The organism is Pseudomonas sp. 43(2021) (assembly GCF_017490805.1).
Classification (GTDB): domain Bacteria; phylum Pseudomonadota; class Gammaproteobacteria; order Pseudomonadales; family Pseudomonadaceae; genus Aquipseudomonas.
In genome coordinates, this window is sequence record NZ_JAFGYJ010000024.1 from 1 (window position 1) to 55,783 (window position 55,783).

Here is a 55,783-nt window from a genome sequence, read left to right on the forward strand (position 1 = left end):
ACGATGCATCGCCGATGGTAGTGTGGGGTTTCCCCATGTGAGAGTAGGTCATCGTCAAGATTCATTTCGCAAAACCCCTATCTGCGCCTGCAGGTAGGGGTTTTGTCTTTGTGGCGCAAAAACTCCCCGGCATACGCGCCCCCTGTGGGAGCGGGTTCACCCACGAACACCGGCAAAGCCGGTGCCATCCACCGCGTCGCCAGTTTCGCGTGCTCGCCCACAACCTCCACAACTCCCACAATTCGAGCCAGAACACTAGAATAGGCCCACGCACCTACCCAGAAGCGCTATATGCCCAATCCTGTCGAACCTGAAACCCTGGCCCAGTTGCCGCTGGACGAGCTTGTCGCTTGCCATGAATGCGACCTGCTGCTGCGCAAGCCCGTGCTCCAGCATGATGAGAAGGCCCAATGCCCGCGCTGCGGCTACGAGCTCTACGCCCATCGGCACAATGTGGTCAATCGCAGCCTGGCCTTGGTACTCACCGCCTTGCTGCTGTTTGTGCCAGCCAATTTTCTGCCAATCATGCAGCTGCACCTGCTTGGCCAGACATCGGACGATACCGTCTGGAGTGGCGTGCTGGGCCTGTACAACTCGGAAATGCGCGGTGTGGCCGTGGTGGTCTTCCTCTGCAGCATGGCCATACCCCTGGCAAAACTGCTCTGCCAGTTGTTCGTTCTATTGAGCATCCGCCTGAACGTGGGGCGTAACTTTGGCCTGCTGTTCTACCGCATCTATCACCACTTGCGTGACTGGGGCATGCTCGAGGTCTATTTCATGGGCGTGCTGGTGGCCATCGTCAAACTGGTGGACCTGGCCGAACTGACCGTGGGCCTGGGGCTGTTCTGCTTCATCAGCCTGTTATTGATCCAGGTGTGGCTCGAAGTGGTGATGTCACCGCACCAGATCTGGAGTGCGCTATCAGGGGAGGACCTGCATGCGGGCGATTGATGCAGGCATTCTTGTCTGCAATGAATGTCACGAGCTGAACAGGCAACAGCCAGACAGCACTTCACAAACCTGTACACGCTGCGGCGCCATCGTGCATGCCCGTCGGCCGAACAGCATCGCGCGTACCTGGGCGCTGCTGATCGCCGCTTCGATCCTGTACATCCCGGCCAACATGCTGCCGATCATGACCGTGAGCACCCTGGGCCAAGGCAGCCCCGACACGATCATGTCCGGCGTCATCACCTTGCTCAAGCATGGCATGGTGCCGATTGCTGCCGTGGTGTTCATTGCCAGTATCCTGGTGCCCACGTTCAAGCTGGTGGGCATTGGCTTGCTGTTGTACTCCGTTCAGCGTCGGCAACCGCTTTCGGCGCGCCAACGGATATTGATGTACCGCTTCATCGAATTCATTGGGCGCTGGTCCATGCTCGATATCTTCGTCATTGCCATTCTGGTGGCGGTGGTGAATTTCGGCCGAATAGCCAGTGTCGAAGCCAATCTGGGCGCTGTCGCCTTTGCAACTGTGGTGATCCTGACAATGCTTGCCGCTTTAACTTTCGATCCCCGACTGATTTGGGATAACACGGAGTCGGATGACGACCATGAGTGACCTGCCAACGGCTAAAACCCGCCCAGCCTCGAACTGGTCGGCCATCTGGATCCTGCCTTTGATCGCCTTGATGATTGGTGGCTGGCTTGCGTGGCAGGCTTACCGTGATGCCGGTGTGGAAATTGAAGTCCGCTTCGAGTCGGGCGAGGGTATCGTCGCCAACAAGACCGAGGTTATCTACAAGGGCATGCCGGTTGGCAAGGTCGTAAGCCTGGTGCTCGACGCCAAGGGTGAGAACCAGGGGGTGATCGCCACCATCGAGATGAACAAGGCTGCCGAGCCTCATCTGACCAAAGGTACGCGTTTCTGGCTGGTGAAGCCGAGCGTCAGCCTGGCGGGTATTTCCGGCCTTGAGACACTGGTGTCAGGCAACTACATCGCCGTCAGCCCGGGGGAAGGGGAGCGCACCAAGCGCTTTACCGCCTTGAAAGTGGCGCCGCCGCTGTCGGACACCGAGCCGGGCCTGCACCTGACCCTCAAAGCCGAGCGGCTGGGCTCGCTCAACCGTGACAGCCCCGTGTTCTACAAGCAGATCCAGGTTGGCCGGGTTAAAAGCTACCGCCTGTCCGAGGACCAGAGCACCGTCGAGATCAAAGTCTTCATCGAGCCGGCCTATGCCAGCCTGGTGCGCAAGCACACGCGTTTCTGGAACGCCAGCGGCGTCAGCATCGATGCCTCGCTTTCGGGCGTGAAAGTGCGTAGCGAGTCGCTGTCGAGCATTGTCGCCGGTGGTATCGCCTTTGCCACGCCGGAGCACCGCAAGGACAGCCCACCCACCGACTCGAACCTGCCGTTCCGTCTGTATGAGGACTTCGATGCGGCCCAGGCCGGTATTCGGGTAAAGGTGAAGCTGAGCGACTACGAGGGCCTGCAGGCCGGCCGTACACCAGTCATGTACAAGGGTATCCAGGTGGGCTCGCTGAAAGCCCTGACGATGGCTGACAACCTGGCCAGTGCATCGGCCGAGCTGACGCTGGACCCGTTGGCCGAGGACTATCTGGTCGAGGGCACGCAGTTCTGGGTGGTCAAGCCGTCTATTTCCCTGGCGGGTATCACCGGCCTGGAAGCGCTGGTCAAAGGTAACTACATCGCCATTCGCCCCGGTGAGAAGGGGGCGCGGCCCGAGCGTGAGTTCGAGGCCCGCGCCAAGGCGCCACCGCTCGACCTCAAGGCACCGGGCCTGCACATGGTGTTGTTCGCCGACACCCTGGGCTCGCTGGAGGTCGGTAGCCCGGTGATGTACCGCCAGGTGAAGGTGGGTAGCGTGCAGAGTTACCAGTTCGCCCGCCACAGCAACCGCATCCTGATCGGTGTGCATATCGAGAAGGAATACGAAAAACTGGTCAATGGTTCGTCGCGCTTCTGGAACGTCAGTGGTATCACCCTGACGGGCGGCCTGTCGGGCATCAAGATCAAGAGTGAATCACTGCAGACCTTGATGGCAGGTGGTATCGCATTCGACACGCCGCGGCCCGATGTGCAGCTCAAACGCCACATTCCACGCTTCCGCCTGCATGACAGCCAGGAGGCGGCCAACCGTGCAGGGACGTTGATCACCATTCGTGTGGACCGGGCCGATGGCCTCAAGCCGGGCACGGCGATTCGCTTCCGTGGCCTGGATGTGGGCAGCATCGAGAGCGTCGACCTGACCGACGACCTGCAGGCGGTGCTGCTGCGGGCGCGCATTACCGAAGCGGCGGACCGTATCGCCCGCGTCGGTACGCAGTTCTGGGTGGTCAAGCCAGCCTTTGGCCTGGTGCGCACGCAGAACCTCGATACCCTGGTGGGTGGGCAGTACCTGGAAGTGCAGCCGGCAGCCAAGGACCGCGGCCCGCAGCGCGATTTCATCGCCTTGGCCGACGCCCCGCAGGTGGCCGGGCCGGAAGTCGGCCTGCCGTTGACGCTAAGCGCCCCGCGCCGTGGCTCGATCAAGCCGGGTGTGCCGGTGACCTACCGTGAGGTTGCGGTGGGCAAGGTGACGGGCTTCGAGTTGGGCCAGAGCGCTGACCGTGTGCTGATCCATATCCTGATCGAGCCGCGCTACGCAGCCTTGGTGCGCAGCGGCAGCCGCTTCTGGAACAGCAGCGGCTTTGGTTTCGACTGGGGACTGTTCAAGGGGGCTACGGTGCGTACCGAGTCGGTGGAGACCCTGATCGACGGCGGTATCGCCTTCGCCACGCCGGATGGCGAGCAGATGGGCAACCCGGCACGGCCGCAGCAGACCTTTGCCTTGTTCGACAAGGCCGAGGATGAATGGCTGCAGTGGGCGCCGAAGATTCAGATTGCCAAGTAACATAGGGCAGGGCTACCAAACATGGCCCTGCTTTTTTGTGTGGGAGCGGCCTTGTGTCGCGAAAGGGTCGCAAGGCCGCTCCCACAGAAGGCCGCCCCCACCGAGGGGGCGCAAACACAAATCGCAGGCAACAAAAAGCCGACCCTAGGGTCGGCTTTTCGACTAGCGCGTCGCTTAGGCAGCTGCAGCTTCTTTCAGCGCCTTGATGTGGCCATTCAGACGGCCTTTGTGACGAGCAGCCTTGTTCTTGTGGATGATGCCCTTGTCGGCCATACGGTCGATTACAGGCACAGCCAGAACGTAAGCGGCTTGCGCTTTTTCGGCGTCTTTTGCGTCGATGGCTTTGACTACATTCTTGATGTAGGTGCGGACCATGGAACGCAGGCTGGCGTTGTGGCTGCGACGCTTCTCAGCCTGTTTTGCACGTTTCTTGGCGGAAGGTGTGTTGGCCACCGTCGAGCTCCTCGAAAGACTTTAGGTAAATAGCAAACAAAATAGGCCGCGAATCATGCCGATCAGTCGAACGGATGTCAAGGCCACCTGCAAGGTTCCGCCGAGCGGTGCGCCAACAAGAGGGAAATATTCCTTTCTGCTGCGCGACCTGTAAACTCGGGAATTTTTGGCTCCCCTGCGAAGGCGCGGGAGTATCGCACATTCGGATGCTGTCTGGCAGCGTCCTCTGCCCTTGGCGTGAATCTTTTCGATGAACCTGCTCAAATCCCTGGCTGCGGTAAGCTCGATCACCATGATTTCGCGGGTGCTGGGCTTTGTCCGCGACACCATCCTGGCGCGTGTTTTCGGCGCCGGCATCGCCACCGATGCCTTCTTCATTGCCTTCAAGCTGCCCAACCTGCTGCGGCGCATCTTTGCCGAGGGCGCTTTTTCCCAGGCCTTCGTGCCGATCCTGGCCGAATACAAGACCCAGCAAGGCGAGGAGGCGACCCGCACCTTCGTTGCCTATGTCAGCGGTCTGCTGACCCTGGCTCTGGCGCTGGTGACCGCCGTTGGCATCCTGGCGGCGCCGTGGGTGGTGTGGGCGACCGCGCCGGGCTTTGTCGACAGCGCCGAAAAATACGAGCTGACCACCGCCCTGTTGCGGGTGACTTTTCCTTATATATTGCTGATCTCGCTGTCCTCCCTGGCCGGGGCGATCCTCAATACCTGGAACCGTTTCTCGGTGCCGGCCTTTACTCCGACCCTGCTGAACGTGGCGATGATCGCCTTCGCCGTGCTGCTCACGCCGTATTTCGACCCGCCGATCATGGCCCTGGCCTGGGGCGTGCTGGCCGGTGGCCTGGCGCAGTTGCTGTACCAGCTGCCAGCGTTGAAGAAGATCGGCATGCTCGTGCTGCCACGCCTGAACCTGCGCGATGCCGGCGTGTGGCGGGTACTCAAGCAGATGTTGCCGGCGATCCTCGGGGTGTCGGTGAGCCAGATCTCGCTGATCATCAACACCATCTTTGCCTCCTTCCTGGTGGCTGGCTCGGTGTCGTGGATGTACTACGCCGACCGCCTCATGGAGCTGCCTTCCGGCGTGCTGGGCGTTGCCTTGGGTACCATACTGCTGCCGACCCTGGCCAAGACCTACGCCAACAAGGACCGCGAAGAATACTCGCGGATCCTCGACTGGGGCCTGCGCCTGTGCTTCCTGCTGGTGCTGCCCTGCACCCTGGCCCTGGCCATCCTCGCCGAGCCATTGACCGTGGCGCTGTTCCAGTACGGCAAGTTCACCGCCGTCGACGCAGCCATGACCCAGCGGGCGCTGATCGCCTATTCCGTGGGCTTGCTGGCGATCATTCTGGTCAAGGTACTGGCACCCGGCTTCTATGCGCAGCAGAATATCCGTACACCGGTGAAGATCGCGGTATTCACCCTGGTCTGCACCCAACTGTTCAACCTGGCCCTGATCGGTCCGCTCGCGCATGCCGGCCTGGCCCTGGCGATCAGCCTGGGGGCCTGCCTGAACGCCGGCCTGCTGTTCTGGAAGCTGCGCAGCCAGCAGCTGTTCCAGCCGCAGCCAGGCTGGGCGATGTTCCTGCTCAAGCTGGTGCTGGCGGTGGGGCTGATGTCGGCGGTATTGCTGGCCGGCATGCATTTCCTGCCGGCCTGGGAGCAGGGCAACATGCTCGAGCGCCTGGTGCGTCTGGGGGCTCTGGTGCTGGCGGGCGTCGTGACCTATTTCGGCTGCCTGTACCTGTGCGGCTTCCGGCCCCGGCATTTCGCCCGCAAGGCCTTGCACTGAGGCATCGGGCGGGTCAGGCGTCGGTTTTTCGCATTCCACGCCGCCCTTGGGCGCTGCTGCCTGTCACCGGCGCCCGGGTGTGGTTATAATCGGCCACTTTATGAGCAAGAAGCGCGTTATGCAGCTGGTTCGAGGTCTTCACAACCTGCGCCCCGAGCACCGGGGCTGTGTCGCCACCATTGGCAACTTCGACGGGGTTCACCGCGGCCACCAGGCGATCCTGGCGCGCCTGCGCGAGCGCGGCCAGGCCTTGGGCCTGCCGACCTGCGTGGTGATCTTCGAACCGCAACCACGCGAGTACTTCGCCCCCGACACCGCACCGGCCCGCCTGGCCCGCCTGCGCGACAAGATCGAGCTGCTGGCGGCCGAAGGCATCGACCGGGTACTGTGCCTGGCATTCAACCAGCGCCTGAGCAAACTCAGCGCCGACGCCTTCGTCAAGGCCATCCTGGTCGACGGCCTGGGTGTACGCCACCTCGAAGTGGGCGATGACTTTCGCTTCGGCTGCGACCGCGCCGGCGACTTCGCCTTCCTGGTTGGCGCCGGCGAGCAGTACGGTTTCACCGTCGAGGCCGCCAACACGGTGATCCAGGATGGCCTGCGGGTCAGCAGCACCGAAGTGCGCAAGGCCCTGTCCGAAGGCAACTTCGAGCTGGCCGAGCACCTGTTGGGCCGCCCGTACCGCATCACCGGCCGCGTGCTGCATGGCCAGAAGCTGGCCCGCCAGCTCGGCACACCTACCGCCAACATCCAGCTCAAGCGCCGCCGCGTGCCGCTGTCCGGGGTCTACCTTGCCAGCATCGAAATCGACGGCAAGGCCTGGCCGGGTGTCGGCAATATCGGCGTGCGTCCCACCGTGACCGGTGACGGGCGCCCGCACCTGGAAATTCATCTGCTGGACTATGCCGGCGACCTGTATGGCCGGCGCCTGACGGTGGAGTTCCACCACAAGCTGCGTGAAGAGCAGCGATTCGCCTCCCTGGAGGCGCTGAAGTCGGCGATCGATGCGGATATCGCCGCCGCACGTGCACATTGGCACGCTCAACCGCTAACGAAGAGCCTGAAATGACCGACTACAAAGCCACGCTTAACCTTCCGGACACCGCCTTCCCCATGAAGGCCGGCCTGCCTCAGCGCGAACCGCAGATCCTGCAGCGCTGGGACAGCATTGGCCTGTACCAGAAGCTGCGCGAAATTGGCAAGGATCGTCCCAAGTTCGTCCTGCACGACGGCCCGCCCTATGCCAACGGCAAGATTCATATCGGTCATGCGCTGAACAAGATCCTCAAGGACATGATCGTCCGTTCCAAGACCCTGGCCGGCTTCGATGCACCGTATGTGCCGGGCTGGGACTGCCATGGCCTGCCGATCGAGCACAAGGTCGAGGTCACCCACGGCAAGCACCTGTCCGCCGACCGCACCCGCGAGCTGTGCCGCGAGTACGCCGCCGAGCAGATCGAAGGGCAGAAGACCGAGTTCATCCGCCTGGGCGTGCTGGGTGACTGGGACAACCCGTACAAGACCATGAACTTCGCCAACGAGGCCGGCGAAATCCGCGCCCTGGCCGAAATGGTCAAGCAAGGCTTCGTGTTCAAGGGCCTGAAGCCGGTGAACTGGTGCTTCGATTGCGGTTCGGCCCTGGCCGAGGCCGAAGTCGAGTACGCCGACAAGAAATCGCAGACCATCGACGTTGCCTTCCCGGTTGCCGATGAGGCCAAGCTGGCCGCAGCCTTCGGCCTGGCTTCGCTGGCCAAGCCGGCCGCCATCGTGATCTGGACCACCACCCCGTGGACCATCCCGGCCAACCAGGCGCTGAACATCCACCCGGAGTTCAAGTACGCCCTGGTCGACACCGGCGAGCGCCTGCTGGTACTGGCCGAAGAGCTGGTCGAGTCGTGCCTCAAGCGCTACAGCCTGGAAGGCTCGGTCGTCGCAACCGCCCAGGGCTCGGCGCTGGAACTGATCAACTTCCGCCACCCGTTCTACGACCGCCTGTCGCCAGTCTACCTGGCCGACTACGTCGAACTGGGCGCCGGTACCGGCGTGGTGCACTCCTCGCCAGCCTACGGTGAAGACGACTTCGTCACCTGCAAGCGCTACGGCATGGTCAACGACGAGATCCTCACCCCGGTGCAGAGCAACGGCGTGTATGTCGAGTCGCTGCCCTTCTTCGGCGGCCAGTTCATCTGGAAGGCCAACCCGGCCATCGTCGAGAAGCTGAGCGAAGTCGGCGCGCTGATGCACACCGAAACCATCAGCCACAGCTACATGCACTGCTGGCGCCACAAGACCCCGCTGATCTACCGCGCTACCGCGCAGTGGTTCGTGGGCATGGACAAGCAGCCGACCACTGGCGAGCCGCTGCGTGAGCGCGCGCTGAAAGCCATCGAGGACACCAAGTTCGTCCCGGCCTGGGGCCAGGCGCGCCTGCATTCGATGATCGCCAACCGCCCGGACTGGTGCATCTCGCGTCAGCGCAACTGGGGCGTGCCGATCCCGTTCTTCCTGCACAAGCAGACCGGCGAGCTGCACCCGCGCACCGTCGAACTGATGGAAGCCGTGGCCAAGCGCGTCGAACAGGAAGGCATCGAGGCCTGGTTCAAGCTGGACGCCGCCGAACTGCTGGGCGCTGAAGCCGAGCAGTACGACAAGATCACCGACACCCTGGACGTGTGGTTCGACTCGGGTACCACCCACTGGCACGTGCTGCGTGGTTCGCACGACATCGGCCACGCCACCGGCCCGCGTGCCGACCTGTACCTGGAAGGTTCCGACCAGCACCGCGGCTGGTTCCACTCGTCCTTGCTGACCGGTTGCGCCATCGACGGCCACGCGCCGTACCGCGAGCTGCTGACCCACGGCTTCACCGTGGACGAGAACGGCCGCAAGATGTCCAAGTCGCTGGGTAACACCATCGAGCCGGAAAAGGTCAACAACACCCTGGGTGCCGACATCCTGCGCCTGTGGGTAGCCGCCACCGACTACTCCGGTGAAATGGCCGTTTCCGAGCAGATCCTGCAGCGCAGCGCCGATGCCTACCGCCGTATCCGCAACACCGCGCGCTTCCTGCTCTCCAACCTGTCCGGCTTCAACCCGGCCAGCGACCTGCTCAAGCCGGAAGAGATGATCGCCCTGGACCGCTGGGCGGTGGACCGTACCCTGCTGCTGCAGCGCGAGCTGGAAGAGCACTACGGCGAATACCGCTTCTGGAACGTCTACTCGAAGATCCACAACTTCTGCGTGCAGGAGCTGGGTGGCTTCTACCTCGACATCATCAAGGACCGCCAGTACACCACCGGCGCCAACAGTGTCGCCCGCCGTTCCTGCCAGACCGCGCTGTACCACATCAGCGAGGCACTGGTGCGCTGGATCGCGCCGATTCTGGCGTTCACCGCCGATGAAATCTGGCAGTACCTGCCGGGCGAGCGCAACGAGTCGGTGATGCTCAACGGCTGGTACCAGGGCCTGACCGAGCTGCCGGAAGGTACCGAGCTGGACCGCGCCTACTGGGACCGCGTGATGGCCGTCAAAGCCGCGGTCAACAAGGAGCTGGAAAACCAGCGTACCGCCAAGGTCATCGGCGGCAACCTGCAGGCCGAAGTCACCCTGTACGCCGACGAAGGCCTGAGCGCCGACCTGGGCAAGCTGGGCGACGAACTGCGTTTCGTGCTGATCACCTCGGCCGCCAGCGTAGTGCCATTCGCACAGGCACCGGCCGAAGCCGTGGCCACCGAAGTCGAAGGCCTCAAGCTGCAAGTGGTCAAGTCCGGTCACGCCAAGTGCGGCCGCTGCTGGCACTTCCGCGCCGACGTCGGCAGCCACCCGGAGCACCCGGAAATCTGCGGTCGTTGTGTCGACAACCTGAGCGGTTCCGGCGAGGTGCGCCACTATGCCTAACCCTGCAGCGGGGCGCTTCGGGCGCCTTGCATGGCTTTGGCTGAGCCTGGTGGTACTGGTCCTCGACCAGGCCACCAAGCTGTATTTCAACAACGCCCTGACCATGTACCAGCAGATTGTCGTGATCCCTGACTACTTCAGCTGGACCCTGGCCTACAACACGGGCGCGGCCTTCAGCTTCCTGGCGGAAAGCTCCGGCTGGCAGCGCTGGCTGTTTGCCCTGATCGCCGTGGTGGTCAGTGCCGTGCTGGTGGTGTGGCTCAAGCGCCTGGGGCGCAACGAAACCTGGCTGGCCGTGGCGCTGGCGCTGGTGCTGGGTGGCGCGATCGGCAACCTGTACGACCGCGTCGTGCTTGGCCATGTGGTCGACTTCATCCTGGTGCACTGGCAGAACCGCCATTACTTCCCGGCCTTCAACCTGGCCGACAGCGCCATCACCGTTGGTGCGGTGATGCTGGCGCTGGATATGTTCAAGAGCAAGAAGTCCGAGGATCAGGTCCATGACTGACACCCGTATCGGCCAGAACACCGAAGTCACCCTGCACTTCGCGCTGCACCTGGAAAACGGCGACACCGTCGACAGCACGTTCGACAAGGCCCCAGCCACCTTCAAGGTCGGCGATGGCAACCTGCTGCCAGGTTTCGAGAACGCCCTGTTCGGCTTCAAGGGCGGTGACAAGCGCACCGTCGTGGTGGCCCCGGAGAACGCCTTCGGCCAGCCCAACCCGCAGAACGTGCAAGTCATGCCGCGGTCCCAGTTCCAGGGCATGGAGTTGTCCGAAGGGCTGTTGATCATCTTCAACGACGCCGCCAACACCGAGCTGCCGGGTGTGGTCAAAGCGTTCGATGACGACCAGGTGACCATCGACTTCAATCACCCACTGGCTGGCAAGACCCTGACCTTCGAGGTGGAGATCCTCGAGGTGAAGGCCCTGTAAGCCTGGAGCCGAGCATGCAAATCAAACTCGCCAACCCTCGCGGCTTCTGCGCGGGGGTCGACCGGGCGATCGAGATCGTCAACCGCGCGCTGGAAGTCTTCGGCCCGCCGATCTATGTGCGTCACGAAGTGGTGCACAACAAGTTCGTGGTGGAAGACCTGCGCAACCGTGGTGCCATCTTCGTCGAAGAGCTGGACCAGGTGCCGGACGATGTCATCGTCATTTTCAGTGCCCACGGCGTTTCCCAGGCCGTGCGCCAGGAAGCCGCTGGCCGTGGCCTGAAAGTGTTCGATGCCACCTGCCCGCTGGTGACCAAGGTGCACATCGAAGTGGCCAAATACAGCCGCGACGGCCGTGAGTGCATCCTCATCGGCCACGAGGGGCACCCGGAAGTCGAAGGCACCATGGGCCAGTATGACGCCAGCAACGGCGGCGCCATCTACCTCGTCGAAGACGAGGAGGATGTTGCCAACCTGCAGGTGAAAGACCCGGACCACCTGGCATTCGTCACCCAGACCACGCTGTCGATGGACGACACCAGCCGCGTCATCGACGCCCTGCGTGCACGCTTCCCGAACATTGGCGGCCCGCGCAAGGACGACATCTGCTACGCCACCCAGAACCGCCAGGACGCGGTCAAGCAACTGGCGGACGAGTGCGACGTGGTACTGGTGGTCGGCAGCCCGAACAGCTCCAACTCCAACCGCCTGCGCGAGCTGGCCGAGCGCATGGGCACCCCGGCTTACCTGATCGACGGTGCCGAAGACCTGCAACGTGGCTGGTTCGACCAGGCGGCGCGGATCGGCATCACCGCCGGTGCTTCGGCCCCCGAAGTGCTGGTGCGTGGCGTGATCGAGCAGCTCAAGGCCTGGGGCGCCAGCGGCGCTGAAGAGCTGGATGGGCGGGAAGAGAACATCACCTTCTCCATGCCCAAAGAGCTGCGGGTTCGGTCGCTGATCTGACACGGCCCGCACCTGGGGGCTGTTTTATGTGGGAGCGGCCTTGTGTCGCGAAGGGGCCGCTCCCACAGCGACCGCGCATGCTAGCTGGAAGTGCATTGGGAGTTTTTTGGCTCTCCCGTGAGTACCCTGACCCTGCCAGTGGATGCCATCACCACTTGATACTGGCTGGTTGCAGTCAAGCGCTCGCAAACCTCCATCGTTGAAGCAAGCCAATTTTGGTTTTTCCCCAGCGGCACCCCTTGCGCACTGAATTTCAGCTGCACACCGCGATTACTCGTGATCTTCAGCGGCCGTGAAAGACGCTGCTCGCGCAGCACCTGCTGGTTATGCTCCAGCACCACCCGCCAACCATTCCCCCAATTACCGTCCAATGCCTGCACCAGTACCGGCTGGCTTTGCAGCACGGCATGGCTGCGCGCACTGCGCAGCGCCTGCGCCAGGTCACGGGCGGCCGCCGCCCTGTGCAGGTCATCGCTCAACCTGGCATAGGCCGGCATGCCGAGCTGCGTCAGCAACATGGCCACCGCCAAGGCCGACAACATTTGAATCAGTGTTACACCTCGTTGCTTCACCGTGCATTCCTCCCTGGAAGTGCTTGGCTGTAGCTTCACGGTCGTTGGACCAGCGGTCCAGTCGCCCGGGTTCAATGCAATTGCGGGAAAAGTCGCAGGAGGTGCAGTGATGCGCGCAAGGCAATGGGGCATGACGCTGCTGGAGGTGCTGTTGGCAATGGTGGTCGTGGCCGTGGGCGGGTTTGCAGCGGCAGGGCTGCAACTGCAGGCATTGCAGGCTACCGACAGCGCACACCGCGAAGGGCAGGCGGCGTTGGCAGCGCACAGTGAGCGTGAACGGAGCAGGCGGTGAGGCGCCTCCAGGGTGGTTTCGGCTTGCTCGAGCTGACGCTGGCGCTGTCCATCGGCGTGATGTTGCTGGCGGCGGCCAGCCAGCTCTTTGCCTCTGCTCACCAGGCTTGGCGCCTGCAACGTACGGCAGTGCGCATGCAGGATGAGGCGCGGCTGGCATTGCTGCGCATGGCGCAGGATATCCGCATGGCGGGGATGTTTGGTTGCCTGCGGATCGCGCCAGGTGACTTCAAGGCCGCGAGCGCACAGCAGGCATTCGCCCGCCCGCTGGAAGTTGATACCAGCACCCTGAGCCTGGTGGTGGCGGAGTTGCCGGGACAGGCTGGCAAGAGTGACTGGCTTTTGCAGACGGACTGTATCGAGAAGGTGGTCGTGCAAGCAGAGCGCGATGAGCGATACCCGTTGGCGTACCCCATCAGCAAGTACGTTTATCAGCTTCAGGGCAATGTGCTGAAGTTCAAGCGAGGAACAAGCTTTCAGCCGTTGGTGGAGAATGTGCGAGCGGCGCGTTTCGAACGTGTGCAAACGTCGCAGGGAGAGCGAGTGGATATCGCCCTGACGTTATACGAGCCCACGCTCAGGATCGAACAACGTCATGCACTGAGTGTGGCGTTGCGCAACCCGGTACCGGGGCGATGAAGCGTCAACGCGGTGTCGTGTTGCTGTTGGCGCTGGTGTTGAGCCTGCTGCTAGGTGTGCTGACGGCCTCGGCCCTGCGCGAAGCCGTGGTTGAGACACGCATGGCCGGCGACATGCGCGATGGCCTGCTGGCATTTGAAGAGGCTGAGGCCACCTTGCAGGCAGGGGCGAGCGAGCTTGAGCGGGCACCCCCTGATCCATGCACAGCTTGCCTTCCGCCAACCCGGCCGCATGATCTGCCGGGGCAGTGGCAGCACACGGCATCCGGTTACTTCCATATACAGAACCTGGGACCCAGTACTCGCGCCGCACACATGCCGGAAGGGCAGCAGGTCACCCTGTTCCGGATAACTGCCGTCAGCCGGCAAACCCAGTCACGCCATGTACTGGAAGCCGTCTACGCCGTGGCCGGCGACACAACCCGGCGCATCACCTGGCGGCAAAGATTGCGAGGAGACTGACATGCAGCAAGGCTTGAGCCTGATCGAGTTGTTGATTGTGCTGGCCGTGACCGGCATTCTGGCAGCCATTGCCTACCCCAGTTACAGCGACCAGCTACGGCGAGCCGCGCGCAGCGAAGTGGTTGGCCTGCTGCATGATGCCGCCCTGCGCCTGGAGCGCCACCGCCTGCGCACTGGCCAATACGCCGAGGGCGACCCGGCCTTGCCCGACGGTACCCGCTATTACAGCCTGCAGGCCCGGCGCGACAGCGACACCTTCACGCTGCGCGCCCGGCGGCTGCCGAGCGGGCTGATGGCGCAGGACCGCTGTGGCGATTTCCAGCTCGACCAGGCCGGCGTGCAGCGCAATCCGGGGGCCGTTGCCGGCAGCGAGCACTGCTGGGGAAGCTGAAGGTTGAATGATGCCCGGTGCATCGCGGATTTACTTCAGGTGTTGGATCGACAGATGAGCAAGCAAGTAGTGGTGGTCGGCGGCGGGGTGATCGGCCTGCTGACGGCATTCAACCTGGCGGCCAAGGTCGGGCAGGTGGTGGTGTGTGATCAGGGTGAAGTCGGCCGCGAATCGTCCTGGGCCGGCGGTGGCATCGTCTCGCCGCTGTACCCGTGGCGCTACAGCCCGGCCGTGACCGCCTTGGCACACTGGTCGCAAGACTTTTATCCACAGCTGGGCGAGCGCTTGTTCGCCAGCACCGGCGTCGACCCCGAAGTGCACACCACCGGCCTTTACTGGCTCGACCTGGACGACGAGGCCGAAGCGCTGGCCTGGGCCGAGCGTGAGCAGCGGCCGCTGAGTGCCGTGGATATCTCGGCGGCCTATGACGCGGTGCCGGTGCTGGGCCCGGGCTTCAAGCGGGCCATCTACATGGCTGGCGTGGCCAACGTGCGCAACCCGCGCCTGGTGAAGTCGCTCAAGGCGGCATTGCTGGCGTTGCCCAACGTGACCTTGCGTGAGCACTGCCAGATTACCGGCTTCGTCCAGCAAGGCGGTCGCGTGACCGGTGTGCAGACGGCAGACGGCGTGCTGGCGGCGGATGAGGTGGTGCTCAGTGCCGGTGCCTGGAGTGGCGACCTGCTGCGCACGCTTGGCCTTGAGCTGCCGGTGGAGCCGGTGAAGGGCCAGATGATTTTGTTCAAGTGTGCCGAAGACTTCCTGCCGAGCATGGTGTTGGCCAAGGGGCGCTATGCGATCCCGCGGCGTGACGGGCATATTCTGGTGGGTAGCACGCTGGAGCATGCCGGTTATGACAAGACTCCGACCGAGGAGGCGCTGGAAAGCCTGAAGGCGTCGGCGGTGGAGTTGTTGCCTGAGCTCGAGGGGGCCACGGTGGTGGCGCACTGGGCCGGGCTGCGGCCAGGGTCGCCGGAAGGTATTCCGTACATCGGGCCGGTGCCGGGGCATGCGGGGTTGTGGCTGAACTGCGGGCATTACCGCAACGGGCTGGTGCTGGCGCCGGCTTCGTGTCAGCTGTTTACCGACCTGCTTACCGGGGCAGCGCCGATCATTGACCCGGCGCCGTATGCGCCAGCCGGGCGGCTGGGCTGAGGGCCTCTTCGCGGGTAAACCCGCTCCCACAGGTACATCACAGGTTTCGAAAACTGTGCGATCCCTGTTGGAGCGGGTTTACCCGCGAAAGGGCCGGAGCGGCCAGTAGATATTTCAGCCGGTAATGGGGGCTTGCAAGTGCCGGCTTGGGTAATGCTGCTCATACACCTTGCACACCCGCAGTACCTGCTCATCGGCAAAGCGCCCGGCCACCACCTGCAGCCCCACCGGCAACCCCTCGCGGGTGAACCCGCACGGCACCGAAGCCGCCGGCTGCTGGGTCAGGTTGAAGGGATAGCTGAACGGCGTCCATTCCATCCACTGCGTCATCCCCGACCCCGGCGGCACATTGTGCCCGGCCTCGAATGCCACCAGCGGTAGCATCGGCGATACCAGCACGTCATGTCGCTGGTGGAAGGCATTCATCTTCGCGATCAACTCTGCGCGTGCCTCCAGGGCCTGGGTGTATTCGCCAAGGCTGATTCGCGCACCCTGTTCGGCAATCCAGCGCAGCCCTGGGTCAAGCAGCGCCCGCTGTTCATCGCTGAACGCACTGGCCAACCGCGCCGCCCCGGCAAACCACAGGGTATTGAACGTCTCCAGCGGGTCACTGAACCCTGGGTCGACTTCCTCAACCTGTGCGCCCAGCCGTGCCAGGCGCTGCACGGCCTGGGCCACCAGTGCCTGGACCTGCGGGTCGACCTGCACGTAACCGAAGTTGGCACTGTAGGCGATACGCAGGCCGCTTAGGTCCTGTTCCTGGCCCAGCCACGGCGCCTGCCTGGGTGCGCCGGCCAACCCGTCACGGGCATCGGGGCGGGCTACGCAGTCGAGCATCAGTACCGAATCGTCGACGGTGCGCGTCATCGGCCCCAGATGCGACAGCACGGTCATGGCACTGGCCGGCCATTGCGGTACGTGGCCGAAGGTCGGCTTGATGCCGAAGGTGCCGGTAAAGGCGCAAGGGATGCGAATCGAGCCGCCGGCGTCGCTGCCCTGGTGCAGTACGCCCAGGTTCAACGCGGCTGCCGCCGCAGCGCCACCGGACGAGCCGCCGGCGGTCAGCCGGGTGTCCCAGGGGTTGCGGGTGATGCCGTACAGCGGGTTGTCGGTCACCCCCTTCCAACCGAACTCTGGCGTGGTGGTCTTGCCCACCAACACAGCGCCGGCTTCGCGCATGAAGGCTGTGAAGGGCGCATCGACTGCCCACGGGCCGGCGCCCGAGGTGGTGCGCGAGCCCTTGCGTGTGGGCATGCCACGGGTCAGGGTCAGATCCTTGATCGAGGCGGGTACGCCATCCAGCCGGCCGCAGGGCTCGCCACGCTGCCAGCGCTGTTCGCTGGCGTGGGCGGCGACGCGGGCACCTTCGCCGTCGACATGGCAATAGGCGTTGACTGCCGGGTTGTGTAGGTCGATGCGCGCCAGCACATCGTCGATCACCTCGACCGGTGACAGTTGGCGGCGCTGGTACAACTCGAGCAGTTCGACGGCGGTGAACTCGCCAATCGCGGTTTTCTGGGTCATCTCAACGGGCTCCCGGGTTGGCGGCCTGGAGCATGGCGCGCAGCAGCACGTCGCAGCCATCGGCCAGGTCCTGTGGCGCGGCATTTTCGATTTCGTTGTGGCTGATGCCGCCTTCGCAGGGCACGAAGATCATCCCGGCCGGGCCCAGTTCAGCGAGGAAGATCGCGTCGTGGCCGGCGCCGCTGACGATATCCATGTGGCTCAGGCCCAGCTCCCGCGCGCCTTGGCGCACGGCGTCCACGCACTGCTCGGCGAAGTACAGCGGCGGGAAGTCGGCGGTTGGCGTCAGCTCGTAACTCAACCCGTGCCTTGCCGTGCTGGTTTCAATGGCCGCGCGTACTTCGCTGACCATGGTGGCGAGGTGCTCGGGGTCGAGGTGGCGCAGGTCGATGGTCATCTGCACCTGGCCGGGGATGACATTGCGCGAGCCCGGGTGCAGGTTCAGGCAGCCGACGGTGCCGCAGGCATGCGGCTGGTGGGCGTGGGCCACGCGGTTGACCGCAGCCACCACCTCGGCGGCACCGACCAGGGCATCCTTGCGCAGGTGCATCGGAGTGGGGCCGGCATGGGCCTCGACGCCGGTCAGTACCAGGTCGAACCACTTCTGCCCCAGGCAGCCTTGGACCACGCCAATGGTGGTGCGCTGGTCTTCCAGCACCGGGCCTTGTTCGATATGCGCCTCGAAGTAGGCACCGACGGCATGCCCGGTGGGCACGCGTGGGCCGGCGTAACCGATGCGTTGGAGTTCCGCACCTACCGACAGGCCCTGGTCGTCGACCTTGGCCAAGGTCTCCTGCAGGCCGAACTTACCGGCGAACACCCCCGAGCCCATCATGCACGGCGGGAAGCGCGAGCCTTCCTCGTTGGTCCATACCACCACTTCCAGCGGGGCTTCGGTGGTCAGGTCCAGGTCGTTCAGGGTGCGCAACACCTCGAGGCCGGCCATGACCCCGTAGCAGCCGTCGAACTTGCCACCGGTGGGTTGGGTGTCGATGTGGCTGCCGGTCATCACTGGCGGCAGGGCCGGGTTGCGCCCGGGGCGGCGGGCGAAGATGTTGCCGATGGCGTCGATGCTGACCGTGCAGCCGGCGTCTTCGCACCAGCGCACGAACAGGTCACGGGCCTGGCGGTCGAGGTCGGTCAGGGCCAGGCGGCATACGCCACCTTTGGCGGTGGCGCCGAGCCGTGCCAGGTCCATCAGCGATTGCCAGAGGCGTTCGCGGTTGACCAGCGGGCCCTGGCCGAGCAGGTGCTGCGAGGGAACGATGCGGGTGTTCATGGTTCATCTCTCCTGAAATGACTGGGTTGCTTGTACTGGCCTCTTCGCGGGCTTGCCCGCTCCCACAGGGACATCACTGCCTTCAGGTGTGGGAGCGGGTTTACCCGCGAAGAGGCCAGTACAGGTAAACGAGGCCTGTATCAGGCACTCAGGGCCAGGTAACGGTTCTTGATGCTCGGGTCCTCGCGGAACTGCGCCGCACTGCCCTGGTAGGCGACGCGGCCCTGTTCCAGCACGTAGTGGCGGTCGGCGAGGGCATCGCAGACCATCAGGTTCTGCTCCACCAGCAGAATCGACAGGCCTTCGTCCTTGATCCGCCGCAGAATCCTCACCAGTTCGTCGACGATCACCGGGGCCAGGCCTTCTGTGGGCTCGTCAAGGATCAGCAGCTTGGGGCCGTTGAGCAGGGCGCGGGCGATGGCCAGCATCTGCTGCTCGCCGCCGGACAGGGCGAAACCGCCGTTGCGGCGCCGTTCCTTCAGCCGCGGGAACATGCTGTACACGTCTTCCAGCTGCCAGCGGCTGTCCTTGCGAACGGCAATCCTCAGGTTCTCCTCCACGCTGAGCTGGCGAAAGATGCCGCGGTGCTCCGGCACCAGGGCAATGCCGAGCCGGGCGATATCGAAGATTTCGCGGCCGACCAACTGCTGGCCGTTGAAGCTGATCTGCCCCTGCCGTGGGCGGACGATGCCGAGGATGCTGCGCAGGGTAGTGGTCTTGCCGGCGCCATTGCGCCCCAGCAGGGTCACCAGTTCGCCAGCTTCGACCTTGAGCGAGACGCCTTCGAGCACATGGCTCTTGTCGTAGTAGGAATGGATCGAATCGACGTTGAGCATCAGGCGGCCTCTCCAAGGTAGGCGGTGCGGACACGCTCGTCGTTGCGCACCTGTTCAGGGGTACCCTCGACCAGGATCTGGCCGTGGCTCATCACCGTGATGCGCTGGCTGATCGACATGACGATGCTCATGTTGTGCTCGATCAGCAGCACGGTGTGGTCGCGGCCGAGGTCGCTGATCAGATCGGTCATCACCGGTATGTCGTCGATGCCCATGCCCGAAGTGGGTTCGTCGAGCATCAGCAGGGTGGGTTTGGCGCAGATCGACATACCCACCTCCAGCACCCGTTGCTGGCCGTGCGACAGCTCGCCGGCCAGGGTCTCGGCGCGGGCGGCAAGCTTCAGGCGCTCCAGCACCTGGTCGGCGGTGTCCCAATGGCTGCGCTTGTGCTCGACGCTGCGCCAGAAGTTCAGAGCACCCAGGCCATCGCGGCCCTGGGCGGCCAGGCGCAGGTTCTCGCGCACCGACAGGTTCTGGAACAGGCTGGTGAGCTGGAACGAACGGGCCATGCCCAGCGCCACGCGCCCGTGGGACGGCTTGCGGATGATGTCCTGGCCGTTGAACAGGATCTTGCCCGCAGTGGCCTGGCGCTCGCCGGTCAGGCAGTGGAACAGGCTGGTCTTGCCGGCGCCGTTGGGGCCGATGATGGTGTGGATGGAGCCGGCGCGAACCTTGAGGTCGACACCCGCAACCGCCTTGAACGGCCCGTAGGCCAGCTCGAGCTGGCGGGTTTCCAGGAGGTAGTCGCTCATCACAGGGTCTCCTTGGTCTTGGCCTGGGGTTTGTCATTGGCATTGCGGTTAGCCAGCAGGCGCTTGCCCAGTTCGGCCAGGCCGCCCCACAGGCCGCCACGCATGAACACCACCACCAGGATCAGGATCACCCCCAGCAGCATCAGCCAGCGCGGCCACAGCTCCGACAGCACATCGCCCAGCAGCACGATGGCGCCGGCCCCCAGCAGCGAGCCGAACAGCGAGCCGGTGCCGCCGACGATGGTCATGATCAGGATGTTCTCGCTCATCATCAGGTCGATGTTCGACAGCGGCGCAAAGTGCAGCAGCATGGCGTACAGCGCCCCGGCGATACCGGTGATGGCGCCCGACAGCATGAACACCAGGATCTTGAAGTGGCGGGTGTCGTAGCCGATGGCTGCGGCGCGGGTCTCGTTTTCGCGGATGGCCAGCAGGGTGCTGCCGAATGGCGAGCGGATCACCCGCAGGGCGCCGGCAAAGATCAGCAGGAACAGTACCGCGACGAACACATAGAAGTGCCGTGGGTCGGCCAGGTCGACCAGCACATGGCCGGCGATTTCGATGTTGGGCCGGGGCACATCGAGCAGGCCGTTGTCACCGCCGGTCCAGCCGCTGAGGGTGTAGGCCAGAAAGTAGGCCATCTGGCTGAAGGCCAGGGTCAGCATGACGAAGTAGATACCCGTGCGGCGGATCGCCAGGGCGCCTACCAGCAGCGCCAGGAAGGCACCGAACACGGCTGCGCCAAGCAGCGCGGCGAACATGCCCCACTGCAGGTGGATCATCAGCAGCGCCGCGCCATAGGCGCCTACGCCAAAGAAGATGCCCTGGCCGAACGACAGCAGGCCGGTGTAGCCGAGCAGCAGGTTGCAGGCCAGCGCCGCCAGGGCAAAGATCAGGATCTCGGTGGCCAGGGTGGCCGATGGCAGCAGCAGCGGCAGTGCCACCAGGCTGGCGACCACCAGCAACAGCAGGGCCGGGGCGCGGCCCTTGGCGACCGGCAAAGGGTTTTTCTCACTCATCTCAAGCTCTCCCGAACAGGCCATAGGGGCGGACCAGGATGACTGCGGCCATGGCGCCGTAGATCATCAGGCTGGCGCCTTGCGGCCAGAGGCTGGTCATCATGCTTTGCACCACACCCACCAGCAGGCCGCCGACCAGGGCACCGCCGAACGAGCCCATGCCGCCGATCACCACCACCACGAAGGCGATGCCGAGGATTTCCGGGCCGACGAAGGGCTGGGCGCCACGCAGCGGTGCGAACAGCACGCCCGCCACGCCGGCCAGGCCCACGCCCAGGGCGAAGGTCAGGGAGAACAGGCGGAAGATGTTGGTGCCCAGCAGCGACACGGTTTCGGTGCTTTCGCTGCCGGCCCGCACCAGGGCGCCGAAGCGGGTGCGCTCCAGCAGCAGCCACAGGCCAAGGCCGATCAGCGCGGCGAAACCGATCAGGAACAGCCGGTAGTAGGGGTAGATGAAGTCACCGATGATCAGCACCCCGCGCAACTCCGGCGGCACGGCAATGTTCTTGCCCACCGGGCCCCAGATCAGTACCGAGGCTTCCTGGATGATCAGCGCGATACCGAGGGTGACGAGGATCTGGAAGGTGTGGGGCAGGTGGTAGATGCGCTTGATCAACAGGCGCTCGACCGCCCAGGCCAGCGCCGCCACCACCAGTGGTGCGATCAGCAGGGCCAGCCAGAAGTTGCCGGTAATGGCGACGGCGGTGTAGCACAGGTAGGCGCCCAGCAAGAAGAACGCGCCGTGGGCGAAGTTGACGAAGTTGAGCAGGCCGAAAATGATCGTCAGGCCCACGGCGATGAGGAAGTAGATCATCCCCAGGCCCAGGCCGTTGAGCAGTTGGAACAGGTACAAATCGAGCATGAGCGTGCCCTCGACAGCGCGCGTTGCGGCTGCCTGTACGAGTGTTTGTGACTGACGCCGTGGCTTCAGGCCAGGGCGCAACCGGTGTGGTCGACTTCGACGAACGAACGGCCCGAGCTGATGACTTCGGCCAGGTCGTCCTCGTCGCGCATCTGCCCCTGGGGCTTGCCGCGCAGCAAGTAGTAATCCTTGAGCACCTGGTGGTCGCCCGGGCGGATCAGTTCTTCGCCGGTAGGGCCCTGGAAGCGCATGCCCTGCAACGCCGCGGATACGGCGGCGCCATCAAGGCTGCCGGCCTTGATGATGGCTTCGAGCATGACCTTGGTGCCGATGTAGTCGGCCGCCAGCGGGTAGTTGGGGTTGATGCCATAGGCCTTGCGGGTGGCAGCGACCAGCTGCTTGTTCAGTGGGGTATCGACCTGGTGCCAGTACTGTGCGCCCAGGTACACGCCTTCGAGCACGTCGCTGCCCAGCTCCTGGAACTGGTCGAGGCCGGCGGACCACACAATCAGCACTTTCATGCGCTCCTTGATGCCGAAGTTCACTGCCTGGCGCAGGGCGTTGGACGCCTGGCTGCCGAAGTTGAGCAGCACCAGCACGTCGGGCCTGGCGGCGATGGCGTTGGTCAGGTAGCCGGAAAACTCCTGCTCCTGCAGCGAGTGGTAGCTGTTGCCGATGTGTTCCACGCCGAGCTCGGCGAACACCTTGCGGGCGTTGTCCAGCAGGGCATCGCCGAACACGTATTGCGGGGTGATGGTGTACCAGCGCTTGGCCTGTGGCAGCTGACGGATCATCGGCACCAGCGTTTCGCGGATGGCGCCGTAGGTGGGCACCGACCAGCGGAAGGTCGAGGCATTGCAGTCCTTGCCGGTGATTTCGTCGGCGCCGACCGGGGTCATGAACACGCCACCGGCCTTGTGGATTTCCTTCGACACCGCCAGAGCCGAGGACGACAGCGTGCAGCCCTGGAAGAAGCGGGCGCCATCCTGGCCGATGGCTTCCTGCACCTTGCGCACCGCCTTGCCGGCGTTGCCTTCGGTATCGATGACCTTGTACTTGAGCGGGTGGCCGAGCAGTTGCGGGTATTCGGCGATGGCCAGGCGCGAGCCCATGTCGGCGTACTTGCCGTAGCTGGCGAAGGCGCCAGACATGGACTTGAGCCCATAGAAGGTCAATGGTTGGTCGGCGAATGCCCGGTGCGCCCCCAGGGGGAGGCTCCCTAAGGCACCCAGGGCAAGGCCTGCCTTGAGCAGGGTACGTCTTTGCATGAGTAACTCCTTGGTTGTGGTTATTAGGCAGGAGTGGCAATGACAAAGCGGGTACGGCCGGGCCTGTGTGCAGGCCTCTTTCCAGGCGGATCAGTGGTGGTGTTCGAACTCCAGCAGGAAGTTGCGGGCAACCTCGCCTTCCAGCGCGGTCATGTGGTGTTCGGCGTCGCACATGTGTTCGTGCATCAGCCGGCGTACGGCAGGCTCGTCGCTGGCGCGCAGGGCGATGAGCAATTGCTTGTGGTAGGCGATGTTGGCAGCGGCGAACTGCTGGCGCTTGGGCAGGTATGCCTTTTTCAGCACCACCAGGTCGCGTAGCAGGTCGTTGAGGAACACCGCCATGAAACGCAGCAACGGGTTGGGGCAGCGGTCGGCCAGCAGGGTGTGGAATTCCAGCTCTGCCAGGCGCTGTTCGCGCTGGCCTTCCTCGCTGTCTTCCGGGGCGCTGCAGAAATCGATGTTGGCCTGCAGCGCGGCGTAGTCGGCTTCGCTCAGCTTGCCCATGACCGATACCGCCAGCTCCACCTCGATGACCTTGCGCAGCTGGTAAACCTGTTCGCCGTCCAGGTGCTGGAAATGCAGGTAGTTACGCAGCGCGCGGCTGGCAGGTTCAGTGCCCACTTCATTGAGGTAGGCGCCGCCGCTCGGGCCGGTGCGGGTGCTGACCAGGCCCTCGACCTCCAGGGCCTTGAGCGCTTCGCGGGCGGTACCCTTGGAGCATTCGAAATGTTCCATCAGCTCACGCTCGGTGGGCAGGCGGTCGCCGGGGTGCAGCGCTTCGGTGACGATCGAGCGTTTTACCGATTCGACGATCACATCGGACAGCTTCTGGCGTTTGCGTTTGGGTTTGAGCATTTCGCTATTTTTCATATTTATGCGGATAAATAGGATTTAGCGAGTTTTGCCGAGGTGGGTCAATGCTGGCGGCGGGGGTGGGGTCGCAAATGGTGCGAAAGGGTCGGGGAGGGATAAGTGAAGTCCGGATTCACCACACAACCTGTGGGAGCGGCTTTAGCCGCGAACACCGGCGCAGCCGGTGCCATGCACCGCGTTGGATTCTTCGCGGCTAAAGCCGCTCCCACAGGGTACGCGGGGCCATCTCCCACAGGGTACTGTGTTCAGTTCTGGCGGCCTGGGCCCTGTTGCAGGTGTGCCTGGCTGCAATACCACTCGTTGCCCTGCTGCAGCGCCCGGTCATTGGGCAGGTGCACGCCGCAATGGGCGCAGCGCACCATCTTCAGCGGCGCATCCAGCTTGGCCTCGGGGTGCGACTGTTGGCTGGCTTTGAACTTGCGCCACAGCCAGAACGCGGCGGCGATCAGGGCGATCCAGAAAAGTAGGCGAACCATGGTGTCCAGCTTGTCGGTTGAAGAAGCCGACAGTCTAGGACGCGGCCAATAAAAAAGGGAGGCCCAAGGCCTCCCTTTCATGTACCGCTGCGTATCAGTCGAACAGACCAAAGGTCATGTAGCTGAACCAGGAGCGGTCCTTCTCGGCTTCCTTCGGCCCTTCCGGCACGATCGGGTCACCGTTCTCGTCTGTCGGCAGCAGCTCACGCGGCATCTCGTCGCGTGCGTCCTGGAACTGCTTGACCACGTCCTGGTTGGCGCGGGTTTCGCCCGGCGGCAGCGGGGTGTCGGTTTCGATCAGGCCCAGGGTGGCCTTGGACAGCCAGCCGCGGCCGTCAGACTCGGTCTGCTTGGGCTGGAATTCGCCATCGACCAGGCTCGGGTGGTCCGGGTAGTTGAGCTTGAGGGTTTCCAGGCTGGTGGCGGCCAGTTCGTCCAGGTGCATCTTCTGGTACGCCTCGACCATCACCGCCAGGCCGTCGCCGACCGATGGGGTTTCCTGGAAGTTCTCCACCACGTAACGGCCACGGTTGGCAGCGGCTACATAGGCCTGGCGGCTCAGGTAGTAGTCGGCCACATGGATTTCGTACGAGGCCAGCAGGTTGCGCAGGTAGATCATGCGCTGCTTGGCGTCGGGCGCGTAACGGCTGTTGGGGAAGCGGCTGGTCAGCTGGGCGAACTCGTTGTACGAGTCGCGTGCGGCACCCGGGTCACGCTTGGTCATGTCCAGCGGCAGGAAGCGCGCCACCAGGCCACGGTCCTGGTCGAACGAGGTCAGGCCCTTGAGGTAGTAGGCGTAGTCGACGTTCGGGTGCTGCGGGTGCAGGCGGATGAAGCGCTCGGCGGCCGACTTGGCAGCCTCGGGCTCGGCGTTCTTGTAGTTGGCGTAGATCAGCTCGAGCTGCGCCTGGTCGGCATAGCGGCCGAACGGGTAGCGCGACTCCAGGGCCTTGAGCTTGTTCACGGCACTGGTGTAGCTGGAATTGTCCAGGTCAGCTTGCGCCTGCTGGTACAGCTCGGCCTCGCTGAGGTTCTCGTCAATCACTTCTTTATTGGAGGAACAGGCCGCGGTGAGCCCGAGGATGGCGATCAGCAGCAGGTGTTTCACTTGCATGGCGGCTTGCGTCCCTTTGACGGCCGCTGTCTTGGGCGGTGCCGTCCTGTTATGATGAGCGCCCCGGCCAACCCCGGGACAAAAGAAGTCGTATTTAACCACAAGCTCGCAGCCGAAACCAAAGGCTGTGCGCCCGCCGAATCGAGCATGTCCGAGATCATTCAACTTAGCGCAGAGGTGCCGTCCGAACTGGGCGGTCAACGCCTCGACCAGGTCGCCGCCCAATTGTTCGCCGAGTACTCGCGTTCCCGGCTGACTTCGTGGATCAAAGAAGGCCGCCTGACGGTCGATGGTGCCGTGGTGCGCCCTCGAGACCTCGTCTATGGTGGCTCGCAACTTGTCCTGGAGGCCGAGCAAGAGGCCCAGGGCGAGTGGGTCGCCGAAGATATCGAGCTGGATATCGTCTACGAAGACGACCATATCATGGTGATCAACAAGCCTGCCGGGCTGGTTGTGCACCCGGCCGCCGGGCATGCCAGCGGGACATTGCTCAATGCACTGCTGCACCACGTGCCTGACATCGTCAACGTACCGCGCGCCGGTATCGTCCACCGCCTGGACAAGGACACCACCGGCCTGATGGTAGTGGCCAAGACCTTGCAGGCGCAGACCCGGCTGGTCGAGCAGATGCAGGCGCGCAAGGTCAGCCGCATCTATGAGTGCATCGTGATTGGCGTGGTCACTGCCGGCGGCAAGATCGATGCCCCGATCGGCCGCCACGGCGGCATGCGCCAGCGCATGGCGGTCACTGACGGCGGCAAGCCGGCGGTCAGCCACTACCGTGTGCTCAAGCGCTTCCGCTCGCACACCCACGTGCGGGTCAAGCTGGAAACCGGCCGTACCCACCAGATTCGCGTGCACATGGCTCACGTTGGCTTCCCGTTGGTCGGCGACCAGACCTACGGCGGGCGCTTCCGCATTCCGCCGGCCGCCAGCCCGACCATGGTCGAGGCGGTGAAAACCTTCCCGCGCCAGGCACTGCATGCACGCTTCCTGGCATTGGCCCACCCGATTACCGGTGAGGTCATGAAGTGGGAATCGCCGCTGCCGGATGACTTCGTCTGGTTGCTGTCGCTGCTGAACCAGGACCGCGAGAGCTTTATCGGATGAGTGGCCTGACGCAGTCGCTGCTGTTCCCCGACTGGCCTGCTCCGGCCTCGGTGCGCGCCTGTGTCACCACCCGCCAGGGCGGTATCAGCCTGCCGCCCTATGAAACCTTCAACCTTGGTGACCATGTAGGGGACGACCCTGCCGCGGTGGCCGAGAACCGCCGTCGCCTGAGCGACGAATTCGCCATCCAGCCGGCCTGGCTCAAGCAGGTGCACGGGCTGGTGGTGGCGGATGCCAATCCGGCCGTGGTGGCCGAGGCTGATGCCAGCTGGACCGACCAGCCTGGCATCGCCTGCACCGTGATGACTGCCGATTGCCTGCCTGTGCTGTTCTGCGACCGGGCCGGTACCCGCGTGGCGGCGGCGCATGCTGGCTGGCGTGGGCTGGCCGGTGGTGTGCTGGAAGCCACCCTGGATCGCCTGGCACTGCCGCCCGAAGAGGTACTGGTGTGGTTGGGGCCGGCGATTGGCCCGCAGGCCTTCGAAGTGGGGCTGGAAGTGCGTGACGCCTTTACGGCGGTGCACCCGGAGGCGGGCAGGGCGTTTGTCGATGGTGCCCGGCCGGGCAAGCTGATGGCCGACATCTATGAGCTGGCGCGTATCCGTTTGGCGGCGCGTGGGGTGACTGCTGTTCATGGCGGTGGCTGGTGCACGGTCAGCGATGAGCGGTTCTTCTCCTATCGGCGTACCCCGCAGGGTGGGCGTTTTGCTTCCCTGGTGTGGCTGGAACCGCGCTAGCCCTGTACCGGCCTCTTCGCGGGTAAACCCGCTCCCACAGGCTAATCACAGGCCTTGAGAGCGGTGCAGGACCTGTGGGAGCGGGTTCACCCGCGAATGGCCCGGCGCCAACCCAACAGGTTGACTTCGGTCAACCCCGCTACGCTTGAATCTTCCAGAATCAGCCTTATCTATAAAGTCATCTCAGGCAGGTTTCTTCATAAACAGGCGCTGTCCATCGCTCCGACCTGCCCTTTAAAGGAAGGTACCCCATGCGAATAGACCGTTTGACCAGCAAGCTGCAGCTTGCATTATCCGATGCCCAATCCCTGGCCGTTGGCATGGACCACCCCGCCATCGAGCCCGTGCACCTGTTGCAGGCACTGCTCGAACAGCAGGGCGGTTCGATCAAGCCGCTGCTGATGCAGGTGGGCTTCGACATCAACAGCCTGCGCCAGGCGCTGGTGAAAGAACTCGACCAGCTGCCGAAAATCCAGAACCCCACCGGCGACGTGAACATGTCGCAGGACCTGGCGCGCCTGCTCAACCAGGCCGACCGCCTGGCCCAGCAGAAGGGCGACCAGTTCATTTCCAGCGAGCTGGTGCTGCTGGCCGCCATGGACGAGAACAGCAAGCTCGGCAAGCTGTTGCTGGGCCAGGGCGTGAGCAAGAAAGCCCTGGAAAACGCCATCAACAACCTGCGGGGCGGCGCGGCCGTCAACGACGCCAATGCCGAGGAATCGCGCCAGGCGCTGGACAAGTACACCGTCGACCTGACCAAGCGTGCCGAAGAAGGCAAGCTGGACCCGGTGATCGGCCGTGACGACGAAATCCGCCGTACCGTGCAGGTGCTGCAACGCCGTACCAAGAACAACCCGGTGCTGATCGGTGAGCCAGGCGTAGGTAAAACCGCCATCGCCGAAGGCCTGGCCCAGCGCATCATCAATGGTGAAGTGCCCGACGGCCTGAAGGGCAAGCGCCTGCTGGCGCTGGACATGGGCGCGCTGATTGCCGGTGCCAAGTACCGTGGTGAGTTCGAAGAACGCCTCAAAGGCCTGCTGAACGAGCTGTCCAAGCAGGAAGGGCAGATCATCCTGTTCATCGACGAACTGCACACCATGGTCGGCGCCGGCAAAGGCGAGGGCGCCATGGACGCCGGCAACATGCTCAAGCCGGCCCTGGCCCGTGGCGAGCTGCACTGCGTTGGTGCCACCACGCTGAACGAGTACCGCCAGTTCATCGAGAAGGACGCAGCCCTGGAGCGCCGCTTCCAGAAGGTGCTGGTCGAAGAGCCGAGCGAGGAAGACACCATTGCCATCCTGCGTGGCCTGAAAGAGCGCTATGAAGTGCACCACAAGGTGGCCATCACCGACGGCGCCATCATCGCTGCGGCCAAGCTCAGCCACCGCTACATCACCGACCGCCAGCTGCCGGACAAGGCCATCGACCTGATCGACGAAGCAGCCAGCCGCATCCGCATGGAGATCGACTCCAAGCCGGAAGTGCTCGACCGCCTCGACCGCCGCCTGATCCAGCTGAAGGTGGAATCGCAGGCGCTGAAGAAGGAAGAAGACGAAGCGGCGAAAAAACGCCTGGAGAAGCTGACCGAGGAAATCGAGCGGCTGGAGCGTGAATACGCCGACCTGGAAGAAATCTGGGCCTCCGAGAAGGCCGAGGTGCAAGGCTCGGCGCAGATCCAGCAAAAGATCGAACAGGCCCGCCAGGAGCTGGAAACCGCCCGTCGCAAAGGCGACCTGAGCCGCATGGCCGAGCTGCAGTACGGGGTGATCCCGGACCTGGAGCGCAGCCTGCAGATGGTCGACCAGCACGGCAAGACCGAGAACCAGTTGCTGCGCAACAAGGTCACCGAGGAAGAAATTGCCGAAGTGGTGTCGAAGTGGACCGGTATTCCGGTGGCCAAGATGCTCGAAGGCGAGCGTGAAAAGCTGCTGAAGATGGAAGAGCTGCTGCACCAGCGCGTGATCGGCCAGAGCGAGGCGGTAACCGCCGTGGCCAACGCCGTGCGCCGTTCGCGTGCCGGGCTGTCCGACCCGAACCGGCCGAGTGGTTCGTTCATGTTCCTTGGCCCGACCGGGGTGGGCAAGACCGAGCTGTGCAAGGCGCTGGCCGAGTTCCTGTTCGACACCGAAGAGGCGATGGTGCGCATCGACATGTCCGAGTTCATGGAGAAGCATTCCGTGGCTCGCCTGATCGGCGCCCCACCAGGCTATGTCGGGTATGAAGAGGGCGGTTACCTGACCGAGGCGGTACGGCGCAAGCCATACTCGGTGGTGCTGCTGGACGAGGTGGAGAAGGCCCACCCGGATGTGTTCAACGTGCTGCTGCAGGTGCTGGAAGACGGCCGCCTGACCGACAGCCACGGGCGCACCGTGGACTTCCGCAACACCGTGATCGTGATGACCTCCAACCTGGGCTCGGCGCAGATCCAGGAACTGGTGGGTGACCGCGAGGCACAGCGTGCGGCAGTGATGGATGCGGTGGGTTCGCACTTCCGTCCGGAGTTCATCAACCGTATCGACGAAGTGGTGGTGTTCGAGCCGCTGGGCCGTGAGCAGATTGCCGGCATTACCGAAATCCAGCTGGGCCGCCTGCGCAGCCGCCTGCTGGAGCGCGAACTGTCGCTGAGCCTGAGCCCGGAGGCGTTGGACAAGCTGATTGCCGTGGGTTACGACCCGGTGTACGGCGCACGGCCGCTGAAGCGGGCGATCCAGCGCTGGATCGAAAACCCGCTGGCGCAGTTGATCCTGGCAGGCAAGTTCATGCCGGGGACGGCGATTACCGCCAAGGTGGAAGGCGACGAAATCGTCTTCGGCTGATTTGTTGCACCATGAGCCCCGCATCTGCGGGGCTTTTTTTTGCCTGTGCCGGCCCCTTCGCGGGTAAACCCGCTCCCACAGGATTACCTACCGCTCAAAGGCCTGTGCAGTACCTGTGGGAGCGGGTTTACCCGCGAAGAGGCCGGCACCGCCCCAGCAAATCCGGGTCTTTCCAGCCTTCCTGGATAACCTGCTGAAATTTTTGAAATTTTTGCTTGCATCTAAAAACGAGTGCCCCTAATATACGCCGCGTTGTCAGGCACTAAGCGAATCACCAGCAACACCGGTGACCGCAAAATAACTTACAAATCAGTAAGTTGAATGAAAAAAAGTGGTTGACAAGCAAAACGAAGAATGTAGAATAGCCGGCCTCAGCAGCTGCAACGCGAAAGCGGATAGCCAAAGAGACCGAAGCTAACACAAGCTTCGAAGCTGTAAAGATGTACCGAAGTTCAGTTCCGCGATAGCTCAGTCGGTAGAGCAAATGACTGTTAATCATTGGGTCCCTGGTTCGAGTCCAGGTCGCGGAGCCAATCTCGGGGTGTAGCGCAGTCCGGTAGCGCGCCTGCTTTGGGAGCAGGATGTCAGGAGTTCGAATCCCCTCACCCCGACCATTTTCCGGGTCGTTAGCTCAGTTGGTAGAGCAGTTGGCTTTTAACCAATTGGTCGTAGGTTCGAATCCTACACGACCCACCATGTAAAAAGGGCATCTCAAGCGAGATGCCCTTTTTCTTTAAGTATCACGGGGTGTAGCGCAGTCCGGTAGCGCGCCTGCTTTGGGAGCAGGATGTCAGGAGTTCGAATCCCCTCACCCCGACCATTTCCGGGTCGTTAGCTCAGTTGGTAGAGCAGTTGGCTTTTAACCAATTGGTCGTAGGTTCGAATCCTACACGACCCACCATGAAAAAAAGGGCATCTCGCATGAGATGCCCTTTTTTTTGCGTTGAATTTATCCCACAAGAATGCGCTCTTGGGCCCACACAGTCCTGTGTGGGAGCGGGTTCACCCGCGAATGCGGCAGCAGGTTCACCATCGCATTCGCGGGTAATCCCGCTCCCACAGGGCATGCTGGTGTCTGTCAGTGCAGTTTCAGGCGCGGCTCGGTACCCCGGCCAATCTTGCTACCCAGCATCATCAACGCCGTACGGAAGAACCCGTACAACGCCATCTGGTGCATCCGGTACAGCGACACATAGAACATCCGCGCCAGCCAGCCCTCCAGCTTCACGCTGCCCATCAGGTTACCCATCAGGTTGCCCACCGCCGAGAAGCGCGACAGCGACACCAGCGAACCGTAGTCCTTGTACTCATAGGTCGGCAGCGGCTTGTTCTCCAGCCGCGCCTTCAAACTCTGCGCCAGCATCGAAGCCTGCTGGTGCGCCGCCTGGGCGCGTGGCGGCACGTTGCGGTCGCTACCCGGTTGCGGGCAGGCGGCGCAGTCACCGAAGGCAAAGATGTTGTCGTCGCGGGTGGTCTGCAGGGTAGGGCGCACCACCAGCTGGTTGATGCGGTTGGTTTCCAGGCCATCGATGTCCTTGAGGAAACCCGGCGCACGGATACCTGCCGCCCACACCTTCAGGCTGGCCTGGATCACTTCACCGTCTTTGGTTTTCAGGCCATCCTCGGTCACTTCACTGACGGCGGCGTTGGTCATCACCTTCACCCCGAGTTTTTCCAGGGTCTTGTGCACCGGCACGCTGATGCGCTCTGGCAGCGCCGGCAAAACGCGCGGGCCCGCCTCGATAATGGTGATGTGCATGTCCTTGGGCTGGATGCGGTCCAGGCCATAGGCCGCCAGTTCGTGGGCCGCGTGGTGCAGTTCGGCTGCCAGTTCCACACCGGTGGCACCGGCACCGACGATGGCCACGCTGATTTTCTCGCTGGCCACATCACCGGCATGGGCACGCAGGTAGTGGTTGAGCAACTGCTGGTGGAAACGCTCGGCCTGCTTGCGGGTGTCGAGGAACAGGCAGTGCTGCGCCGCGCCCAGGGTGCCGAAGTCGTTGGTGTTGGAACCCACGGCAATGACCAGCGTGTCGTAGCCCAGGGTGCGCGCAGGCAGCAGCTCGCGGCCCTCTTCATCGAGGGTGGCGGCCAGTTGAATCTGTTTGCCTTCACGGTCCAGGCCGCTCATGCGCCCCAGCTGGAAGTTGAAGTGGTTCCACTTGGCCTGGGCCACGTAGTTCAGTTCGTCTTCCGAGGAGTTCAGCGAGCCGGCGGCCACTTCGTGCAGCAGCGGTTTCCAGATGTGCGTGAGGTTGGCGTCGACCAGGGTGATTTCGGCCTGCTTGCGCTTGCCCAGGCTTTTACCCAGGCGGGTCGCCAGTTCCAGGCCGCCGGCGCCGCCGCCGACAATCACGATGCGATGAGTCATGGGGATATCTCATAAGGTTTACGGAATTCGTGGCCCCGGGGGCCGGCCGCAAACTGCACGAGGGGAGGGCGAGCGCGAAGCAGCTCATAGCACCAGTCCACTGAGCAGGCGGCTGATGAGACCCAACCCGATGGTCACGGCCACCACCAGCACAAGGAGCAACCACGGCCGGAAGGGCCTGCGCTCGACTTGGTGCTGGGGGGCTCGCAGATACTCATCGACACGACGCTGATCTTCCGGATTCAGGCGGCTGGTCATGGTGGGGCCTCGTCAGGTAGACGTTTGTGACTGCGTAAACGCTACAGCGTTCACGCAAGCGCTTGAAACAAATGATAAGGCTTTCTATCTCTGGCGCCGAGTGTACGCCATCGCAAACACTCGCTGCAGTGGATCAAAGACTGATGCCCACATCGAAAACAATGCTGCGGCCCAGGTTGCCACGCAGGAAGTCCGGCGCGTCGGGGTGGGCGAACAGCACCCGGGCAAAGGTCGGCCCCACCAGCGACAGCGAGCGCCAGCCCTGGCGCAGGTATTCAGTGGGCGGCGGGAAGTGGGTGTTGAGGTCGAGTACTTCGCGCTTGAGGCTGGCGAAGGCAATGATGTCCAGCTCGTTCAGCTCCAACCCGCGTTCCCGGTAGTTGTGCGCCTTCTTGCGCAAGGTCGGCGCCAGGCGCCCCAGCAGCTCGGTGGCACTGATGCGCCGCGGGCGCGCTTCGCGGCGTACCAGCTGCGCCAGGGAAAACGCACTGCGCCGACGTTGCAGTTCTTCGCGCCATTCATCGTTGAGCCGGCGGCCCTCGTCGAGCACGAAAAACACCTCGAAAGCCGCGTCGCGGAACAGCACGTCTGGTGGTTCCTGCCCGGCCGGGGTGAAGTCCTCGCTGCGGTAGGGGATGTTCAGCCCCTGCAACAGGCGTTGGCACACCCAACGCTCCCGCTCCCACTTGCGGGCGTTGGAGAGAAAGGCATTGGCTTGCTCCGCCTGGATGGTAAGCAGGCGCAGGTAGTCTGAGTCATCCATGCAGACAAGCTTAGCCGCTAATCGATGACGATAAGATGCTGTTTGTGCGCAGAAATCAGCTCAGCACAGGCCACTGCTGCACCACCCCCAGCAGATGCACCAGGCCAAACCCCAGGCAGATCAGCGAACTGACCACAATGAAACGCCGCGAACGCCCGGTGCCCGCCAGCAACAGGGGCCCCAACAGGCCACGCACCAGGTACACCAAGGTGATCAGGCAGATGGCCGGCAGCAGCAAGGGCAGCCGTCCGATGGCCCCGGCAGCTGACAGCGCATAGGCCGACCAGGCCAGCAGCACGCAGGCGATGGCTGCAGTGATCAGCCCCGGGTACCAGCGGCCCTTTTCGGCGGCCACGGCCATGCGCTCACCGGCGCCGAACAACCGGTACCAGCGCGGCCCGACGGCGATGATGGCCAGGTGAAGTACGCCGATGATGGCGTTGAGGGCTGCTGCCAGCAGCAGGGCGAGGTTGATTCCTTCCGGCATGAGCAATGCTTCCTGCATCGTATGAAGGCGCTAGCCTAGCGCAACCGAATGAAACGGAGAATGGGTGTAGACTCGCGTTATCCACATGGCTGCAAGGGGTATTCGTCAGGTGATCAGCGCGCAGGTGTTGTCCGGCACCACCCTTACGCTTGGCTGGCTGGGTTATGTGCCGTTGCTGGTCTGGGCGGTCAGCCGGGTTGGCTGGGTTGAGCTGTTCACTGACCGGCGCCGCCAGCATCTGCTGTTTGGCACGGTGTTCTGCCTGTTTGCGCTGTGGCTGGTGCGGCGCGATTTCGATACCGGGGTGTCGTACCACTTCATTGGCATGACGGCGGTCACGCTGCTGCTGGACTGGCCACTGGCGGTGCTGGGTGGGTTCATGGCCCAGCTCGGCTTGCTGGTGCTGGGGCGCCAGGACCTGGCGGCGCTGGGGGTGAATGGCTTGTTGCTGGTTGGCCTGCCGGTGCTGATAGCCGAGGCGTGCGCGATAGCGGTCGAGCGCGCCCAGCCGCGAAACCTGTTTGTGTATATCTTCTGTTCAGGGTTCTTCCCGGCGGCACTGACGGTGCTGGCCTGCCTGTCGGTCGGGCTGGGGCTGTTGTGGCTGGACGGGCGCTTCGCCATGCCGGAGTGGCTCAGCGACTTTGTCGGCTACCTGTGGCTGATGATGTTCCCCGAAGCGTTCATCAACGGCACGGTGATCAGTGCGCTGGTGGTGTTTTGCCCGGAGTGGCTGGAAACCTTCAACCGCACGCGGTATCTGCAGGCACCGTGGAAGGAGGATGAGCGGTGATTTTGTGGCGGCTGTACTGGCCCTTTCGCGGGTAAACCCGCTCCCACAGGTGCTGCACCAGCCTTGAAAGCCGTGAGGTCTCTGTGGGAGTGTTTTGCCCGGAGTGGCTGGAAACCTTCAACCGCACGCGGTATCTGCAGGCGCCGTGGAAGAAGGATGAGCGGTGATTTTGTGGCGGCTGTGCTGGCCCTTTCGCGGGTAAACCCGCTCCCACAGGTGCTGCACCAGCCTTGAAAGCCGTGAGGTCTCTGTGGGAGTGTTTTGCCTGGAGTGGCTGGAAACCTTCAACCGCACGCGGTATCTGCAGGCGCCGTGGAAGGAGGATGAGCGGTGATTTTGTGGCGGCTGTACTGGCCCTTTCGCGGGTAAACCCGCTCCCACAGGTGCTGCACCAGCCTTGGAAGCCGTGAGGTCTCTGTGGGAGCGGGTTCACCCGCGAAAGGGCCCTGAAGGGCACCTTGTTATCGGCTCAATGCCGCGGCTCCAGGTCCCCCGAATACAGTTCATCCTCGGAATCTTCCGCCCCCGGAATCTTGTGCTCCTCCGCCGCCCAGGCCCCCAGGTCGATCAGCTTGCAACGGTCCGAACAGAACGGCCGGAACGGGCTTTTCTCGTGCCATTCCACAGGTGCGCCACAGGTCGGGCAATCGACGGTCAATGGCTGGCTCATGGCTGGCCTCCTCGTAAAGTCAGGTAAAAGTGGTGCAGGCGGTCAATCTGCTCATGCAGCGCGGCCAGGTCGCCGTCATTGACCACCACATCATCGGCATGGCGCAGGCGCTCCTCGCGGGCCAGCTGGGCCTTGAGAATGGCCTGCACCTGCTCGGCGCTGGTGTTGTCACGTGCCAGGGTACGCGCCACCTGCAGCTCCTGCGGCGCATCGATCACCAGCACCCGCTGGGTTTTCTGGTGCTGCCCCGACTCGATCAGCAGCGGCGACACATACACCGCATAGGGCGACTGCGCCTTGGCCAGGTAGCTGAAAATTTCCTGCCCGATCAACGGGTGCAGCAATTGCTCCAGCCATTTGCGCTGCGCCGGGTCGGCGAAGATCAGCTGGCGCAGGGCGGCACGATCGAGTTGGCCGTCCGCCTGCAGCACGCCGGCACCGAAGCGCTCGACGATGCTGGCCAGGGCCGGGCGGCCAGGCTCGACCACCCAGCGCGCCGCCTGGTCGGCATCGACCAGGTGCACGCCAAGCTCGACGAAACGCTCGGCAGCGGCGCTCTTGCCGCTACCAATGCCGCCGGTAAGGCCGAGAATCCAGGGGGTAAAGGCCGCAGTGGTCATCAGAATCCAAGCAGTTGTGTGTATGAAGCGTATATTTCATCACCCCAGAGCACGGCAATCCACCCCGCAATCGCCAGATAAGGGCCGAACGGGATCGCCGTGCCCATGGCATGCCGGCGCAGACGCAGCAGGCACAGCCCCGTCAGCGCCCCCACCACCGACGACAGCAGCAGGGTCACCGGCAACACCTGCCAGCCACCCCAGGCCCCGATCAGCGCCATCAGCTTGAAGTCGCCATAGCCCATGCCCTCCTTGCCAGTGACCAGCTTGAACAGCCAGTACACCGTCCACAGGCTGAGGTAACCGGCAACCGCGCCCCACAGCGCACTGGCCAGAGGGACGTAGAGGCCGAAGGCGTTGACGATCAGCCCCAGCCACAGCATTGGCAGCACCAGCACATCCGGCAGCAACTGGTGCTCGGCATCGATCAGGCTCAGGGCCAGCAGGCACCAGGTCAGCGGCAGTGCCAGCAAGGCCTCGGGCGAAGCCCCAAAGCGCCAGGCCACCACCAGCGACAGCAGCGCGCTGGCCACCTCCACCAACGGGTAGCGCGGGCTGATGCGGGTTTTGCAGGCTGAGCAACGCCCGCGCAAGGCCAGGTAGCTGATGACCGGAATGTTCTCCCACGCGCGAATCCGATGCGCGCAATGCGGGCAGTGCGAGGCGGGTAGCCACAGGTCGAAACGCTCGTGTGGCGTGGTCGGCAACCCCAATACCTCTTGGGCCTCACGCTGCCATTGCCGCTCCAGCATGATCGGCAGGCGGTACACCAGCACATTGAGAAAGCTGCCCACCAGCAGGCCGAGCACGCCGGCCAGGGTGAGGAAGTACGCCGGCTGCTCAGCCAGTAAAGTCCATAGAGTCATGTTCAGATCAAGCTACCCAACTGGAAGATCGGCAGGTACATCGCCACCACCAGGCCGCCCACCAGCAGGCCCAGGACCAGCACGATGGCCGGCTCCAGCAGGCTGGTCAACTGGTCCAGCGCCTGGCTGACCTGTTCCTCGTAATGGCTGGCGGCTTTTTCCAGCATCTGGTCCAGCGTGCCACTGGATTCCCCGATGGCCGTCAGTTGCACCAACAGCGGTGGAAACAGCGGCTCAGCGGCCATCGCCTGGTGCAGCCCCTGCCCATTGGCCATGCCCTGGCGCAGCCGCAACACCGCCTGCTCATGCAGGTCGCCGCCACTGACCCTGGCTACCGTGCCCAGCGCATCCAGCAACGGCACCCCGGCGGTGTAGGAGGTTGCCAGGCTGCGCGCAAACCGCGCCAGCGCCGCCTGCCCCAGCAGCGTGCCGAACACCGGCAAACCCAGCACTTGGCGAGATATCCACAGGCGCGCTGGCGCGTGCTGCCGGTAGAGCTGGCGCAAGGCAAAACCCAATGCCACGCCCATCACCAGCAACAGCGGCGCAAACCGGCTCAGCCCTGTGGACAAGTCGATCACCCATTGGGTGAAAGCCGGCAACGCCGCGTCCATGCCAGAGAACATACTCTCGAATTTCGGAATCACCTCCAGCAACAAGATCGCCGACACCCCCAGCCCGGTCAGCAACAACAGCAGCGGGTAGATCATCGCCTTGCGCACCTTCTTGTACAGCACCCGACGCTGCTCCAGCATGCCCGCCAGCTGTTCCAGCTGCCGGTCGAGCGTGCCGGACTGCTCACCCACCCGCACCAGGTTGCAGTACAACGCATCGAACCAACCCGGGTGGCGCTGCAACGCATCCGCCAGCCCCAGGCCCGAGGCCACATCCTGTTTCAATCTCTCCAGCAACACCGCCTGCGCCGCATCGCAGCCACTGCGCCCCATCACCTCGAACGCCTGCAGCAGCGGCACCCCGGCCTTGAGCAAGGTCGCCAGCTGCCGGCTGAACCCCGCCGGGTCGGCCTTCTCCCGCCGTTTCGGCAAACTGCACGTCAGCCCGCCGGCAGGCCGCAAGCCGGCTACCCTGATGCCCTGGCGGATCAGCCCGGCACGCACATAGGCCGGGCTGCGCCCGGGCGTTTGGCCGCTGACCGGCGTGCCGTTGGCGTCGGTGCCGTGCCAGGTGTAGAGGCGTGTGGATGGGGTCATGCAAAGGTCCTTTTCCTGCCCGTGCGACAAGCCTGGAAACAGCTTGCCGCGTCCATGCAAGGGCGCGCGTCCGTGATGCTCACTAGAGTAGTTCAGCGAAGACGACGCCCAAGCGGGCAGGGGTGACAAAAGGTGTCTGTTCAGGCCTACTGCGCCGCTGCCAGCCGGGGTCGAGCCTGACCTCAACGAGTACGCGTATCAAAAAGGAAAACGTTCATGAAAGGGCAACGCGGTATCACCCTGATCGAACTGATGATCGTCGTCGCGATCATCGGCATTCTGGCGACCATCGCCTTACCGATGTACACCAACCACCAGTCACGTTCCAAGGCCGCGGCCGGGTTGCTGGAGATCAGCGCGCTGAAGACGGCGATGGACCTGCGGTTGAATGATGGGAAGGATGTGGCGGATGTGGCCGCGTTGGGTGGCCAGCCGGCGACGGCGCATTGTGCGATCACGGCTAGCGGCAAGGCGGCGGATGGCACTGGGAGCATCGTTTGCACGCTGGTGGATGCGCCGGCCAATGCGCTGGGCAAGGCATTGACCCTGACGCGTTCGGCTAGTGGGTGGGCGTGTACGACCGACATCGAGGAAGACCTGGCGCCGAAGGGGTGCAAGGCGCCTTGAGGGTAGGGCAATAAGTCAGGGGAAACAGGGGTTTGCGTAACGGGTGCGAGCAGTGGTACGTTGCGCTACACGCCGGTGTAGCTCAGTCGGTAGAGCAGCGCACTCGTAACGCGAAGGTCGCAGGTTCGATTCCTGTCTCCGGCACCATGAAATCTCCATGAAACCCTTTAAATCAAGGGTTTGCGGCCTCTAAAGCCCCTCTCGCGTGGTAACCTTTGTGGTAACTACTCGATGAAAGCTAGCTTTGGCCCCCTCCAAGTGAACCTCCGCTATACCTACTCCCGCAAAGGGACGCTGTACTATCAGCGGCCTATTCCGAAAGAACTCCAGCCCCGATACGGCAAAAAGCTCGTGAAGGTTAAGCTCAAGAGCGCGGACGTGCTCCTGGCAAGCCGTGAGGTGGATCGCTTGAACCGGCAGGTTGAGGCGGAGTGGGAACGCCTGCGGGCAGAGCCTACATCCTCCCCACAAGCCCTCAGGGCTCATGCCGTGTCCCTCCTGCGCGATTGGGGGCTGGCCGATCAGTCCGCGAAGAATGATCCCTCCATCGTGGAGGTGTTCTTCGACTTCCTCGATGGCAAGCGGCCAAATCATGCTGTGGAAGATGAAGATCAACGTGCGCAACCAAACCCCGTGGACTACCTTTCACCGACTGAGCGGGAAGCCGCCAAGCTGCTAGCAGGGCGGGTTGAGGCACGGTTGAGCGATGCACTGGAGTTCTACCTGAACACCCACACCAAACGTGACGATGCCAAGTTCTCCGCTGATGCTCGTCGAGTGTTCGATGGACTGATGAATGTGCTTGGTGACAAGTCCTTTGAGTCGGTCTCTCGTGCGGATGCGAGGGCTTATGTTGATGCTGAACTGGCTCGCGGCTCTGCAACCACCAGCGTTCGCCGCAGGCTGTCCACCATCGTTGCGGTGTTCACCCGCTACGCACGGGAGCATGAGCTTTCCAGGCCGAATCCGTTTGCTGAGCTAAAAATCGCGGGCGAGGGCAACGACTCGAAAGAGCGCCGACCATTCACCCCTGAGGAGCTACAGAAGACGGTGGCGAGGTGCAGGGAAATGGACGATGAGCCGCGCTGGATCACGGCGATGCTGGTGGACACTGGGGCCCGTCTGGCGGAGGTGGTAGGTCTGCCTCTCGATGACATCAAGCTGGACGCTGAGGTGCCTCACATCGTCATCCAGGAGCACCCTTGGCGTTCGCTTAAGAGCAAAGACAGCAAGCGTGTGGTGCCACTCGTTGGAGCGTCTCTGTGGGCAGCCGAACGCGCTTTGGCAAGCTCCCTCCCCGGTGCGATTTATGCGTTCCCTAAATACACGTCTGCGCACGGGTGCAATGCCAACAGTGCTTCTGCCACCATCGCCAAGTAGCTAAGGGGACAGGGGGTTCCTCACACCGCTCATGAGCTTCGTCACACTATGGCTGATCGGCTTCGAGAGGTTCAGTGTCCCGAGGACGTGAGGAAGACTATAGGTGGCTGGGCTAGCGCTGACGTAGCGAGCCGATACGGCAACGGTTACTCACTGGCCGTCATGACTAGCTGGTTACAGAAGGTCGTTTCTCAGTAGCGCTGGAGTCGTGCGGGGGCGATAAGGTCCCCGTTGGGTGCGAAGTCGAACTCCCTCAATTTTTCATCAGTAAGAATCCGCACGGGAGAGCCATCCTCATCCAGCACTACCAGACGATGAGTACTGCTATCAGTTATCTGAAAGGTACTCTTATGAATGAGGTATGGAATCTCATACTCAAGTCCATGGATCTGAGCAAGTATCCCATTCGTGAGGACGTAGTGGCCGGGAAGCCAGTAGCAGGCTCGGCAGACATTGTCCTCTCCCCTCGATCCGTGACCTTTTGAAGTGAGTTCGAATATTGATGTGAGCGGTTCCCCATGTGCATCAAAAATCACATCAATCGCCCCGTCAGTATCAATTGAGTTTTCCCCAGGAGGGATGAGGGCTTTCAAGCTGGAGAGGCCTTCTGAGGTCCAGTGAACAACCCAGCGAGCGTCTCCATACAGTGGGATGCAGTGAGTACCGGTGAAGTTAATCGTTTTGACGAAGCCTTGCTCATCGGTGGGGGTGCTCTCCCTTAGGCCGCGTAACAGGATCTCCTTCCCATGAGGCATGGACTTCGAAGCATTTGCATACTGGCGTGCAGGCTTTGTGTAGTCCGTGGCAGACCAGAACACGCCCTTACCTACGTCTGACAGGTCAAGGAGAGCCCCTGCGAGCTTCTGTAGATCCGACCGGCCGACTTTACCTCCTCTGTGGGTGTAGTCCTTGGCCTCACCCATAGTTGTCGACCCTTCTGACTGGTGAAGAACGTCGATCTGGTAATTGCTCCCGGATGCGGCTCCTTTGAGTGCTGCGTCATGAGTAATATTGCCACCCTGGTTTTCTACGAATGTAGCGATGGCGGCGAGCCGCTCAAAGGCTGTGCCTGCCTTATTGGGCGATGATCCAAATATCTCACGATAAAGCTCATCGATAGGGGAGGGCATGGTTCTTCCTGATGATTCTGATGCCATGGATGTGGTTCGGTGACAGTTGATGGTGACGTTAAACAAAGACGCCGCCACAATCCAGCGGCTGATGGCCACAGTTAGAACCAGCCAGTCCTGATTTGCAGCTTTGTCGCGCTCCGCGAGGTGCCCGCCTTTTTCGAACTGTGTGTCCTCGCTGCGTCTGACCATAGAGGAGGCTCAATTCATGCACTGCCCCGCCAAGACAAGCGGTACTAGAAATCCCTCGGTCGTGTACGAGGCTTAGAGGGGGCATTGCCAGCCCTTCCTAAGCGCACTCCATCATGGAAGGAGTACAGATATGTCGACCTTATCTTTAGCAGGAAGCACCCACGCAATCAGCAGGCATGATTTCGAGCAGAATCAGGAGTGGCCCGATACGCCTCAGAACCGCCGATTACTGGCTGCATACGGGGCCGCTTGTGAGCGGTCGTCCACCTCTGCTATCGCTGCACTGAACGCAGAGCGAGGAGGCTGGACTGACGTTGACCAGTACAAGGCTAAAGCTGCGCACTGGGAAACAGTGGCGAACACTCTCGTGGCGGTGTTGGGCATGGAAATCGATAAAGGACGAGAGGAATTACTACTCCCTGATCCTTGGCAGTAGCCAAGAATTGGCCGGGCAGTGGCAGACGATACACCCCAGCCCTCCCGTGGGACCACATTAGGATCACCCAGCCGTGATCCGGGGGCTTCATCACGTTCTTCGTGGTGCCGGACTTGTTCCGGACTGTGGGCATCCTCGCTGCGTCAGATCATGGGCCATCTACCCTTGAGCGACCACTGAGACCACGGACCACCTTCACCACCAGCAATGGGGGGGAGGGGGGCATACTGGGACTCCTGCTGGTCGATCATGGGTAGTGCCCTTAGGGGCATCTCTAAGGTGTTTCTATGGTGGTGGTGCCCATCATCACTCGCTGTTCGCAACCGTGTGGGAAGAAACTCAAACTTTGCCAAGCGCTATCACCTGCGAGCACAGATCATGGCTGACCAGACCTGAGGGCAAGGTCTCCCCCTAATCGCATTGTTCGGAGTAGGCGTTAATTGCATCGTCTTCCGAAAGCATGAAGTCCTCAACCCATGCCTGGGTTTCCGATTCTGTGCGAAGGTTCACCAGCGTCTGCATACCGTATGAGAGAGTCCCCGCAAGCTTATCTCCCTCCATAGGATCATCCCCCCCGTACCACTCCAGGACCGCATACCCTTGAGATGCGGAGACGATGTAGTAGTCACATCCAGACTTGTAGTAAGCCACGACTCCAATTTCAGCATACGCAGCACCGCTACCCAGTAACATTTGGGAAGCAGCAGCAATCCCAGCTATCCAAACCTGTCGCCGCATTCATCAGCCTCCGTGGAAATTTCACTCACCTTAGTCGAGCTTCGTAGGCCCGACAGAGCCCTGCAATCGTTGCTCCCATAGCCGCGCATGTATTCCGGATTGGGTGGTCTCTCGCATAAGTACTGGCATCTGACAGGGAGCCGACGAACGAGATCATGAGCATCCTTGCGAGCCTATATGAATGTGACTATTACTTTAGGTCACCAGCACGGAGGCATGAAGTATGCAACCAAGATTCGTTATCGTTCCAGGCATCCCAAAAGATGAAGAGTCGTTCCGCGTTGGCGTTCGTTTCTGTGCAGCAACCATCTCAGGCGGGTACGACATCTACGATAACCAAGAGAAGGTTCGCATCAAGCGTGGTTTCTCTGACCGGGCCTCAGGTGAAATGGAGTGTGCGAAAATGAACTCCGAATCACGCAATCCAGATGAGCTCTTTCCATTGCTCAGAACAGATTGATCCGCGCCACATGCACGCCCTCATTTAGGTCCTGACTCGTCGGCCAAATAATTTGCCTGAAAAAATTTGAAAGCCCACCTCGAAAGTGCCTGGCTCGCGATACCCCCCATGACCCCCGTGCGCTCCCGCTGAGCTGCACCCGCAACACTCCGCCCCTGAATCTCAGGCGCATCTCACCACCTACCTGACCACTCCCGGTCCGACCAGGCTGCTGGTCATCACTCTCAATCCCAAGCCTCATTGGCAAACCCTCTGGAACCACGCCCAGGCCCCGTAGCGGGGACTTGGTGCTGGGCTGTGGAGGTCGGCCAGAAGGTTTCCCAATAAGGAATCGCCACACCACGAACATCGAACACATCGCCGCAGGCACGACTCTGACCACGATCAGCGGACTGCCTGCTATGTCCTCTCAGGAGATTGCACAGATCACTGGGCGGCAACACAAGAACGTCCTCCGCGACATCCGCAAGATGCTGGACCAGATAGGGATGACGGACATCGGCTCAAATTTGAGCCGCTCTCCCAAGTGGGTTCAAACGCTATTCTCTGATGCCCGTGGAAGGAAGCGGCCCACCATCATCATGGACAAGGAACTGACATTCACGCTGCTGGCAGGCTACAGCTATGCCCTGAGCAACTTGATTGTGAAACGCTGGCTGGAGCTGGAGGGCAGCGGCTTTCTCCGTGTGTCCGTAGCAGAAACCGTGGCTCACCTGGTGGAACGAGAGAAGGATGTCCGCAGGCTTGCCCTGAAAGAGCTTCGAAGGCTGCGCTGATTGAACAGGCAACTCATCGGATTCCGATGTGTTTAAGGCGAGTAGGGAGCGGTTCGAAATAGGTATGGATGACCAGAACCAGCGCAAGCGTGTGGATGATGAGATTCGCCCGTTCCTGACCCAAGCGGATGCCGGTGAACTGGACCAGAAGGGCTTTAATGACTGGGCGCAGAAGAACGAACGGTGGGTCACGGCCAACACCTGGAATGCGATCATCAACCACAGCCAGTCCCAGTTGAATCAGCGGCAGAACAACATTGCTCGGTTCCAGCTTCTCTCCTCGGCACAGCAGTCCACGGCGAATGCTCAGCAGGCGGCACGGGTAGCCATCGACCAAGGCAACCTGGCGTATCTCCAGCCTCAGCAGGTGATGACGCCCGAAGGCAAGATGAAGGCTTTCGAGACTGAGCAGTACGCCCAGCAGTACATGGCAAACCGTGTCCAGCAGGAGCAGATGCCGTTCGACAAGCAGGTGCAGTTCTACTCCACGAACAAGGTGGATAACCCGCAGTGGAAGAGCATTCTCCAGTCGGGTCTCACCAACCTGGCGTCCCTCGGCTGGACCCCGGACGGGAAGCAGCAGGGCCAGCTTAACCAGCAGGGCCAGGGCGCAATCGACACCTTCAACCACATCAACGCGGTGAACCCCGCATACGCCCAGCAGCTTGCCGGTGGGGCATACCAGAAGCTCTCCGACATCCAGTTCCTGATGGAGAAGGGCGGGTTCCCCGATGCCAACTCAGCGGCATCCCTGGTCTATCAGGGCGGCAACTCCGGTGTCACCGAAGCCGATATGGGGGCCATGAAGGCCAACGTGGCGAGCGCTGTGAATGACGTGGTGAACCCTCATTGGTACTCCAGGATGGGCCACTGGATGCAGGGAGTGACGGGCAATGACCAAACGAATTTCACGGCAGTCCAAGCTGACCTGCGGCGGTTGTCGGAGCTGTTGATGAAATCTGGGCAGGTGCCGGACACAGACCATGCGGTCCAGGCCGCGAAGCAGTACCTCAGCGATCCGAACGTCTCCACGAACATCAACAACACCGTGTACCTGAATAAAGACCTGCCACAAGTCCCCAAGGGAGAAGACCGGGGGACCTGGGTGGAGAGGTTCATCAATGAAGTGGCGGGGAAAATTGCGGAAGATCAGGGCATTGGCAAAGGGAGCATCCGCATGGAGCCCAACACCCGGGGTGGCTACACAATGTGGACGGGCGGTGTGCCCTTGGTAGATGACAGTCACCGTGTGATGGCTTACAGCCGGTCACAGGTGGAACGCTGGATCAACCAGACGTACCACTCTGATCTTGCTTCGAAGGTTACTGAGGCAAACGCAGAGCACGCGGCAGAGGTGCAGAGAGCACTGAATCCTGCCGTACCAGATACCTTCAATAATTGATCTGACCGAGCTATGGATGAGCTAACCGCTTGTCCTGGTCGTCGGCCGCGACTTACAAAGCCGCCAGCCCAAAAAAGAGAAGCGAGCAGGGCTGAGGGAACAGTTCTTGTTAACCGTTGGAGGAATGTGTCAGTGTTTCCCAAAGCACGCGCCATCCTCCGGAGCCAGCTAAGCTGCCTAGCACAAGGAGCGCCGCTTCAAGATCGTAATCCCTAGAGGATCTTGCCTAGGGGCGCGTATGAATAGAAAGAAAGGAAGATATGATAAACCGCATTAAACCCCTAGATATTCAGCTTGCTTACTGGCTTTCACGTCAGACCTCGCGGACTGGTGTTCGGCGGGTCGCTCAATTGGACGCTGCACTTGGAAGCGACATTGGAATGGTGCGTTCCGAAAACCAAGATCGGGCTGTAGTTGCGCAAGGGTGGGACTCATCTGGCAGAAGATTCGCTTTGGCTGTCGTTGCCGATGGTATTGGTGGTATGCGGGCAGGTGCTGCATGTGCATCACTGGCAGTTAGTTCATGTGTTTCGGCTGTCTACGATTCTGCTCAGAGTGGGGTCGTAGCTTCAGAGAAATGGCTTACGGATGCATTTGCTTCTGCGAACAATTCGGTATTTGAGCAATACCATGGTGAAGGCGGTTCCACTTTAGTTGCCGCATTGATCAGGCCCGGCTATCCAACGTGCTGGGCCAGTGTTGGTGATAGTCGAGTATACATTTCAGAAAATAAGTCGGTCCATCAGCTCTCTGTAGATGACACAATTGCTGGGCAGCTTGATAAATCCATAGGAAGTCCGGAGCAAAGCAAATTGCTTCAGTATGTAGGCATGGGGTCTGATTTAGAACCTCATGTTCATGCTTTAAAGGAGGGGCAGCAAGGTAACCTTATTCTTGTCTCTGATGGAGTCCATTACCTTGGTAAAAGCTCAGACTGGTTCGAAAGATTAATTTCATTCTCTCCTGATGCTGGAAGCTGTGCCAAGCGGTTGATTGAGCTGGCCAATTGGTGTGGGGGGCCAGATAACGCTACGGTGGTCATATTGCCGACGAGTTCTCAACAGCAGCCGATTCCGCCTGCATTTGATTTTCTTGAGATTTGGGATTCTTACGGGGAAGTCCAATTTTTTGGGCAGTTATCATCGAAGGCTGAGCCCGAAGAGAAGGCTTTAACAGGCCGGGGCGAGGAACTGCTCAAGCCGGGTCGGATTACTATATCGCGCATTAAAAAAGCTGTGGTTTCGGAGCGCTCGGCAGGTTCCTCATCAACCACGAAAAAAGACAAGATAAAAGTTGTTGAAAATAAAAAGAGTAGAGCGTTGAAAAAGGCTGAGGTAGAAGAGCCGCAATTGACTATGGAATTCCCTAATAGAAAAAGATAACAGGAAGTTAGTGATGCTAATTGCCGATCGCTATGAGACAGCGGGTGTTGCGCATTTTGGAGGGATGGGGAAGGTACTGCAGTGTCGAGACATAGTTTTAGAACGCCAGGTTGCGTTGAAGATCATGCCAGGGGATGCCAGTCGTAGGCGTATCAATGACGAGGTTGGTGCATTATTTAAAATGCGCTCAAAGAATGTGGTGCAGCTTTACGATGTCCTGCAGGTCGGAGGAGAGTTGGCGATTGTCCAAGAGTATGTGAGTGGGGCTGATCTCTTCGATGATTCAACAAGCCCACAGTCTCTTTCTGACTACCTTAAGATGCTTTGGCAAATAGCTTCGGGTTTGTCCGATATTCATAAGCTCGGTGTAATACATCGAGATATCAAGCCAAACAATATGAAAGTAGACTCGGAGGGCGTGCTCAAGATTTTTGATTTCGGTTTGGCACGCGATGAAGGAGACGGCGCTGCTACTATGGGTTTCGTGGGGACCCACGGATTTGCTGCTCCAGAGCTATATGGCCTCCAAGTACGCTTCACAGCAGCGGTTGATGTGTTTGCTTTTGGTGCCACAGCCTTGTTCTTAGGGTCTCGCTCTCTGCCGGACGAACTGTTAAACAAGCCGCCAACTCGATTGAATGGAAATGTTTTTGCGAAGCTAAAATGGGGAGTGAGCACAATTGTCGCTCAGATTCTCCAGGATTGCCTAGATGTAGATCCAGCTAAGAGGCCAAGCATGGCTCAAGTACGTGACGTCTTGGCAAAGTATTTGCTTCAAGATAGGCACAGGGCTCTCGTGGTCTACAATAATACACCGTCCTTCCTAGATTCGAATAATCGCTCAGTTGTCCTCAACTTGCCAAATATTGGTTTCGTTGAAATACATTACGATGGATTTGACTTTGTCGTTGTCGCTACGAGTGGCGATGTATTCATCAACAATATGCGGGTTTCGGTGGGATTCAAGCTTCCCGGTGCTTGTGTTGTTGCTCTAGGTGCACCGGAGCACAGGGCGAAACGTCGTTATATAACGTTTGATCTCTCTCATCCGGAGATAGTATTGTGACTGGTAAGCTAGTTTCGGGAATGCTTGTGGGTGATAGGTATGAGGTGGTTAGCTATCTTGGTGAGGGGGGGATGCAGTATGTCTATGTTGCACGAGATTCAATTACCAATAGGATGGTTGCATTAAAGACTCCTAAAAACCATTCCGCTGAGAAACGGTTTCATCGTAGTGCTGTGGTTGCGGCCAAAGTCAATCACCCTAATGTCGCGAAAACCCTTGATTATCTTACCTTTGACGGTAGTCAGTTTTTAGTCGAAGAATTGATAGATGGGCAAGACCTAAGGGCGGCTCTTCTTCAAGACTCCGAATTTATTGATCCCTACTTGGCGGCCAAGGTCTTTCACCATTTAGCCAAAGGAGTGGCGGCTGCCCATCATGCAGGAGTTATACACAGGGATTTAAAGCCTACAAACGTTATGGTGATCGGCGACTATTCGTTGCTGGAAATAAAAGTTACAGATTTCGGCATTGCAAAAATGGCTGAAGAAGAACTACTTGAAGCGGTTGAGGGAGGGGATGAGAGCTTAACTACGTCGCAGACAGCTGTAGGAGCCTTGCCCTATATGGCGCCAGAAGCCATTGACACGCCACGTTCAGTTGGCCCGGCTGCTGATATCTGGTCAGTTGGCGCAATGATGTTCCATCTGCTAACTGGCGACTACCCATTTGGCCAAGGGTTACGCGCTGTCCCTAAAATTATAAACGCCAAATTTCCGTTGCCGCCAGGATTCCTACTAAGCAATCCTCAGTTCGCCCCTTTGGCAATGGAGCTGATACAAATAATTCGTTCCTGCTTAAGTAAAGATCCTGACGCCAGGCCTACAGCAGACCAGCTGGTTCAAAAATGCAGTGAGCTTTGCTATTCAAATTCAACGAGGCAACGTGGCGTGGTAGACAGCTATATGTACAATGCCTTCGGATACATAGCTAGCACTGACGGAAACGTATTTTTTCACAAGGACTGTGTATACGGGGAAATGCCAAAGGTTGGCGAAAATGTGATTTTTGCTAGCTACGATGGGGGCGGAGCTCCCCGAGCATTGCCGGTTGTTAAAATTCGGTGAGAAAAGAGGCTGCTGGGTGAGGTTGAGGCCCACAGCAGCTTTTAAATAGCCAGTTAGACCGTGCAGCCTGGGAGGACAACACTTAGCCCAGGCGTGAGCGGTGTTGTCCCGCTTTCAAACATCTCAAGAGGTCGAGCGCGTCTCCAACTCCGCCTGTAGAGCGGAAATCTAACGGACCTACGCCAAGCGCTTCGCCTACAGCATCCACGTACGTATACATGTGGAAAAAAAATTCTTTGCGTTCCTCATCCGAATGAACACCTAACACCAACTTGTTCAGCGCTGTGTCCCAATCTGAATGGGCAACAATTCGATGGCGGGCATCTTTGAGTTTTTGGCCGAATTCCAGCATTCCTGCTGCGGAACGCTCAATCACCGTGTTCATGAGGCCATCTGACTTGAGTTTTTCATTGAGGCCTGAAATGGTCAAATTTTGACGCCCCATTCCTTGGGGACGGTCAGTCAGTCGGTACACATTCACAACAAAGTACTCAATGAGAACTCGATTGAGGTCTTCAAAAAAAATTGGGGCCGTGCGCCTCATTAGAGAATCGCGCTCAGAATTTTCTGACTCAAATAGAACATTCATGTAGTTGAAGGTGGTCTGCAGCCAGATGCAGTCATCTCGAAGCGTCAAGAATGCTTGAACAAGCTCATGCGACATATCCCATACTCCGTGGCTCGTCGGCTACACGCCTGTGGTCCGAACATCCTCGCACAGGAGCTTTCGTCGCAGCGAGTGAGGTCAGCACTTTAGTGAAGGTTGTTCCCCCTCTTACGGTATAGCTCTTCGCACGGTGTGTGCATCCGCACTGCCCAAAGCAGTTTTTGCTCAGGCTGATAGCAGGGTGCTAACCGCTGGGTGGGCTGGGGAGGTCAGGTAGCGAGATTCTTGAAGGAGTTGGGCTTGGCTCGAAGCTGGTGGTAATCCTGTGGTAACCTCGCCAGCCCTACACGCGATTGCACCTGAATTCATTGGTCGCCACACCCCGGTTCGATTCCTATCGTTCCTGTCTCCGGCACCAGAATCAGTTGGCCTATGGCGATTTCTCGCTACCAGGCACCAATAGAAGCCCGCCTTGCGCGGGCTTTTTTGTTCCCGCTTTTTTCCCCATGGATCTGCGTGTTTTTGACTTTATGGTTCGCAGTTTTCCACTTAGGGTTGCACGCCATTTTTAGATAATGGTTAGCTGTAGTTCAGGTTTTGGCCAGTGTTTACGGGGTGAGAACAGAAATTTTTCTAGATAATGATTTTCCCGTTTAGAGATAATTTTGAGATTCCCCAGTTTTCTCACCACGACCTGTAGCTACTGACCCCGTCCTTCGACTCGCCGCTGGTTGACGTTCTGGCCGAGCTCGAGTTTCTGTGCAGGCTGAGGCTGGAAGGGGACACTCCACCTCAGGTGTTCTTTCAGCTGAAGGCGCTGCCCCACACCCTGGAAAGCTTGGGGTCTGCTCGAATCGAGGGCAACCACACCACGCTGGCCGACTACATCGACAGCAAGGTCGAAGGGAAAGCCCAGAGCACCGACCAGTTGATGGAAATTGCCAACATCGAGAAGGCGATGGATTACATCGAAGCGGTGATCGAGCCCGGTGCAGACCTGACAGAGCATATGATTCGAGAACTGCACGCCATGCCCGTACTTGGGTTGCAGCGTGAAGGCGATAAAACGCCAGGCGCCTACCGGGAAGGGGCAGTCAGGATCGCCCAGGCGGAGCATCTGCCTCCGGACGGTGTGCTGGTGCCGCAGTATATGCAGGAGTTGGTCAGTTTCATCAATCGCGACGATTCCCCTAAATACGCGCTGATGAAGGTCGCCCTGGCGCACCACCGTTTCGGTTGGATTCACCCATTCGGCAATGGCAATGGGCGGGTGGTAAGGCTACTTACCTATGCGCTATTGATGAAGTACGGCTTCAACGTGAACACGGGTGGTCGGGTGCTCAACCCCACAGCGGTGTTCTGCAATGACCGGGACAAGTACTACACCATGCTGGGGCTTGCCGATACTGGCACCACAGCAGGGCTGGAGGCATGGTGTAACTATGTGCTGCAGGGTATCCGCGACGAGCTGGAGAAGGTGGACAAGCTCACCGACTATGGTTACCTCACGAAGTGCATTCTGTTGCCGGCGGTGAGTTTTGCACGCAGCCGGGAGTGGATCACCGAGACCGAGGAACAGATCCTGGTCAGCGTCATAAAGATGAAGGTCGTGAAGTCGAGTGACATTGCCAAGGCGCTCCCCGCGCTCACGGCTAACCAACGGACTTATCAGATCAAGAACCTGGTAGAGCAAGGCATGCTTCTGCCAATCAACCCAGGTTCGAGGCAATACACCATTGGCTTTTCCAACAATTACCTGGTGCGTGGGGTCATTAAGGCGCTGAGGGAGCAGGGGTTCATTCCAGAGCCACTTGATAGACCGTGAAAATTGCAAGATCGGCACTACTTGAGCTTGAGATCGTCTCCAGTCTTGAACATTAAGGCAAAAATGTAAGCACGATGCTCGAATGTTCCACGCCCTGTGTGGGAGCGGTCTGTCGCGAAAGTGCCGCAAGGCGGCCCCGGCAATTCTTGCCCCACCGCTGAACTGTGCCCTGCAACACAGTTCCCTCTCCCCACGAGTTCTTTTCAAGATACTTCGGAGCAGCTTTTCAAAGCATGCACAGCCGGGCAGTCGGGCAGGTATCGCTACCCGGAAAATTACCCCGTACCTGTATGAGCAACTGTCTTGCTCAATTTCTAAAAGCTAGCGCGATCCCTGTGGGAGCGGGCAAGCCCGCGGTACAAACCGGAGACATCGTTTACATTTCAAACCGGGGACATGGTTTACGATGTAAAGGATGTCTCCGGTCGTACACTGCGAAGGGCTGCAAAGCAGCCCCAATCAAGCCGGAAAATGTTAACTGACAGGCATTAGTGCTTGCCCTCAAACCGGGCGAAGCCCGTGCCATGCACCGAGATACTGACCCGCCGTAGGCGCGTAGAAAGACAGTGGCAATACATGTTTCACTAGCAACCCTGTGGTACGAGCCCTGAACGCCACGGCAATGATTTTGGCGGTTCTTCCCAAGCTGATAGCTCGCATGTTCACTACCCATTGATGGACACCTATTCCAGTACACCGCTTTGTAAGCGTCTGGTGAACTCATCTTTACCATTAGCCATTGCTGTCGACGTTGGTTGATCCCGTTACCATAGGATCACTTAACCAGAGTAGATCAAGCTATGCTAAGGTTGTCATTCGCCATCCGAGTGTTGTTCGCCTTTTGCCTTTTGATCGCGACCGCCAATCACGTCCGAGCAGATATTCTGCATGGGTTGTTCTGGGACTACGGCTATGGGGACAGTGCCTATTGGGCTAGCCGCGTTTTCTGGGGGGCGCTGACTTTTTTTGACCCGCTGGCGGCAGGGCTCCTTTTCATAAAACCAAGGATGGGAATTATCCTCACAGCGACAATTATTTTGGCTGACGTGGCTCATAACACCTATTACGTCGCACTGAAACAGCAGTGGCTGGAGCCGTTCTATCTATCGCAAGTAGCTTTTCTTATTGCGGTGTTTCTACTCTCACCTATCGTCTGGAGGCGGGAACAGTCCGGCGAAGTCACCGTTTGAACGCCAGCATTCAAGGAGAATTGTGCTCGCCCATCATTTTTCATCCCCATCGTAACCACTCTCTCCCTATACTACGGCTGCTAGGCTCTGTACGAAAAGAGATGTCGCAAACAGCGCATGGAACAAGCCAGCGAGACTATGGCGGCGTAGCTTTTCGCGAGCTTGTCAAAACGAGTTACGATTCGGCGGTTCTCTTTCAGCCAGCCAAACATGCGCTCGATGATGTTGCTCTGCCGATACTTGGGGCGATCAAACAGTCTGGGTAAGCCAGGCGTGGGCTTGCGCTTCATCGAGCGCATCGGGATGACGGGTTGCATTCGATATTGGTCGCAGTAGCGGCGCAGCGCTTCGGCGTCGTAGCCCTTGTCGGCAAGCAACCACTTGCAGCGTTTTCGCGGGCGGCCACGTTGGCTCGACGGGATGCTGACTTCGTCCAGCAACGGTGTCCCGTTGGCGTCGCAGAGCATGTGAACTTTGGTTGTCAGGCCACCGCGATTGCGGCCTAGAGCGTGATCGGTTGGCTCGTCAGGCCCCCTTTTCTCCCGGCGCCAGAAGAGGCTCGGGTTGCGCGTACAGCGGTTGAATCGATCCTCCAAGTTTGCAAATCGATCAAGCCTTGCTCATTAAGTCTCAGGTGCAAGCGTTTGAGCATCTGATCGAATGTGTCCTGGTTTTGCCAACCCCGGAATCGTTGATACACCGTTGACCATGGGCCGAAGCGTTCCGGCATATCTCGCCACGCACCGCTCGAGCAGAGTATCCAGAGCACGCCATCAAGCATCAGGCGGTCGCTCAGGCGGGGCCGCCCCGGCCATGGGATTCAGTGAGGAGATCGGCGACCACAGTCCAGGCCTCATCCGAAAGTTCGTAACGCTTTTCCATCACAGAATGCCTTTCCGTAGATGGCCGGGAACCCTACAGAATTTCAGCTTCCGAAGCGCGCCGATTGGGCTTCTCGGGATTTCGTACAGAGCCTAGGACAATCAGGACTTCGAGTCGGCAACTTTCCCCCGGCACCGCGAGCATTTCGCTAGCCATAGCCTTCGAGGAGTCCGACGCGGAGGCCTTCTGATGAGAGCTATCGACTACCTCCGCGACTGCGGGTTGCGTAGTGTTGCGCGCGCTCTCCTGCCTTTCAAATGCGCCAACAGAGACAACGTAACTCATAAACATCCTGCTGTGATAGTGTTCGTGCAATCTGCAGTGGCCTTGGGCTACTAGCGCCTCCGTTAACCTCCTGTCAGACATAAGACGAGAAATGTCCACACCTACTCAAATAGCTCGATACATTCCGCTCAACGCCCCCGAAACCGCCAACCTAGATGATGAAAGGACTCTGCTTCCGTTGGCTGTATACCAGAGCCTAGCAGGTTTCATCACTAAGGCCCTGCATACAGCCAGTGATCAAAGGGACAGTGTGAAGGTTAATGAGGTTCGTAGCCATAACGCGGTATCGATTGATGGCGAGCGTGGCACTGGCAAGACTTCAGTGTTGGTGAATTTGCGTAAGTATCTTAAAAGTGCACATGAGAGTATCTTGAAGGATATTCATATCCTTGATCCGGTTGATCCGACTTTGCTGGAAGAGCATGAATCACTGTTTCTACATATAATAGTGGCGGCGGTGATTTCGGATGAGGATGTAAAGAAGTTTCAATGTGTTAATCCTGAAGGTTACAAGCAGTTGAATCAAGCGTTGGACAAGCTTGCTCATGCACTGGAGTGTATCGATGTGCAAAAAGAAGAGCGCGGAATGGACAAGCTGCGCGCGCTTTTTGGGAACAAGCATTTGGCCGATCGGGTTCAGGATTTTTTCAGGTCGGTACTAAATTTACTGGGGAAAAAGCTGTTGGTACTGCCGATTGATGATGTTGATACATCACTCAATCGAGCCTTTGAAAATCTGGAAATAGTTCGTCGCTACCTGACCACTCCTTATGTGTTGCCCATCGTCAGTGGAGACCGCGGACTGTACCGTGAAGTGACGTGGCGTGATTTTCACGGTCGTTTAACCGAAGACTCAAGTCACAACACTGAACAGGCATACAACACCGCCATTGAACTTGCCAACGAGTACCAGCGCAAGGTGCTACCATTGCCACGCCGGCTGGTTATGCCTCCGGTGAGTAGGTACCTGAATGATCGGGAAATATCTCTGGGTTTACCAGCCATCATTTCCCTGCCCAATTTCCATGCTTGGTTGAACATCTTCCTGACTGGACCCGTCAATGGCCGCGAAGGCAGCGACCTGACTCTGCCTATCCCGTCGTTGCGAGCTTTGACCCAGCTTGTAAATAGCTGCTCAGACCTTATACAAGCTCTGCCACAAGCTATCCGCTCGGCAGAGAACCCCTTGCAGGTAATGCGTGTCTGGCAGATGCCAACTGTCCATCCAGATTTGATTAAAGAGTTTCATGCCGAGCACCAAAGACTAAATAGGGAAAAGAAGAGGGAGTTCGGCCCGGCATACAGAATATTTGCAGAGCAGCCTCGTGAACAGGCAGGTCTTCTAATCGGCGCACTGGATCAAACGGTGTCCGCCAGTTGGGAACGCACCCTGAGTGATTATTTCCAATACGAGCCGCAGGCTGGCGCCGTATATTTGGTACTCCAAGCCTATCAGTACTGGCAGGGGTTGGCGAATAGTGGCGAAGAGGAGCGCAGGGGTAGTATTTTTGATACTCCACTATTTCAGCCGCTGCAGCATGATGCGACCGGGTTGGAGCAGTTTGTCAAGGTTATAGACTTTTCTGAATGGAAAGCGCACTTGGGTGATAAATTGCCAGACAGCTGGCTGTCCAGACTAGACTCCCACAAAGCGTTGCTTTCATATCCAGTGCCTGAGGTCGGTATAAACTCGGCAAAGGATTGGAAATATTGGGAGGTGATTTCCGGCGTCCAGGCAGCTGATGGGGTGAAAAGTAAAGCCAGTTTTTTACTGTCACTACTGACCCAGCATAACTATTACACAAATGCTAAGCGCAGCATGATGCTGAATATTGGTCGTGTTTTCGAATTGCTGATTACTAGCCTTGTCGGACCGGTTAGTTTGCAAATCCTTCAAGATATTGTACAGGACGCACCGTTCCATTCCACTAGCGCCTTGGCACCTACTAAAACCCTCAGCTTAGGCTTCGATGAGGATGATGAACCTATGGAGAGCGGATTGGATGATGTGTTGGAGGGATTGAATCCGCAGCTCGAACAGTTACAAAAAGAAATTTCGAAATGGCGCGCCCGCCATCAACTTGATCAGGTACGGTTCTCGCCGTGGCTGGTTTATAAGGTGTTCAACAAGGTTTTCAGCCAGATCGCCGGATTTAGGAATGTGCCAAACGGCATGAAGGACATCAGTACTGCACTGGATAAGGTGGGTATGGTGTTCTACGCCACTTGGTCGG

The 55,783-nt window shown here is 60.5% G+C and carries 52 protein-coding genes, 6 tRNA genes and 3 pseudogenes (1 of these 61 cut by a window edge); 38 read left to right on the forward strand and 23 right to left on the reverse strand.

The window, feature by feature from the left end; translation table 11 throughout:
• Positions 1–291 precede the first annotated feature (291 nt).
• From J5M71_RS19750 to J5M71_RS19760, 3 genes are read left to right on the forward strand one after another with little or no spacing between them, the layout of a single operon-like run.
• A complete protein-coding gene (locus J5M71_RS19750) occupies positions 292–951 on the forward strand; it encodes a paraquat-inducible protein A (RefSeq protein ID WP_207835425.1) in 660 nt (219 codons plus the stop codon).
• Positions 938–1,561 carry a paraquat-inducible protein A gene (locus tag J5M71_RS19755; protein ID WP_015268842.1) on the forward strand — a complete coding sequence of 208 codons (624 nt, stop codon included), beginning with the start codon at positions 938–940 and terminating at the stop codon, positions 1,559–1,561. The genes J5M71_RS19750 and J5M71_RS19755 overlap by 14 nt, the downstream gene beginning before the upstream one ends.
• The gene (locus tag J5M71_RS19760) at positions 1,554–3,854 is read left to right on the forward strand and encodes an MlaD family protein (protein ID WP_207835435.1); all 2,301 of its coding nucleotides are present in this window, start codon (positions 1,554–1,556) and stop codon (positions 3,852–3,854) included. Before J5M71_RS19755 ends, J5M71_RS19760 begins: the two co-directional genes overlap by 8 nt.
• A gap of 174 nt (positions 3,855–4,028) precedes the next feature.
• Here the strand turns inward: J5M71_RS19760 and rpsT are convergent, their stop codons facing one another.
• Positions 4,029–4,307: a 30S ribosomal protein S20 gene (gene rpsT, locus J5M71_RS19765; protein ID WP_003247625.1), complete on the reverse strand. Its 279-nt coding sequence runs from the start codon at positions 4,305–4,307 to the stop codon at positions 4,029–4,031.
• Positions 4,308–4,557: 250 nt separating this feature from the next.
• On the opposite strand from rpsT, the gene murJ reads away from it, so the two are divergent.
• From murJ to ispH, 6 genes are all read left to right on the forward strand, one after another.
• Entirely contained in the window at positions 4,558–6,096 is a 1,539-nt protein-coding gene (murJ, locus tag J5M71_RS19770) for a murein biosynthesis integral membrane protein MurJ (protein WP_207835438.1), read from the forward strand.
• A gap of 118 nt (positions 6,097–6,214) precedes the next feature.
• Positions 6,215–7,165 (forward strand): bifunctional riboflavin kinase/FAD synthetase, encoded by a 951-nt coding sequence (gene ribF, locus J5M71_RS19775; protein ID WP_207835440.1) that lies wholly within the window; start codon positions 6,215–6,217, stop codon positions 7,163–7,165.
• On the forward strand, positions 7,162–9,993 hold the full coding sequence (ileS, locus tag J5M71_RS19780) for an isoleucine--tRNA ligase (protein ID WP_207835448.1): 2,832 nt from the start codon (positions 7,162–7,164) through the stop codon (positions 9,991–9,993). The genes ribF and ileS overlap by 4 nt, the downstream gene beginning before the upstream one ends.
• Positions 9,986–10,501 (forward strand): signal peptidase II, encoded by a 516-nt coding sequence (gene lspA, locus J5M71_RS19785; protein ID WP_207835451.1) that lies wholly within the window; start codon positions 9,986–9,988, stop codon positions 10,499–10,501. The genes ileS and lspA overlap by 8 nt, the downstream gene beginning before the upstream one ends.
• On the forward strand, positions 10,494–10,931 hold the full coding sequence (gene fkpB, locus J5M71_RS19790) for an FKBP-type peptidyl-prolyl cis-trans isomerase (RefSeq protein WP_207835462.1): 438 nt from the start codon (positions 10,494–10,496) through the stop codon (positions 10,929–10,931). Before lspA ends, fkpB begins: the two co-directional genes overlap by 8 nt.
• 14 nt (positions 10,932–10,945) lie before the next feature.
• On the forward strand, positions 10,946–11,893 hold the full coding sequence (gene ispH / locus J5M71_RS19795) for a 4-hydroxy-3-methylbut-2-enyl diphosphate reductase (protein WP_087503395.1): 948 nt from the start codon (positions 10,946–10,948) through the stop codon (positions 11,891–11,893).
• Between the two features lie 80 nt (positions 11,894–11,973).
• Here ispH and J5M71_RS19800 read toward each other — a convergent pair whose 3' ends face one another.
• Complete coding sequence (locus J5M71_RS19800; protein WP_207835472.1) at positions 11,974–12,465, reverse strand: GspH/FimT family pseudopilin; 492 nt, start codon at positions 12,463–12,465, stop codon at positions 11,974–11,976.
• A 109-nt stretch (positions 12,466–12,574) separates the two neighbouring features.
• Between J5M71_RS19800 and J5M71_RS19805 the strand changes: the two genes are divergently transcribed.
• From J5M71_RS19805 to thiO, 5 genes are read left to right on the forward strand one after another with little or no spacing between them, the layout of a single operon-like run.
• Positions 12,575–12,757, forward strand: coding sequence for a prepilin-type N-terminal cleavage/methylation domain-containing protein (locus tag J5M71_RS19805; RefSeq protein ID WP_207835474.1), 183 nt, complete (start codon positions 12,575–12,577; stop codon positions 12,755–12,757).
• Entirely contained in the window at positions 12,754–13,395 is a 642-nt protein-coding gene (locus J5M71_RS19810; RefSeq protein ID WP_207835476.1) for a pilus assembly protein PilW, read from the forward strand. The genes J5M71_RS19805 and J5M71_RS19810 overlap by 4 nt, the downstream gene beginning before the upstream one ends.
• Entirely contained in the window at positions 13,392–13,856 is a 465-nt protein-coding gene (locus J5M71_RS19815) for a hypothetical protein (RefSeq protein ID WP_207835478.1), read from the forward strand. The genes J5M71_RS19810 and J5M71_RS19815 overlap by 4 nt, the downstream gene beginning before the upstream one ends.
• 1 nt (position 13,857) lies before the next feature.
• Positions 13,858–14,247 carry a type IV pilin protein gene (locus J5M71_RS19820; RefSeq protein ID WP_207835480.1) on the forward strand — a complete coding sequence of 130 codons (390 nt, stop codon included), beginning with the start codon at positions 13,858–13,860 and terminating at the stop codon, positions 14,245–14,247.
• Between the two features lie 54 nt (positions 14,248–14,301).
• Positions 14,302–15,399, forward strand: a complete 1,098-nt coding sequence (thiO, locus tag J5M71_RS19825; protein ID WP_207835490.1) for a glycine oxidase ThiO — start codon at positions 14,302–14,304, stop codon at positions 15,397–15,399.
• Between the two features lie 114 nt (positions 15,400–15,513).
• Here the strand turns inward: thiO and J5M71_RS19830 are convergent, their stop codons facing one another.
• The 10 genes from J5M71_RS19830 to J5M71_RS19875 all read right to left on the reverse strand — a co-directional run bounded on the left by J5M71_RS19830 (position 15,514) and on the right by J5M71_RS19875 (position 25,402).
• A complete protein-coding gene (locus J5M71_RS19830) occupies positions 15,514–16,923 on the reverse strand; it encodes an amidase (protein ID WP_207835492.1) in 1,410 nt (469 codons plus the stop codon).
• 1 nt (position 16,924) lies between these two features.
• A complete protein-coding gene (locus J5M71_RS19835; protein WP_233688118.1) occupies positions 16,925–18,202 on the reverse strand; it encodes a Zn-dependent hydrolase in 1,278 nt (425 codons plus the stop codon).
• A gap of 140 nt (positions 18,203–18,342) precedes the next feature.
• A complete protein-coding gene (locus tag J5M71_RS19840) occupies positions 18,343–19,038 on the reverse strand; it encodes an ABC transporter ATP-binding protein (RefSeq protein WP_047934069.1) in 696 nt (231 codons plus the stop codon).
• Positions 19,038–19,790: an ABC transporter ATP-binding protein gene (locus J5M71_RS19845; RefSeq protein ID WP_039614950.1), complete on the reverse strand. Its 753-nt coding sequence runs from the start codon at positions 19,788–19,790 to the stop codon at positions 19,038–19,040. Before J5M71_RS19845 ends, J5M71_RS19840 begins: the two co-directional genes overlap by 1 nt.
• Positions 19,790–20,809 carry a branched-chain amino acid ABC transporter permease gene (locus J5M71_RS19850; protein ID WP_039614951.1) on the reverse strand — a complete coding sequence of 340 codons (1,020 nt, stop codon included), beginning with the start codon at positions 20,807–20,809 and terminating at the stop codon, positions 19,790–19,792. The genes J5M71_RS19845 and J5M71_RS19850 overlap by 1 nt, the downstream gene beginning before the upstream one ends.
• A 1-nt stretch (position 20,810) precedes the next feature.
• On the reverse strand, positions 20,811–21,671 hold the full coding sequence (locus J5M71_RS19855) for a branched-chain amino acid ABC transporter permease (RefSeq protein ID WP_063911143.1): 861 nt from the start codon (positions 21,669–21,671) through the stop codon (positions 20,811–20,813).
• Between the two features lie 65 nt (positions 21,672–21,736).
• Entirely contained in the window at positions 21,737–22,939 is a 1,203-nt protein-coding gene (locus J5M71_RS19860; protein ID WP_063911144.1) for an ABC transporter substrate-binding protein, read from the reverse strand.
• Positions 22,940–23,029: 90 nt separating this feature from the next.
• Positions 23,030–23,794, reverse strand: a complete 765-nt coding sequence (locus J5M71_RS19865; RefSeq protein ID WP_207835496.1) for an FCD domain-containing protein — start codon at positions 23,792–23,794, stop codon at positions 23,030–23,032.
• Between the two features lie 263 nt (positions 23,795–24,057).
• Positions 24,058–24,288 carry a PP0621 family protein gene (locus J5M71_RS19870; RefSeq protein WP_046617024.1) on the reverse strand — a complete coding sequence of 77 codons (231 nt, stop codon included), beginning with the start codon at positions 24,286–24,288 and terminating at the stop codon, positions 24,058–24,060.
• A 94-nt stretch (positions 24,289–24,382) separates the two neighbouring features.
• Positions 24,383–25,402, reverse strand: coding sequence for an outer membrane protein assembly factor BamD (locus tag J5M71_RS19875; protein WP_063911146.1), 1,020 nt, complete (start codon positions 25,400–25,402; stop codon positions 24,383–24,385).
• 147 nt (positions 25,403–25,549) lie between these two features.
• Between J5M71_RS19875 and rluD the strand changes: the two genes are divergently transcribed.
• From rluD to J5M71_RS19915, 8 genes are all read left to right on the forward strand, one after another.
• On the forward strand, positions 25,550–26,512 hold the full coding sequence (rluD, locus tag J5M71_RS19880; RefSeq protein ID WP_063911740.1) for a 23S rRNA pseudouridine(1911/1915/1917) synthase RluD: 963 nt from the start codon (positions 25,550–25,552) through the stop codon (positions 26,510–26,512).
• On the forward strand, positions 26,509–27,249 hold the full coding sequence (gene pgeF, locus J5M71_RS19885) for a peptidoglycan editing factor PgeF (RefSeq protein WP_207835507.1): 741 nt from the start codon (positions 26,509–26,511) through the stop codon (positions 27,247–27,249). Before rluD ends, pgeF begins: the two co-directional genes overlap by 4 nt.
• A gap of 251 nt (positions 27,250–27,500) precedes the next feature.
• A complete protein-coding gene (gene clpB / locus J5M71_RS19890; RefSeq protein ID WP_063911148.1) occupies positions 27,501–30,065 on the forward strand; it encodes an ATP-dependent chaperone ClpB in 2,565 nt (854 codons plus the stop codon).
• A gap of 457 nt (positions 30,066–30,522) precedes the next feature.
• A tRNA-Asn gene (locus tag J5M71_RS19895) sits at positions 30,523–30,598 on the forward strand.
• Between the two features lie 4 nt (positions 30,599–30,602).
• Positions 30,603–30,679 (forward strand) — tRNA-Pro (locus tag J5M71_RS19900).
• 6 nt (positions 30,680–30,685) lie between these two features.
• Positions 30,686–30,761: transfer RNA gene (locus J5M71_RS19905), tRNA-Lys, on the forward strand.
• A 47-nt stretch (positions 30,762–30,808) separates the two neighbouring features.
• Positions 30,809–30,885: transfer RNA gene (locus tag J5M71_RS19910), tRNA-Pro, on the forward strand.
• Positions 30,886–30,890: 5 nt separating this feature from the next.
• Positions 30,891–30,966 (forward strand) — tRNA-Lys (locus J5M71_RS19915).
• 177 nt (positions 30,967–31,143) lie between these two features.
• Here J5M71_RS19915 and J5M71_RS19920 read toward each other — a convergent pair.
• The 4 genes from J5M71_RS19920 to J5M71_RS19935 all read right to left on the reverse strand — a co-directional run bounded on the left by J5M71_RS19920 (position 31,144) and on the right by J5M71_RS19935 (position 33,947).
• Positions 31,144–32,439 carry an NAD(P)/FAD-dependent oxidoreductase gene (locus J5M71_RS19920; RefSeq protein WP_063911149.1) on the reverse strand — a complete coding sequence of 432 codons (1,296 nt, stop codon included), beginning with the start codon at positions 32,437–32,439 and terminating at the stop codon, positions 31,144–31,146.
• Between the two features lie 84 nt (positions 32,440–32,523).
• The gene (locus J5M71_RS19925) at positions 32,524–32,697 is read right to left on the reverse strand and encodes a DUF3094 family protein (RefSeq protein ID WP_013970765.1); all 174 of its coding nucleotides are present in this window, start codon (positions 32,695–32,697) and stop codon (positions 32,524–32,526) included.
• 133 nt (positions 32,698–32,830) lie between these two features.
• Positions 32,831–33,460: a DUF1780 domain-containing protein gene (locus J5M71_RS19930; RefSeq protein WP_013970766.1), complete on the reverse strand. Its 630-nt coding sequence runs from the start codon at positions 33,458–33,460 to the stop codon at positions 32,831–32,833.
• Positions 33,461–33,515: 55 nt separating this feature from the next.
• Positions 33,516–33,947 carry a hypothetical protein gene (locus J5M71_RS19935; protein WP_063911150.1) on the reverse strand — a complete coding sequence of 144 codons (432 nt, stop codon included), beginning with the start codon at positions 33,945–33,947 and terminating at the stop codon, positions 33,516–33,518.
• An 85-nt stretch (positions 33,948–34,032) separates the two neighbouring features.
• On the opposite strand from J5M71_RS19935, the gene J5M71_RS19940 reads away from it, so the two are divergent.
• The 3 genes and pseudogenes from J5M71_RS19940 to J5M71_RS29345 form a co-directional block, all read left to right on the forward strand.
• A complete protein-coding gene (locus J5M71_RS19940) occupies positions 34,033–34,740 on the forward strand; it encodes an energy-coupling factor ABC transporter permease (RefSeq protein WP_063911151.1) in 708 nt (235 codons plus the stop codon).
• Positions 34,741–34,829: 89 nt separating this feature from the next.
• Positions 34,830–34,907: pseudogene (locus tag J5M71_RS29340) on the forward strand (hypothetical protein); the annotation flags it as partial.
• Positions 34,908–34,996: 89 nt separating this feature from the next.
• Positions 34,997–35,074 (forward strand): annotated as a pseudogene (locus J5M71_RS29345) (hypothetical protein); the annotation flags it as partial.
• Between the two features lie 135 nt (positions 35,075–35,209).
• On the opposite strand, the gene yacG reads toward J5M71_RS29345, so the two are convergent.
• The 4 genes from yacG to J5M71_RS19960 are packed head-to-tail and all read right to left on the reverse strand — an operon-like array spanning position 35,210 to position 38,107.
• Positions 35,210–35,410: a DNA gyrase inhibitor YacG gene (yacG, locus tag J5M71_RS19945; RefSeq protein ID WP_063911152.1), complete on the reverse strand. Its 201-nt coding sequence runs from the start codon at positions 35,408–35,410 to the stop codon at positions 35,210–35,212.
• The gene (gene coaE, locus J5M71_RS19950; RefSeq protein WP_063911153.1) at positions 35,407–36,030 is read right to left on the reverse strand and encodes a dephospho-CoA kinase; all 624 of its coding nucleotides are present in this window, start codon (positions 36,028–36,030) and stop codon (positions 35,407–35,409) included. Before coaE ends, yacG begins: the two co-directional genes overlap by 4 nt.
• Positions 36,030–36,896 (reverse strand): A24 family peptidase, encoded by an 867-nt coding sequence (locus J5M71_RS19955; RefSeq protein ID WP_207835509.1) that lies wholly within the window; start codon positions 36,894–36,896, stop codon positions 36,030–36,032. The genes coaE and J5M71_RS19955 overlap by 1 nt, the downstream gene beginning before the upstream one ends.
• A 2-nt stretch (positions 36,897–36,898) precedes the next feature.
• Positions 36,899–38,107: a type II secretion system F family protein gene (locus J5M71_RS19960; RefSeq protein ID WP_207835510.1), complete on the reverse strand. Its 1,209-nt coding sequence runs from the start codon at positions 38,105–38,107 to the stop codon at positions 36,899–36,901.
• A gap of 216 nt (positions 38,108–38,323) precedes the next feature.
• On the opposite strand from J5M71_RS19960, the gene J5M71_RS19965 reads away from it, so the two are divergent.
• The 3 genes from J5M71_RS19965 (at position 38,324) to J5M71_RS19975 (ending at position 40,114) form a co-directional block, all read left to right on the forward strand.
• Complete coding sequence (locus J5M71_RS19965) at positions 38,324–38,734, forward strand: pilin (protein WP_015268865.1); 411 nt, start codon at positions 38,324–38,326, stop codon at positions 38,732–38,734.
• A gap of 71 nt (positions 38,735–38,805) precedes the next feature.
• Positions 38,806–38,881, forward strand: a tRNA-Thr gene (locus tag J5M71_RS19970).
• 84 nt (positions 38,882–38,965) lie between these two features.
• Complete coding sequence (locus J5M71_RS19975) at positions 38,966–40,114, forward strand: DUF6538 domain-containing protein (protein WP_207835511.1); 1,149 nt, start codon at positions 38,966–38,968, stop codon at positions 40,112–40,114.
• A 191-nt stretch (positions 40,115–40,305) separates the two neighbouring features.
• Here the strand turns inward: J5M71_RS19975 and J5M71_RS19980 are convergent, their stop codons facing one another.
• Positions 40,306–41,436 carry a restriction endonuclease gene (locus J5M71_RS19980; RefSeq protein WP_207835539.1) on the reverse strand — a complete coding sequence of 377 codons (1,131 nt, stop codon included), beginning with the start codon at positions 41,434–41,436 and terminating at the stop codon, positions 40,306–40,308.
• Between the two features lie 130 nt (positions 41,437–41,566).
• Here J5M71_RS19980 and J5M71_RS19985 point away from each other — a divergent pair, with 130 nt between their 5' ends.
• The 7 genes from J5M71_RS19985 to J5M71_RS20015 all read left to right on the forward strand — a co-directional run bounded on the left by J5M71_RS19985 (position 41,567) and on the right by J5M71_RS20015 (position 48,760).
• On the forward strand, positions 41,567–41,872 hold the full coding sequence (locus tag J5M71_RS19985) for a hypothetical protein (protein ID WP_207835542.1): 306 nt from the start codon (positions 41,567–41,569) through the stop codon (positions 41,870–41,872).
• Between the two features lie 961 nt (positions 41,873–42,833).
• Positions 42,834–43,070, forward strand: a complete 237-nt coding sequence (locus J5M71_RS19990) for a hypothetical protein (protein ID WP_207835544.1) — start codon at positions 42,834–42,836, stop codon at positions 43,068–43,070.
• Positions 43,071–43,471: 401 nt separating this feature from the next.
• A complete protein-coding gene (locus J5M71_RS19995; RefSeq protein ID WP_207835553.1) occupies positions 43,472–43,846 on the forward strand; it encodes a Rha family transcriptional regulator in 375 nt (124 codons plus the stop codon).
• Between the two features lie 64 nt (positions 43,847–43,910).
• Positions 43,911–45,248: a hypothetical protein gene (locus tag J5M71_RS20000; RefSeq protein ID WP_207835566.1), complete on the forward strand. Its 1,338-nt coding sequence runs from the start codon at positions 43,911–43,913 to the stop codon at positions 45,246–45,248.
• A 260-nt stretch (positions 45,249–45,508) separates the two neighbouring features.
• Entirely contained in the window at positions 45,509–46,630 is a 1,122-nt protein-coding gene (locus J5M71_RS20005) for a PP2C family serine/threonine-protein phosphatase (protein ID WP_207835568.1), read from the forward strand.
• 13 nt (positions 46,631–46,643) lie between these two features.
• Positions 46,644–47,696 (forward strand): serine/threonine-protein kinase, encoded by a 1,053-nt coding sequence (locus tag J5M71_RS20010; RefSeq protein WP_207835570.1) that lies wholly within the window; start codon positions 46,644–46,646, stop codon positions 47,694–47,696.
• The gene (locus tag J5M71_RS20015) at positions 47,693–48,760 is read left to right on the forward strand and encodes a serine/threonine-protein kinase (protein WP_207835576.1); all 1,068 of its coding nucleotides are present in this window, start codon (positions 47,693–47,695) and stop codon (positions 48,758–48,760) included. Before J5M71_RS20010 ends, J5M71_RS20015 begins: the two co-directional genes overlap by 4 nt.
• A gap of 82 nt (positions 48,761–48,842) precedes the next feature.
• Here J5M71_RS20015 and J5M71_RS20020 read toward each other — a convergent pair whose 3' ends face one another.
• Entirely contained in the window at positions 48,843–49,424 is a 582-nt protein-coding gene (locus J5M71_RS20020; RefSeq protein WP_207835579.1) for a hypothetical protein, read from the reverse strand.
• Positions 49,425–50,070: 646 nt separating this feature from the next.
• Here J5M71_RS20020 and J5M71_RS20025 point away from each other — a divergent pair.
• The gene (locus tag J5M71_RS20025) at positions 50,071–51,192 is read left to right on the forward strand and encodes a Fic family protein (protein ID WP_243434280.1); all 1,122 of its coding nucleotides are present in this window, start codon (positions 50,071–50,073) and stop codon (positions 51,190–51,192) included.
• 800 nt (positions 51,193–51,992) lie between these two features.
• Entirely contained in the window at positions 51,993–52,382 is a 390-nt protein-coding gene (locus tag J5M71_RS20030; protein ID WP_207835582.1) for a hypothetical protein, read from the forward strand.
• 80 nt (positions 52,383–52,462) lie between these two features.
• Here the strand turns inward: J5M71_RS20030 and J5M71_RS20035 are convergent.
• Positions 52,463–53,264 (reverse strand): annotated as a pseudogene (locus J5M71_RS20035) (IS5 family transposase).
• Positions 53,265–53,640: 376 nt separating this feature from the next.
• Here J5M71_RS20035 and rdrA point away from each other — a divergent pair.
• Positions 53,641–55,783, forward strand: the 5' portion of a protein-coding gene (gene rdrA, locus J5M71_RS20040; RefSeq protein WP_207835585.1) for an antiviral RADAR system adenosine triphosphatase RdrA. The gene runs 491 nt beyond the window's last position; 2,143 of the gene's 2,634 nt are visible here — the first part of the coding sequence; its start codon is at positions 53,641–53,643; its stop codon lies off the right edge, out of view.

Excerpts from the sequence above, each read along its gene's own strand:
- J5M71_RS19750 (WP_207835425.1), top strand. The coding sequence starts at position 292 with ATGCCCAATCCTGTCGAACCTGAAACCCTGGCCCAGTTGCCGCTGGAC.
- J5M71_RS19755 (WP_015268842.1), top strand. The coding sequence starts at position 938 with ATGCGGGCGATTGATGCAGGCATTCTTGTCTGCAATGAATGTCACGAG.
- J5M71_RS19760 (WP_207835435.1), top strand. The coding sequence starts at position 1,554 with ATGAGTGACCTGCCAACGGCTAAAACCCGCCCAGCCTCGAACTGGTCG.
- murJ (WP_207835438.1), top strand. The coding sequence starts at position 4,558 with ATGAACCTGCTCAAATCCCTGGCTGCGGTAAGCTCGATCACCATGATT.
- ribF (WP_207835440.1), top strand. The coding sequence starts at position 6,215 with ATGCAGCTGGTTCGAGGTCTTCACAACCTGCGCCCCGAGCACCGGGGC.
- ileS (WP_207835448.1), top strand. The coding sequence starts at position 7,162 with ATGACCGACTACAAAGCCACGCTTAACCTTCCGGACACCGCCTTCCCC.
- lspA (WP_207835451.1), top strand. The coding sequence starts at position 9,986 with ATGCCTAACCCTGCAGCGGGGCGCTTCGGGCGCCTTGCATGGCTTTGG.
- fkpB (WP_207835462.1), top strand. The coding sequence starts at position 10,494 with ATGACTGACACCCGTATCGGCCAGAACACCGAAGTCACCCTGCACTTC.
- ispH (WP_087503395.1), top strand. The coding sequence starts at position 10,946 with ATGCAAATCAAACTCGCCAACCCTCGCGGCTTCTGCGCGGGGGTCGAC.
- J5M71_RS19805 (WP_207835474.1), top strand. The coding sequence starts at position 12,575 with ATGCGCGCAAGGCAATGGGGCATGACGCTGCTGGAGGTGCTGTTGGCA.
- J5M71_RS19815 (WP_207835478.1), top strand. The coding sequence starts at position 13,392 with ATGAAGCGTCAACGCGGTGTCGTGTTGCTGTTGGCGCTGGTGTTGAGC.
- J5M71_RS19820 (WP_207835480.1), top strand. The coding sequence starts at position 13,858 with ATGCAGCAAGGCTTGAGCCTGATCGAGTTGTTGATTGTGCTGGCCGTG.
- thiO (WP_207835490.1), top strand. The coding sequence starts at position 14,302 with ATGAGCAAGCAAGTAGTGGTGGTCGGCGGCGGGGTGATCGGCCTGCTG.
- J5M71_RS19830 (WP_207835492.1), bottom strand. The coding sequence starts at position 16,923 with ATGACCCAGAAAACCGCGATTGGCGAGTTCACCGCCGTCGAACTGCTC.
- J5M71_RS19835 (WP_233688118.1), bottom strand. The coding sequence starts at position 18,202 with ATGAACACCCGCATCGTTCCCTCGCAGCACCTGCTCGGCCAGGGCCCG.
- J5M71_RS19840 (WP_047934069.1), bottom strand. The coding sequence starts at position 19,038 with ATGCTCAACGTCGATTCGATCCATTCCTACTACGACAAGAGCCATGTG.
- J5M71_RS19845 (WP_039614950.1), bottom strand. The coding sequence starts at position 19,790 with ATGAGCGACTACCTCCTGGAAACCCGCCAGCTCGAGCTGGCCTACGGG.
- J5M71_RS19850 (WP_039614951.1), bottom strand. The coding sequence starts at position 20,809 with ATGAGTGAGAAAAACCCTTTGCCGGTCGCCAAGGGCCGCGCCCCGGCC.
- J5M71_RS19855 (WP_063911143.1), bottom strand. The coding sequence starts at position 21,671 with ATGCTCGATTTGTACCTGTTCCAACTGCTCAACGGCCTGGGCCTGGGG.
- J5M71_RS19860 (WP_063911144.1), bottom strand. The coding sequence starts at position 22,939 with ATGCAAAGACGTACCCTGCTCAAGGCAGGCCTTGCCCTGGGTGCCTTA.
- J5M71_RS19865 (WP_207835496.1), bottom strand. The coding sequence starts at position 23,794 with ATGCTCAAACCCAAACGCAAACGCCAGAAGCTGTCCGATGTGATCGTC.
- J5M71_RS19870 (WP_046617024.1), bottom strand. The coding sequence starts at position 24,288 with ATGGTTCGCCTACTTTTCTGGATCGCCCTGATCGCCGCCGCGTTCTGG.
- J5M71_RS19875 (WP_063911146.1), bottom strand. The coding sequence starts at position 25,402 with ATGCAAGTGAAACACCTGCTGCTGATCGCCATCCTCGGGCTCACCGCG.
- rluD (WP_063911740.1), top strand. The coding sequence starts at position 25,550 with ATGTCCGAGATCATTCAACTTAGCGCAGAGGTGCCGTCCGAACTGGGC.
- pgeF (WP_207835507.1), top strand. The coding sequence starts at position 26,509 with ATGAGTGGCCTGACGCAGTCGCTGCTGTTCCCCGACTGGCCTGCTCCG.
- clpB (WP_063911148.1), top strand. The coding sequence starts at position 27,501 with ATGCGAATAGACCGTTTGACCAGCAAGCTGCAGCTTGCATTATCCGAT.
- J5M71_RS19920 (WP_063911149.1), bottom strand. The coding sequence starts at position 32,439 with ATGACTCATCGCATCGTGATTGTCGGCGGCGGCGCCGGCGGCCTGGAA.
- J5M71_RS19925 (WP_013970765.1), bottom strand. The coding sequence starts at position 32,697 with ATGACCAGCCGCCTGAATCCGGAAGATCAGCGTCGTGTCGATGAGTAT.
- J5M71_RS19930 (WP_013970766.1), bottom strand. The coding sequence starts at position 33,460 with ATGGATGACTCAGACTACCTGCGCCTGCTTACCATCCAGGCGGAGCAA.
- J5M71_RS19935 (WP_063911150.1), bottom strand. The coding sequence starts at position 33,947 with ATGCCGGAAGGAATCAACCTCGCCCTGCTGCTGGCAGCAGCCCTCAAC.
- J5M71_RS19940 (WP_063911151.1), top strand. The coding sequence starts at position 34,033 with ATGGCTGCAAGGGGTATTCGTCAGGTGATCAGCGCGCAGGTGTTGTCC.
- yacG (WP_063911152.1), bottom strand. The coding sequence starts at position 35,410 with ATGAGCCAGCCATTGACCGTCGATTGCCCGACCTGTGGCGCACCTGTG.
- coaE (WP_063911153.1), bottom strand. The coding sequence starts at position 36,030 with ATGACCACTGCGGCCTTTACCCCCTGGATTCTCGGCCTTACCGGCGGC.
- J5M71_RS19955 (WP_207835509.1), bottom strand. The coding sequence starts at position 36,896 with ATGACTCTATGGACTTTACTGGCTGAGCAGCCGGCGTACTTCCTCACC.
- J5M71_RS19960 (WP_207835510.1), bottom strand. The coding sequence starts at position 38,107 with ATGACCCCATCCACACGCCTCTACACCTGGCACGGCACCGACGCCAAC.
- J5M71_RS19965 (WP_015268865.1), top strand. The coding sequence starts at position 38,324 with ATGAAAGGGCAACGCGGTATCACCCTGATCGAACTGATGATCGTCGTC.
- J5M71_RS19975 (WP_207835511.1), top strand. The coding sequence starts at position 38,966 with ATGAAAGCTAGCTTTGGCCCCCTCCAAGTGAACCTCCGCTATACCTAC.
- J5M71_RS19980 (WP_207835539.1), bottom strand. The coding sequence starts at position 41,436 with ATGGTCAGACGCAGCGAGGACACACAGTTCGAAAAAGGCGGGCACCTC.
- J5M71_RS19985 (WP_207835542.1), top strand. The coding sequence starts at position 41,567 with ATGTCGACCTTATCTTTAGCAGGAAGCACCCACGCAATCAGCAGGCAT.
- J5M71_RS19990 (WP_207835544.1), top strand. The coding sequence starts at position 42,834 with ATGCAACCAAGATTCGTTATCGTTCCAGGCATCCCAAAAGATGAAGAG.
- J5M71_RS19995 (WP_207835553.1), top strand. The coding sequence starts at position 43,472 with ATGTCCTCTCAGGAGATTGCACAGATCACTGGGCGGCAACACAAGAAC.
- J5M71_RS20000 (WP_207835566.1), top strand. The coding sequence starts at position 43,911 with ATGGATGACCAGAACCAGCGCAAGCGTGTGGATGATGAGATTCGCCCG.
- J5M71_RS20005 (WP_207835568.1), top strand. The coding sequence starts at position 45,509 with ATGATAAACCGCATTAAACCCCTAGATATTCAGCTTGCTTACTGGCTT.
- J5M71_RS20010 (WP_207835570.1), top strand. The coding sequence starts at position 46,644 with ATGCTAATTGCCGATCGCTATGAGACAGCGGGTGTTGCGCATTTTGGA.
- J5M71_RS20020 (WP_207835579.1), bottom strand. The coding sequence starts at position 49,424 with ATGTCGCATGAGCTTGTTCAAGCATTCTTGACGCTTCGAGATGACTGC.
- J5M71_RS20030 (WP_207835582.1), top strand. The coding sequence starts at position 51,993 with ATGCTAAGGTTGTCATTCGCCATCCGAGTGTTGTTCGCCTTTTGCCTT.